Annotated in this window: 39 protein-coding genes (1 of these 39 only partly in view); 14 read left to right on the top strand and 25 right to left on the bottom strand. The window is 58.5% G+C overall.

What is annotated here, in order from left to right; genetic code table 11:
• Positions 1 to 312: 312 nt before the first annotated feature.
• The 4 genes from ACQUTI_RS20435 to ACQUTI_RS20420 form a co-directional block, all read right to left on the bottom strand.
• A complete protein-coding gene (locus tag ACQUTI_RS20435) occupies positions 313 to 1,692 on the bottom strand; it encodes a glycoside hydrolase (RefSeq protein WP_428923353.1) in 1,380 nt (459 codons plus the stop codon).
• Between the two features lie 12 nt (positions 1,693 to 1,704).
• The gene (locus ACQUTI_RS20430) at positions 1,705 to 3,264 is read right to left on the bottom strand and encodes a PTS transporter subunit EIIC (protein WP_004205095.1); all 1,560 of its coding nucleotides are present in this window, start codon (positions 3,262 to 3,264) and stop codon (positions 1,705 to 1,707) included.
• Positions 3,265 to 3,515: 251 nt separating this feature from the next.
• On the bottom strand, positions 3,516 to 5,231 hold the full coding sequence (locus tag ACQUTI_RS20425; protein WP_094334440.1) for an AsmA family protein: 1,716 nt from the start codon (positions 5,229 to 5,231) through the stop codon (positions 3,516 to 3,518).
• A gap of 150 nt (positions 5,232 to 5,381) precedes the next feature.
• A complete protein-coding gene (locus tag ACQUTI_RS20420; protein ID WP_004150226.1) occupies positions 5,382 to 6,773 on the bottom strand; it encodes a nucleobase:cation symporter-2 family protein in 1,392 nt (463 codons plus the stop codon).
• Positions 6,774 to 7,057: 284 nt separating this feature from the next.
• Here ACQUTI_RS20420 and gltS point away from each other — a divergent pair, with 284 nt between their 5' ends.
• Positions 7,058 to 8,260, top strand: coding sequence for a sodium/glutamate symporter (gene gltS, locus ACQUTI_RS20415; protein WP_004901437.1), 1,203 nt, complete (start codon positions 7,058 to 7,060; stop codon positions 8,258 to 8,260).
• 114 nt (positions 8,261 to 8,374) lie between these two features.
• On the opposite strand, the gene glpK is transcribed toward gltS, so the two are convergent.
• Both glpK and ACQUTI_RS20405 read right to left on the bottom strand, forming a co-directional pair.
• Positions 8,375 to 9,886, bottom strand: coding sequence for a glycerol kinase GlpK (glpK, locus tag ACQUTI_RS20410; RefSeq protein ID WP_004873089.1), 1,512 nt, complete (start codon positions 9,884 to 9,886; stop codon positions 8,375 to 8,377).
• A 21-nt stretch (positions 9,887 to 9,907) separates the two neighbouring features.
• Positions 9,908 to 10,759 carry an MIP/aquaporin family protein gene (locus ACQUTI_RS20405; protein WP_004205091.1) on the bottom strand — a complete coding sequence of 284 codons (852 nt, stop codon included), beginning with the start codon at positions 10,757 to 10,759 and terminating at the stop codon, positions 9,908 to 9,910.
• Between the two features lie 442 nt (positions 10,760 to 11,201).
• On the opposite strand from ACQUTI_RS20405, the gene zapB reads away from it, so the two are divergent.
• The 4 genes from zapB to ACQUTI_RS20385 all read left to right on the top strand — a co-directional run bounded on the left by zapB (position 11,202) and on the right by ACQUTI_RS20385 (position 14,971).
• Complete coding sequence (zapB, locus tag ACQUTI_RS20400; protein WP_004150222.1) at positions 11,202 to 11,447, top strand: septal ring assembly protein ZapB; 246 nt, start codon at positions 11,202 to 11,204, stop codon at positions 11,445 to 11,447.
• A gap of 152 nt (positions 11,448 to 11,599) precedes the next feature.
• Positions 11,600 to 12,589: a sulfate ABC transporter substrate-binding protein gene (locus tag ACQUTI_RS20395; RefSeq protein ID WP_004205090.1), complete on the top strand. Its 990-nt coding sequence runs from the start codon at positions 11,600 to 11,602 to the stop codon at positions 12,587 to 12,589.
• 242 nt (positions 12,590 to 12,831) lie between these two features.
• Positions 12,832 to 13,602 carry a CDP-diacylglycerol diphosphatase gene (locus ACQUTI_RS20390; protein ID WP_074195322.1) on the top strand — a complete coding sequence of 257 codons (771 nt, stop codon included), beginning with the start codon at positions 12,832 to 12,834 and terminating at the stop codon, positions 13,600 to 13,602.
• Positions 13,603 to 13,666: 64 nt separating this feature from the next.
• Entirely contained in the window at positions 13,667 to 14,971 is a 1,305-nt protein-coding gene (locus tag ACQUTI_RS20385; RefSeq protein WP_428923352.1) for an SLC13 family permease, read from the top strand.
• A 92-nt stretch (positions 14,972 to 15,063) separates the two neighbouring features.
• On the opposite strand, the gene tpiA is transcribed toward ACQUTI_RS20385, so the two are convergent.
• Both tpiA and ACQUTI_RS20375 read right to left on the bottom strand, forming a co-directional pair.
• Positions 15,064 to 15,831: a triose-phosphate isomerase gene (gene tpiA, locus ACQUTI_RS20380; RefSeq protein WP_002922909.1), complete on the bottom strand. Its 768-nt coding sequence runs from the start codon at positions 15,829 to 15,831 to the stop codon at positions 15,064 to 15,066.
• Positions 15,832 to 15,940: 109 nt separating this feature from the next.
• Positions 15,941 to 16,540, bottom strand: coding sequence for a YiiQ family protein (locus ACQUTI_RS20375; protein ID WP_043522751.1), 600 nt, complete (start codon positions 16,538 to 16,540; stop codon positions 15,941 to 15,943).
• A gap of 112 nt (positions 16,541 to 16,652) precedes the next feature.
• On the opposite strand from ACQUTI_RS20375, the gene ACQUTI_RS20370 reads away from it, so the two are divergent.
• Complete coding sequence (locus tag ACQUTI_RS20370; protein ID WP_004173894.1) at positions 16,653 to 17,081, top strand: DUF805 domain-containing protein; 429 nt, start codon at positions 16,653 to 16,655, stop codon at positions 17,079 to 17,081.
• On the opposite strand, the gene fpr is transcribed toward ACQUTI_RS20370, so the two are convergent.
• The 7 genes from fpr to gmk all read right to left on the bottom strand — a co-directional run bounded on the left by fpr (position 17,082) and on the right by gmk (position 25,068).
• On the bottom strand, positions 17,082 to 17,828 hold the full coding sequence (gene fpr / locus ACQUTI_RS20365) for a ferredoxin--NADP(+) reductase (RefSeq protein ID WP_064183513.1): 747 nt from the start codon (positions 17,826 to 17,828) through the stop codon (positions 17,082 to 17,084).
• A 150-nt stretch (positions 17,829 to 17,978) separates the two neighbouring features.
• Positions 17,979 to 18,989: a class II fructose-bisphosphatase gene (gene glpX / locus ACQUTI_RS20360; RefSeq protein WP_004205085.1), complete on the bottom strand. Its 1,011-nt coding sequence runs from the start codon at positions 18,987 to 18,989 to the stop codon at positions 17,979 to 17,981.
• 48 nt (positions 18,990 to 19,037) lie between these two features.
• Positions 19,038 to 21,119: an ATP-dependent DNA helicase RecG gene (gene recG, locus ACQUTI_RS20355; protein ID WP_023319342.1), complete on the bottom strand. Its 2,082-nt coding sequence runs from the start codon at positions 21,117 to 21,119 to the stop codon at positions 19,038 to 19,040.
• A 5-nt stretch (positions 21,120 to 21,124) separates the two neighbouring features.
• The gene (trmH, locus tag ACQUTI_RS20350; protein WP_004205081.1) at positions 21,125 to 21,814 is read right to left on the bottom strand and encodes a tRNA (guanosine(18)-2'-O)-methyltransferase TrmH; all 690 of its coding nucleotides are present in this window, start codon (positions 21,812 to 21,814) and stop codon (positions 21,125 to 21,127) included.
• Between the two features lie 161 nt (positions 21,815 to 21,975).
• On the bottom strand, positions 21,976 to 24,096 hold the full coding sequence (gene spoT, locus ACQUTI_RS20345; RefSeq protein ID WP_004205080.1) for a bifunctional GTP diphosphokinase/guanosine-3',5'-bis pyrophosphate 3'-pyrophosphohydrolase: 2,121 nt from the start codon (positions 24,094 to 24,096) through the stop codon (positions 21,976 to 21,978).
• Between the two features lie 18 nt (positions 24,097 to 24,114).
• Positions 24,115 to 24,390, bottom strand: a complete 276-nt coding sequence (gene rpoZ, locus ACQUTI_RS20340) for a DNA-directed RNA polymerase subunit omega (RefSeq protein ID WP_000135058.1) — start codon at positions 24,388 to 24,390, stop codon at positions 24,115 to 24,117.
• 54 nt (positions 24,391 to 24,444) lie between these two features.
• Positions 24,445 to 25,068, bottom strand: a complete 624-nt coding sequence (gene gmk / locus ACQUTI_RS20335; protein WP_002922664.1) for a guanylate kinase — start codon at positions 25,066 to 25,068, stop codon at positions 24,445 to 24,447.
• Between the two features lie 258 nt (positions 25,069 to 25,326).
• On the opposite strand from gmk, the gene ligB reads away from it, so the two are divergent.
• Positions 25,327 to 27,003, top strand: a complete 1,677-nt coding sequence (gene ligB / locus ACQUTI_RS20330; RefSeq protein ID WP_094309072.1) for an NAD-dependent DNA ligase LigB — start codon at positions 25,327 to 25,329, stop codon at positions 27,001 to 27,003.
• A 5-nt stretch (positions 27,004 to 27,008) separates the two neighbouring features.
• On the opposite strand, the gene ACQUTI_RS20325 is transcribed toward ligB, so the two are convergent.
• Complete coding sequence (locus ACQUTI_RS20325) at positions 27,009 to 27,626, bottom strand: trimeric intracellular cation channel family protein (RefSeq protein WP_122542190.1); 618 nt, start codon at positions 27,624 to 27,626, stop codon at positions 27,009 to 27,011.
• Positions 27,627 to 27,901: 275 nt separating this feature from the next.
• Between ACQUTI_RS20325 and ACQUTI_RS20320 the strand changes: the two genes are divergently transcribed.
• Positions 27,902 to 29,176 (top strand): chloride channel protein, encoded by a 1,275-nt coding sequence (locus ACQUTI_RS20320; protein WP_122542188.1) that lies wholly within the window; start codon positions 27,902 to 27,904, stop codon positions 29,174 to 29,176.
• A 33-nt stretch (positions 29,177 to 29,209) separates the two neighbouring features.
• Here ACQUTI_RS20320 and ACQUTI_RS20315 read toward each other — a convergent pair whose 3' ends face one another.
• The 3 genes from ACQUTI_RS20315 to ACQUTI_RS20305 form a co-directional block, all read right to left on the bottom strand.
• Positions 29,210 to 30,268 (bottom strand): bifunctional transcriptional activator/DNA repair enzyme AdaA, encoded by a 1,059-nt coding sequence (locus tag ACQUTI_RS20315; RefSeq protein WP_043522736.1) that lies wholly within the window; start codon positions 30,266 to 30,268, stop codon positions 29,210 to 29,212.
• Positions 30,265 to 31,017 carry an isocitrate lyase/PEP mutase family protein gene (locus tag ACQUTI_RS20310; RefSeq protein ID WP_043522734.1) on the bottom strand — a complete coding sequence of 251 codons (753 nt, stop codon included), beginning with the start codon at positions 31,015 to 31,017 and terminating at the stop codon, positions 30,265 to 30,267. The genes ACQUTI_RS20315 and ACQUTI_RS20310 overlap by 4 nt, the downstream gene beginning before the upstream one ends.
• Before the next feature lie 179 nt (positions 31,018 to 31,196).
• A complete protein-coding gene (locus tag ACQUTI_RS20305) occupies positions 31,197 to 32,060 on the bottom strand; it encodes a YicC/YloC family endoribonuclease (RefSeq protein ID WP_004205076.1) in 864 nt (287 codons plus the stop codon).
• A 126-nt stretch (positions 32,061 to 32,186) separates the two neighbouring features.
• Between ACQUTI_RS20305 and rph the strand changes: the two genes are divergently transcribed.
• Positions 32,187 to 32,903 (top strand): ribonuclease PH, encoded by a 717-nt coding sequence (gene rph, locus ACQUTI_RS20300; RefSeq protein ID WP_004205074.1) that lies wholly within the window; start codon positions 32,187 to 32,189, stop codon positions 32,901 to 32,903.
• Positions 32,904 to 32,968: 65 nt separating this feature from the next.
• A complete protein-coding gene (gene pyrE / locus ACQUTI_RS20295) occupies positions 32,969 to 33,610 on the top strand; it encodes an orotate phosphoribosyltransferase (RefSeq protein ID WP_004205073.1) in 642 nt (213 codons plus the stop codon).
• 46 nt (positions 33,611 to 33,656) lie between these two features.
• Here the strand turns inward: pyrE and slmA are convergent, their stop codons facing one another.
• The 3 genes from slmA to coaBC form a co-directional block, all read right to left on the bottom strand.
• On the bottom strand, positions 33,657 to 34,253 hold the full coding sequence (gene slmA, locus ACQUTI_RS20290) for a nucleoid occlusion factor SlmA (RefSeq protein WP_004205072.1): 597 nt from the start codon (positions 34,251 to 34,253) through the stop codon (positions 33,657 to 33,659).
• Positions 34,254 to 34,377: 124 nt separating this feature from the next.
• Positions 34,378 to 34,836 (bottom strand): dUTP diphosphatase, encoded by a 459-nt coding sequence (gene dut, locus ACQUTI_RS20285; RefSeq protein ID WP_017900056.1) that lies wholly within the window; start codon positions 34,834 to 34,836, stop codon positions 34,378 to 34,380.
• Positions 34,814 to 36,028, bottom strand: coding sequence for a bifunctional phosphopantothenoylcysteine decarboxylase/phosphopantothenate--cysteine ligase CoaBC (gene coaBC / locus ACQUTI_RS20280; RefSeq protein WP_004205070.1), 1,215 nt, complete (start codon positions 36,026 to 36,028; stop codon positions 34,814 to 34,816). Before coaBC ends, dut begins: the two co-directional genes overlap by 23 nt.
• 172 nt (positions 36,029 to 36,200) lie before the next feature.
• On the opposite strand from coaBC, the gene radC reads away from it, so the two are divergent.
• The 4 genes from radC to mutM all read left to right on the top strand — a co-directional run bounded on the left by radC (position 36,201) and on the right by mutM (position 38,452).
• The gene (gene radC, locus ACQUTI_RS20275) at positions 36,201 to 36,866 is read left to right on the top strand and encodes a RadC family protein (protein ID WP_017900054.1); all 666 of its coding nucleotides are present in this window, start codon (positions 36,201 to 36,203) and stop codon (positions 36,864 to 36,866) included.
• Positions 36,867 to 37,082: 216 nt separating this feature from the next.
• Complete coding sequence (rpmB, locus tag ACQUTI_RS20270) at positions 37,083 to 37,319, top strand: 50S ribosomal protein L28 (protein WP_000091955.1); 237 nt, start codon at positions 37,083 to 37,085, stop codon at positions 37,317 to 37,319.
• A gap of 20 nt (positions 37,320 to 37,339) precedes the next feature.
• A complete protein-coding gene (rpmG, locus tag ACQUTI_RS20265; RefSeq protein WP_002922510.1) occupies positions 37,340 to 37,507 on the top strand; it encodes a 50S ribosomal protein L33 in 168 nt (55 codons plus the stop codon).
• A gap of 135 nt (positions 37,508 to 37,642) precedes the next feature.
• The gene (gene mutM, locus ACQUTI_RS20260; protein WP_032456731.1) at positions 37,643 to 38,452 is read left to right on the top strand and encodes a bifunctional DNA-formamidopyrimidine glycosylase/DNA-(apurinic or apyrimidinic site) lyase; all 810 of its coding nucleotides are present in this window, start codon (positions 37,643 to 37,645) and stop codon (positions 38,450 to 38,452) included.
• Between the two features lie 150 nt (positions 38,453 to 38,602).
• Here mutM and coaD read toward each other — a convergent pair whose 3' ends face one another.
• The 3 genes in view from coaD to waaA are tightly spaced (each overlapping or abutting the next) and all read right to left on the bottom strand, a layout consistent with a single transcriptional unit that may run on beyond the window.
• A complete protein-coding gene (gene coaD / locus ACQUTI_RS20255; protein ID WP_004205067.1) occupies positions 38,603 to 39,082 on the bottom strand; it encodes a pantetheine-phosphate adenylyltransferase in 480 nt (159 codons plus the stop codon).
• Positions 39,079 to 39,855 (bottom strand): glycosyltransferase family 2 protein, encoded by a 777-nt coding sequence (locus tag ACQUTI_RS20250; protein WP_023319330.1) that lies wholly within the window; start codon positions 39,853 to 39,855, stop codon positions 39,079 to 39,081. Before ACQUTI_RS20250 ends, coaD begins: the two co-directional genes overlap by 4 nt.
• A protein-coding gene (gene waaA, locus ACQUTI_RS20245; RefSeq protein WP_004205065.1) for a lipid IV(A) 3-deoxy-D-manno-octulosonic acid transferase crosses the window boundary here: on the bottom strand, positions 39,855 to 40,792 show its 3' portion. 337 nt of this gene lie beyond the right edge of the window; the window shows 938 of its 1,275 coding nt (coding positions 338-1,275); its start codon lies beyond the right edge, outside the window; it ends in the stop codon at positions 39,855 to 39,857. The genes ACQUTI_RS20250 and waaA overlap by 1 nt, the downstream gene beginning before the upstream one ends.

Below are 40,792 nucleotides of genomic sequence, written 5' to 3'. Positions count from 1 at the left end.
CGAGCGGGGGAGTTCCCGGATGGCGGCTGGCGCCTTATCCGGGCTACCGGGTGATGCGGCTATTTGTCGGGTGGCGGCTTACGCTTGACCCGACCTACATAAAATAATAACCGCTCCGTTCGTAGCCCCGCTAAGCGCGGTGCGAGCGGGGGAGTTCCCGGATGGCGGCTGGCGCCTTATCCGGGCTACCGGGTGATGCGGCTATTTGTCGGGTGGCGGCTTACGCTTGACCCGACCTACATATAATAATAACCGCTCCGTTCGTAGCCCCGCTAAGCGTAGCGCAAGCGGGGGAATCCCATCGGCAGCAGGTTACCGCCAGGCGGCGAACTGCTCATCGTCGAGGTAGGCCTCGACCAGGGTTTTCGCCAGCGAATAGGAACCGATCAGCGGGTGCGCCATCAGCGCCCGCACCGCCAGCGACTTATCCTGCTGCAGGATCGCCGCAACCGCCAGCCGCTCATACTCTTTCACGCAGGAAATCATATTTTTCTGCGCCGTCGGCACCTTCACCGGCGTTACCGGCTTGAGACCCTCCCGGCTCAGGTCGCAGCTGATCTCAATCACGTCGTCAGGGCGTAAAAAGTCGAGCGTGCCATTATTCTGGATCGACACCACGATCCGCTTGGTGGTGGTGCTGTTCACCGCTTCCAGAATATCCAGCGCCACCCCGGCATAGCCGCCGGTGTCCGGCTCTTCGATAAACTGCCGCAGCGTCAGCGGCTCGCGGGTATTAAATTTCTCCTGACGGGATTCGTTCTGCATATAGCTGTTTTCCCGGCGAAGGTAGTGTTGCATCCAGATATTGAAGGCGGCTTCCGGCTGCGTTCTGGCATCCACGGTGCGCAGCGCCTGGCGCATCTCCTGATTGATACGGGCGATCTGCTCCCCGCGCGTTTCGCCTGCCCCCTGAATCGCCTTCAGCGCCTCGTCGCGATAGTAATAATAATAGAGATATTCGTTGAGTAACTGGTTATCGCACAGCCGCACCAGTTCGGGTGAGAAATACTGCATCGCGGTCTTCTGGTACAGCGTCGGGCTGGCGATCAGCCGCTCGGTCACCGCTTCCCCGCGCACGGTGAAGTGGGTAAACCAGGAGAAATGGTTCAGCCCATAGCATTCCACGCTCAGGTCGCGCTCCTCACAGCCGAGGATCGCCGGCAGCTCACGAATCAGCTCGGAGGGGGCATCGCAGATCCCGTAGACCCGACGCTTAAAGCCGGACTTAACGATCGCTTCCGTCACCAGGCCTGAGGGGTTGGTAAAGTTAAACAGAATGGCGTCTTCGGCGGCATGCGCTTCGATCAGCCGGCAATAGTCGAGGATCGCCGGGATCGAACGCATGGCCATCGCGAAGCCGCCGGCGCCGGTGGTCTCCTGGCCGAGGGTGTTATGTTGCAGCGCAATGCGCTCGTCGCGAATACGGCTTTCATCACCACCGACCCGCAGGGTGGTAATAATATAATTAGCGTTTTGCAGCGCCGCGACCGGGTCGGTGGTGGTCGTGAAATGAATATCCGAGCGAATGGTCGTAAATACATAGCGGGCAATTTCGCCGAATATCGCCAGATTATCTGCAGAGTTATCGAGAAAAACCACCTCCGTTAAACCAATGCGGTGAGCATTATATGCCAGAGATTTCGCTAAAAATGCAGAGCGAACGCCGCCCCCGCCTAATACGGTTAATTTCATACAAACTCCTCATTAATTTTCTGCTAACCAGTTATCAACCCGGGAACGTACCTGTCCCACTTTTACGCCATAAATAACCTGAACCTCATTGCGATTGCGCACTACGCCGTTGGCGCCGGTATTTTTTAATTGCGCGTCATCAACCCGCGCCATATCGCGCACGGCCACGCGCAGGCGGGTAAAACAATTATCGACGGAGAGAATATTCTCCTTGCCCCCGAGACCGCGGATAATGTCATCGGTGACCGACTGCGGCTGCGCGACTTTCTGGCGATACTCCGCTTTGCTGTAGAGCTTCACGTTCTCGTCATCTTCCCGGCCCGGCGTTTTCAGATTCAGCTTCACCACCAGAGTGCGGAAAATCACGTAGTAGACGGCGAACTGGCCGATACCGATAAGGACATATCCCGGCCAGCGCGTTAAGGAGACCGGTAGCGGCAGGTTATAGATCAGAAATTCGATCAGGCCCGAGGCTCCCCAGGGGCGTACGGTGAAAAGGTCGCAAATGGCCTGCGAGGCGGCGGTTAACGTCGCATGGATCACCCACAGCAGTGGCGAGACAAACAAGAAGGTGAACTCAATCGGCTCGGTGATGCCGGTCAGCATAGAGGTGATAATTGCCGGCAGCAGAATCGCCTTGGCCATCACTTTTTTCTCCGGCTTCGCGGTGTGGTAGAACGCCAGCGAGGCGCCGGCCAGGCCGAAGATGGTGGTCATCCCTTGCTGTGAGAAGCGTAGGGCCTCATTCATCACCGGGGTCAGATCCGGATGGCGCATGTAGGCGAGAAAAATGGCCTGGGTACCGGAGACCACCTGACCGTCCACGTTCAGGGTGCCGCCAATCTGGGTGAGCTGGAAGGGTGACCAGACAAAATGGTGCAGGCCGGTCGGGATAAGAAATTTTTCAAAGAAACCATAGACGAAGACCCCGGCGACCCCAGCATTTTTCATAAAGCCGGTGAGGGCGGAGATGCCGTGGGTCATAAACGGCCAAATCCAGGTAAAGGCGATGGCGTAGAAGATAACCACCGGCGTCATCGCCACCAGCGTCAGCTTGGCGCCGCCGTACATCGACAGCGCGCCGGGCAGCTCAATGGTAGAGACTTTATTGTGCACCCACGCGATAGTGCAGCCGAGAATAATGCCAAGGAAAACGCCCATATCCACCACTACAAAGCCCAGCAGTTGGGTTTGCCCGGTGCCATAATATTCACCGTTAATTTTTTCGGCGAGTCCGTGGGTGTGTTCCAGCCAGGAGTGGTTGGCGCCAAGAAACATAATGAAGCACATCACCGCAACCAGCGCGACTTCGGTTTTTTTATCTTTTGCCAGGCCATAGCTAATACCGACGCAAAATAATAAGCCGAGGTTGCCAAATAGAGGCCAAAAGGTGTCGCCGAGCATCTGCCCAAGCTGGTGCAGGAAACTGGTTTCAGCTATTAATGTCGGATTAGTTAATACTGAACTGAGGGCCAGAATTAAGCCAATGACCGGCAAGAACAATACGGCGCCGATCATGGCCCGGGAGAATTTTTGCATATTCTCCAGAATACGCTGACGTATTTCAGGCATGATTGATCCTTTTATATTTTTGTAGGTACAGGGAGCGGTTTCTTTTTATCGACTTCCAGTATTTTGGTTATAGCAACTCTGATATTTGAAAGGAACCAGTAGCGGTAAATAGGCACAGATAGCCGCTTATTGCACACAGGTTTCAGAATGCTTGCAGACCCCCTCCCTGAAAGTGAGAGAGCGTTGCCAGAGCGGCGTTTTTGCAGAGAAGCGTTCCCTCTCCCCGTGGGGGAGAGGGGGATGGGGCATCGCTAGGGCGTGACGGGAGCGGGCGCTGGCGCGGCGGGGGCGGTATTGACCTCGCCGTTGCGCATGGTTTGCGCCACCTGCTGTTTCTCCATATTTACGGCGCTAAGCTGTGCGTTGACCGTCGGCTTGAGCGGGGCATCGGCCTGCACGCTGCCGCTGGCGGTCAGCTGGAGGTTGCCATCCCCGCTAATGGGGAGCGAAGGCCAGCCCCAGGCCTGCAGAATATTCAGCGGCACGCCGCGGCCGTTCAGGCTCAAATTGACCTGGCGCTGCGGCAGCTGGGATACCGCGGCGGTGGCCTGCAGAATGCCGCGCTCGGTGAAGGCGCTGAGCTCAGTGATATTGACCGTCGACGCCGTGGCGCTCAGCTTGAGTGAAGGGCGACGCACGTCAATTCGGTTAAAGGTCGCCGCCGCGGCGTTCAGCGTCGCGCTACCGTTCCATACCCCCCAGCTGCCGTTTTTCACCAGCTGAAGCTCGCCGCCATAGCCATCGAGAGCGGTAATCTGCCATGGGAAGGCTGGGTCCACATCGATGATCAGGTTGCGGCTGGCGCTGAATTTTTTAAGCGTCAGGCTTTGCAGCCAGGCCGGCAGCGGCGCCATCCACAGTGGCTTCCAGTTCGCCGGCAGCGTGTACTCCAGCCCGGCGAAGGCGGTGTCGTCAAGCACCAGCGCGTTACCGGCGCGCAGCCAGTTGCCGGAGGTTCGCACCATGCCGCCCTCCCAGCGCGAGGAGAACTGGCGCAGGGCAATACCCTGGGGTGAAAATTCGGCATTCAGGATCGGGTCGAAAAAGTGCAGCGAGCCGTAGATAAATTCGCTGGCATTCATCGACAGCGTGCCGTCCTGGCTCTGCCAGCCGCCGTGACTGAGCGTCAGGTTGCGCAGGCTCAGGTCAAGGTCGGTTACCGCCCAGTCCGGCCCCTGCAGGCGGGCGTCGGTGATATCCAGGCGGCCAATCTGCAGAGAGGGGACCGTGGTTAACGGCGCGAAAAAGTCGGCCAGCGAGGCGGCGCTCTGCAGTCGGATCTCATTGAGCTGAAGGTTATCCACCAGCCAGCTGCCGTCGGCGCTGCGTTTCGCATTGCCGGTTAAGGTGCCGCGGGCGACATCGGCGCCGAGGGTGGAGAGGGTGACCTCGCCCTGATCAATCTTGCCCTGAATCAGAACATTGCTGGCTTCGACGCCATTGAGCGTCATCGAGCCCGCGCTCATCTGGATCTGCGCCGTTTTCCCCAGCACATTGCCTGCCTCCGGCGCCCATGGGCTGACGCCGCCAGTGACGCGCTGCGCGCTGAGCGCCCAGCCGGTTTCCGGACTATTGAAGGCCATATTGCGCAACATTAGCCGGTCGGCAGCGAACGGCAGGTCGGCAGAGTGGGGTGACAGATTCAGGGTGCCGTCGTTAAGGACAATCTCATCCGCATGCAGCGGGTCGCTAAACTGGCGGGTGCTGAAGCCAATATCGACCGTTTTCGCCACCAGGGTTGCCGGCTTGCCTTCCCGGCCAAAGGTGACGTTTTGCAACTGCACATGAAGAGGGGAGGAGAAATCGTGGTCCATCGCATCGAAGGAGACCTGCCAGCCGGTGCCATTGCTGAGCCAGGCGCTGGCCTGGCGGGCGCCCCAGTGGGTTTGCAGCAGGAACCACGCGCCAACGATGACGAGCAGCAGAGCGACTAGCAGCCAGAGAATCAGCTTTCCAAGAAATTTCATGGTCTTCCATTCTGTGAGATGCACATAACCGTGTTATGCCCGATTTATGCGCACTTCTCAAGGCAGGCGTGGTTTATTTCCGTGACGGGGCAGGCGGTGGAGGGCAGCGCCAGGGTGCCCCGGCCGATGGCACGACCGGGACGCGTTAAATCAGGCTTTTTCTGGCGGGAAAATTAAATTCAGAACAATCGCCGTGATACCGCCGGCGGCGATACCGGAGGAGAGCAGATTCTTCAGCCAGTCCGGCGCGAACTGCAGGATCAACGGCTGCTGCGACACGCCGAGGCCCACCGCCAGCGACAGGGCGATAATCAGGATCGCCCGGCGATTCAGCGGCTCGCGGGAGACGATGCGCACGCCGGACGCGGCGATGGTGCCGAACATCACCAGCGTGGCGCCGCCGAGCACTGGCTCAGGGATATGCTGTACGAAGCCGCTCACCGCCGGGAACAGCCCGAGGACGATCAGCATCAGCGCCACCACAAAGCCGACGTAGCGGCTGGCGACGCCGGTCAGCTGGATCACGCCGTTGTTCTGGCCGAAGCAGGAGTTCGGGAAGGTGTTGAAGACCGCGGACACAAAGGAGTTGAGGCCGTTAGCCAGCACGCCGCCTTTCAGGCGCTTCATATACAGCGGACCGGAGACCGGCTGTTCGGAGACGTCGGAGGTGGCGGTGATATCGCCGATGGTTTCCAGGGAGGTGATCATAAACACCAGCATCAGCGGCAGCAGCAGGCTCCAGTCGATGCCGAGGCCATAATAGAGCGGCGTCGGGACGGTGATGAGGCTGCTGTTGGTCGGGGCGGTGTTGGCTGGCAGCATATCGAGGAACCACGCCGCCAGATAACCGGCAGCCATGGCAATCACCAGCGAAGCGATGCGCAAATAGGGATTACGCTGGCGGTTGAGAATGATGATCAGCGCCAGCACGATGCCCGCCAGCAGCAGGTTCTTCGGCGCGCCGAAGGTATGGTCGGCCATCGCCGCGTAGCCGCCGCCGATGGAGGTCAACCCAACCTGAATCAGCGACAGGCCGATGATCATCACCACCACGCCGGAGACCAGCGGGGTAATGATGCGGCGCGCGAGGTGCAGGACGCGGGAGAGGACCATTTCCGTGCAGCTGGCCAGCATCAGGGTGCCGAACAGGGCGGCCATCATCGTCGGGACGTCGGCGCCGCCGGTTTTCAGCGCGGTGCCGCCCATGATCAGCGGGGCGACAAAGTTGAAGCTGGTGCCCTGGATGGAGAGCAGTCCGGAACCGACCGGGCCCCAGGCTTTGATCTGAATAATGGAGGCCACGCCGGAGGCGAACAGCGACATGCTGATGATATGTTGGGTATCTTGCGCCGGGAGACCGAGAGCCTGGCAGATTAATAGCGCCGGGGTGATCACCGCGACAAACATCGCCAGCAGGTGCTGGAAGGCGGCGAACAGGGTTTGCGGTAGGGGCGGGCGATCTTCGAGGCGGTAAATTAATTCGCTGGCTGGTTTATGCGCAACCGGTTGCGCATTTTCTGACTCTGCGGTGTTAACGGACATCACAAGCAATCCCAAGGTGGCAAAGCCGGAATTTTATCGGACTGTAGACCAAAAGCAAACGTTTGCCAGCGTTTGCCCATAAAAATTTATGCTGTGAATATGCGCAACGAGATTATTAACATTTTGTATGCTAAATCGCATCATTCAGGATACAAAATATCTTTTTCTGTCATTTTTTCCGCCGTTCTGCGTAAAATCCCCCTCTGCCTCCTCATGAAGAGAAGCTAAAGACACCAGGAATATCGTCGCGTGTGAATGGATCATGCGCCCATAAGGAGCTTTTTATGTTTCATCTCGATACCTTATCGACGCTCGTTGCCGCAACGCTTGTGCTATTACTCGGCAGAAAACTCGTCCAAACCGTACCCCTCCTCAAGAAATACACCATTCCTGAACCTGTTGCCGGCGGTCTGCTGGTGGCGCTGGCGCTGCTGGTGCTGAAAAAAAGTATGGATATCGATATTGATTTCGATATGAGCCTCAAAGATCCGCTGATGCTGGCGTTCTTCGCCACCATCGGTCTGAACGCCAACCTGGCCAGCCTGCGGGCGGGCGGCAAGGTGCTGGGTACCTTTCTGATTGTGGTGGTTGGTCTGTTGCTGCTGCAGAACGCCCTCGGTATCGGCATGGCGAAGCTGTTGGGCCTGGATCCGCTGATGGGTCTGCTGGCCGGTTCTATTACCCTTTCCGGCGGCCACGGCACCGGGGCGGCATGGAGCAAGCTGTTCGTTGAGCGCTATGGTTTTGCCAACGCCACCGAGGTGGCGATGGCCTGCGCGACTTTCGGCCTGGTGCTCGGCGGCCTGATCGGCGGCCCGGTGGCGCGTTACCTGGTGAAACACTCTTCCTCGCCGGACGGGACGCCGGACGATCAGGTGGCGCCGACCGCCTTCGAAAAGCCGGACGTGGGGCGGGTGATCACCTCGCTGGTGCTGATCGAGAGTATCGCCCTGATCGCCATCTGTCTGACGGTGGGCAAGGTGGTTGCGCAACTGCTGGCGGGCAGTGTCTTTGAATTGCCGACCTTTGTCTGCGTGCTGTTTATCGGCGTGATCCTCAGCAACAGCCTGGCGCTGGCGGGGCTGTATCGGGTGTTCGATCGCGCGGTGTCGGTGCTGGGCAACGTCAGCCTGTCGCTGTTCCTCGCCATGGCGCTGATGAGCCTCAAGCTCTGGGAACTGGCTTCTCTGGCGCTGCCGATGATTATTATCCTGGCGGTGCAGGCGGTAGCGATGGCGCTGTATGCGGTGTTCGTCACCTATCGGATGATGGGTAAAAACTACGATGCCGCGGTGCTGGCAGCCGGGCATTGCGGGTTTGGTCTGGGGGCAACGCCGACGGCGATCGCCAATATGCAGGCAATTACCGACCGTTTCGGCCCGTCACATATGGCCTTCCTGGTGGTGCCGATGGTGGGGGCGTTCTTTATCGATATCGTCAACGCGCTGGTGATTAAGCTGTACCTGTTGCTGCCGATATTTGGTTGATAAAAAACCCGGAGGCGGTGCTGCGCACCTGTCCGGGCTACAAGATCGTGCTGTTTGGGGTTTTGTAGCCCGGCTAAGGCGTTTACGCCGCAAGCCGGGAATACCTCCACAATCTTACGCTTCGTCGTGCTCTTCCCACGCTAACGCGCGTTTCACCGCTTTCTTCCAGCCGCTGTAACGATAGTTACGCTCGGTGGTTTCAATCCCCGGGCGGAATTCACGCTCAATCACCGCTTTTTCCTGCAGCTCATCGAGGTTCTGCCAGAAGCCGACCGCCAGACCGGCCAGATAGGCGGCGCCCAGGGCTGTCACTTCGCGCACTTCCGGACGCTCCACGCGGGTGCCGAGGATATCGGACTGGAACTGCATGAGGAAGTTGTTGGCCACCGCGCCGCCATCCACGCGCAGCGCATGCAGACGGATACCGGAGTCAGCCTGCATCGCTTCCAGCACGTCGCGGGTCTGATAGGCGATGGACTCCAGCGTCGCACGGATAATGTGGTTCGAGTTCACGCCACGGGTGAGGCCGAAAATCGCGCCGCGGGCATAGGGGTCCCAGTACGGCGCGCCAAGACCGGTGAACGCAGGCACGACGTACACGCCGTTGGTGTCCTTCACTTTGGTGGCGAAGTACTCGGAATCGAACGCATCGCTGATGAGCTTCATCTCGTCGCGCAGCCACTGAATGGAGGCGCCAGCCATAAACACCGCCCCTTCCAGTGCGTAGTTCACCTCGCCGCGCGGACCGCAGGCGATGGTGGTCAGCAGACCGTGAGTGGAGGTCACCGCTTTTTCGCCGGTGTTCATCAGCATAAAGCAGCCGGTGCCGTAGGTGTTTTTCGCCATCCCTTCCTTGACGCACAGCTGGCCGAACAGGGCCGCCTGCTGGTCACCGGCGATCCCGGCGATAGGAATGCGGGTCCCGCCTTTACCACCGATGTTGGTCTGGCCGTACACTTCGGACGACTTGCGTACTTCCGGCAGCATGGCGCGCGGAATATCCAGCGCGTCGAGCATCTTGTCGTCCCAGTCCAGGTCGTGGATGTTGAACAGCATGGTACGCGAGGCGTTGGTGTAGTCGGTGACATGCACGCGACCCTGGGTCATCTTCCAGATAAGCCAGGTGTCCACGGTGCCGAACAGCAGCTCACCGCGCTTCGCACGCTCACGGGAACCTTCGACATGGTCGAGGATCCATTTCACCTTGGTGCCGGAGAAGTAGGGGTCCACCACCAGGCCAGTGGCCTTGCGGATATACTCCTCCATCCCGTCACGCTTGAGCTGCTCGCAGATCTCGGCGGTGCGGCGGCACTGCCAGACGATGGCGTTATAGATCGGTTTGCCGGTCTCGCGCTCCCACACCACCACGGTCTCACGCTGGTTGGTGATACCGATGGCCGCGATCTGATCGGAGTTGATATCCGCTTTGGCCAGCGCTTCGACCAGCGTCGAGCTTTGGGACGCCCAGATTTCCATCGGGTCGTGTTCAACCCAGCCTGGCTTAGGATAAATTTGTTCGAATTCTCGCTGGGAGACGCTGACGATATTGGCATCATGATCCATCACAACGGCCCGGGAGCTGGTAGTGCCCTGGTCAAGCGCAACGATATATTTTTTGTCGGTCATAGTCGGTGTCCCGTAGTCAGATTACAGCGAAGCTTTATGTTGAGTGGAGGAAGAGGAGGGGCTCTCTTGCTCTTCGTCCACGCAGGTGTCGCAAGGCAGGTGGCGGCCAATCAGCTTACGATAGCTGAACGCGCCCAGCGCCGCGCCGACCACCGGTGCGCACAGCGGCACCAGGAAATAAGGAATATCTTTACCGCCGGTGAAGGCGACGTCGCCCCAGCCGGCCAGCCAAGCGAAGGCTTTCGGGCCGATATCACGCGCCGGGTTCATGGCGAAGCCGGTCAGCGGTCCCATGGAGGCGCCAATCACCGCGATCAGCAGGCCGATCAGCAGCGGCGCCAGCGGGCCGCGCGGCACACCGTTGCCATCGTCGGTCAGCGCCAGGATGACGCCCATCAGGATAGCGGTAATCACCATCTCTACCGCGAAGGCCTGCACAAAATTGATATGCGGGTTCGGGTAAGTGGAGAAGATGCCAGCCAGATCAAGGCTTTCCACGCTGCCGCGTACCATATGGTGGGTGGTTTCATAATCGAGGAAAAGATTGTAATAAAGCCCGTAAACTAATGCCGCAGCGCAAAAGGCGCCAGCGAATTGCGAAATAATAAAAGGAACCACTTTGCGGCCATCGAAGCAGGCGAACAGCCAGAGCGCGATAGTCACCGCAGGGTTAAGGTGCGCACCGGATACCCCTGCGGTCAGGTAGATCGCCATGGCGACGCCCAGACCCCAGATGATGCTGATTTCCCATTGTCCGAAGCTGGCTCCCGCGACCTTGAGCGCAGCCACGCACCCAACGCCGAAAAAGATCAACAACCCGGTACCGAGGAACTCTGCGATGCACTGGCCTTTTAAGGTTGATGTTTGGCTCATAATCGAATCCTGAAGCGTGGTGATGATTATTGTATGTAGGGTGGTCACAGACGACCATATTGCCATGTAGGCATAGTGTTAATTTATCGTTAACGAGCAAAAACGAGAAATATCGAACTTCAAATGTGTGTACCACGTCAAGAAAATGAGCGTTTTCGCGCCATTCGCGCGCATTAAGCGCGCTGCCGGAGCGTTTCACCTCGCATTTTGTTAACCATAATATTAACAATGGCTCATGAAGTACGAGCGAACTGCGCTGAAAGTACCAGGTAAAGACTGAAAAGTGTTGCAAACCGCAATCTGCGCGGCTTGCCGCTGGACAGGGGCGGCGGGGATTCATACAATCGACGATAACACCGCTATGTGCGCTAATTTTCGTTAAGGCGGGACCGCGTATACGAAACACCAGTTTCTATCAACGCCTTGCAAGTTCAGGAGAGGTATGACGATGTCATTAGAAGTGTTTGAGAAATTAGAATCTAAGGTTCAGCAGGCGATTGATACCATCACTCTGTTGCAGATGGAAATCGAAGAGCTGAAAGAAAAGAACAACACCCTGGTGCAGGAAGTTCAGAGCGCGCAGCATGGTCGTGAAGAGCTGGAGCGCGAAAACAGCCAGCTGAAAGAGCAGCAGCAGGGCTGGCAGGAGCGTCTGCAGGCGCTGCTGGGCCGCATGGAAGAAGTCTAATCGCTTCACGCCCTCTCCCGCCAGGGAGGGGGTGATCCTTATCCCTTCCTTTATACTCACAAGTTATAGCCAATCTTTTTTTATTCTTTAATCATTGAATCGCTTTCTGGCACGCTTAGCCCATCACAACACGACATAAAGAGAGCGGTGCGATGAATAAGTGGGGCGTAGGGTTAACTCTGTTGCTGGCATCCGCCAGCGTTCTGGCAAAAGATTTTCAGCTATTAAACGTATCTTATGATCCAACGCGCGAGCTGTACGAACAGTACAACAAAGCGTTCAGCGCGCACTGGAAGCAGGAGACCGGCGACAACGTGGTGATCCGCCAGTCGCACGGCGGCTCCGGCAAGCAGGCGACTTCGGTGATTAACGGTATTGAAGCGGATGTGGTTACGCTGGCGCTGGCCTACGACGTCGACGCGATCGCTGAGCGCGGTCGTATCGATAAAAACTGGCTGAAGCGCCTGCCGGATAACTCCGCGCCTTATACTTCCACCATCGTGTTCCTCGTCCGTAAGGGCAACCCGAAACAGATCCATGACTGGAACGACCTGATCAAACCGGGCGTGTCGGTCATCACCCCGAACCCGAAAAGCTCCGGCGGCGCTCGCTGGAACTACCTGGCGGCCTGGGGCTATGCCCTGCATCAGAACCATGGCGACCAGGCGAAAGCCCAGGATTTCGTCAAGGCGCTGTATAAAAACGTGGAAGTGCTGGACTCCGGCGCGCGCGGTTCGACCAATACCTTCGTAGAACGCGGGATCGGCGATGTGCTGATCGCCTGGGAAAACGAAGCGCTGCTGGCGACCAACGAACTGGGCAAAGACAAGTTTGAAATCGTGACCCCGAGTGAGTCGATTCTGGCTGAGCCGACCGTTTCGGTGGTCGATAAAGTCGTGGATAAGAAAGGCACCCGCCAGGTGGCGGAAGCGTACCTGAAGTATCTCTACTCGCCGGAAGGCCAGGAGATTGCGGCGAAGAACTTCTACCGTCCGCGCGATCCGAACGTGGCGAAGAAATATGCTAATGAATTCCCGAAACTGAAACTGTTCACTATCGATCAGGAGTTCGGCGGCTGGACGAAAGCGCAGAAAGAGCACTTCTCCAACGGCGGCACCTTCGACCAGATTAGCCAGCGTTAATTCTCTTGTCCCTGCTTGCGCTACGCTTAGCAGGGCTACAGTTCTGCGCTGTGCGTAACCCGGGTAAGGCGCCAGACGCCACCCGGGAATCCCTGCTTGCACTAGGCTTAGCAGGGCTACAGTTCTGCGCTGTGCGTAGCCCGGGTAAGGCGCCAGCCGCGACCCGGAAAACGCTCCGCCCGTCATCTGTTTTCATTTAGTCATCAAATTACGTTACTCTTCCGCTTCAGGCTTAACAGGGAATGAAAATGAGAAGAGTAAGATACTTTTTGCTGGCGCTGCTGGTGGCGATCCTCGCGGCGCTGGCGGGCGGCTACTACTGGCTGCACTCTGGCAACCCGGACGCGTTGCGCAAGATTGTTCTGCAGCAGTGCGTCCCCCATCAGCAACAGCAGCAAAACCCGTCGCCGTGCGCCGAAGTGAACCTCAAGGGCGGCTATGTGCTGTTTAAAGATCGTAACGGCCCGCTGCAGTATTTGCTGATGCCGACCTACCGCATTAACGGCACCGAAAGCCCGCTGCTGTTGGATCCACTGACGCCGAACTTCTTCTGGCAGGCCTGGCAGGGGCGTGAGATCATGAGCCAGCACCACGGCGCGCCGGTTCCCGATAACGCGGTATCGCTGGCGATCAACTCGCGCAGCGGACGCACGCAAAACCATTTCCATATTCATATCTCTTGCCTGCGCCCCGATGTGCGCGCGCAGTTAGACAAGGATGCGGCGGCGATCAGCAGCCGCTGGCTGCCGTTGCCGGGTGGGCTTCAGGGCCATGAATATCTGGCGCGCCGGGTGACGGAGGCGGAGCTCGCCCAGCGCAGCCCGTTCCTGATGCTGGCGGAAGAGGTGCCGGAGGCGCGTCAGCATATGGGACGCTACGCGCTGGCGATGGCGCAGCAGAGCGACGGCTCTCTGGTGCTGCTGGCGACGGAGCGTAACCTGCTGTCCCTGAACCGGGCCTCGGCGGAAGAGATCCAGGATCATCGCTGCGCCATCCTTAACGCAAACCACTAGTTCTGGCGTTTACCTGTCTTACCTGTCGTCGTATTCTTGCTGAAAAAAACGACAGGAGACAGGCATGTCGCTCTGGCTTACCCACCCGCTGTTCCTCCCTTCACTGATTGTCGGCGTTACCATTGTGCTCTGGGCGACGTCGCTGCTGCCGGAATTTATCACCGCGCTGCTGTTTTTCGCTGCGGCGATGATGGCGAAAATCGCCCCGCCGGAGGTGATCTTTGGCGGCTTTGCCTCCTCGGCCTTCTGGCTGGTGTTCAGCGGCTTTGTGCTCGGCATCGCGATCCGTAAAACCGGGCTGGCGGACCGGGCGGCGCAGGCGCTGTCGGCGCGGCTAACCGACTCCTGGCCGCGGATGGTCGCCAGCGTGGTACTCCTGAGCTATGCCCTGGCGTTCGTGATGCCTTCCAACATGGGGCGCATCGCGCTGCTGATGCCGATCGTGGCGGCGATGGCCCGCCGGGCGGGCATTGTCGACGGCAGCCGCGGCTGGTTCGGCCTGGCGCTGGCGGTGGGGTTCGGCACCTTTCAGCTTTCGGCGACGATTTTGCCCGCCAACGTGCCGAATCTGGTGATGAGCGGCGCGGCGGAGGGCTCGTACGGTATCCATCTGAATTATGTTCCCTATTTACTGCTGCATACGCCGGTGCTTGGCTGGCTGAAAGGGGCGGCGCTGGTGGCGCTGATCTGCTGGCTGTTTCCCGGTAAGCCGCATCCGCCGCGCGACCTGGCGCCGCTGCCGGCGATGAGCCGCGACGAGAAGCGTCTGGCGTGGCTGCTGGCGGTGGTCCTCACGCTGTGGGTGACCGAGAGCTGGCATGGCATCGGCCCGGCGTGGACCGGCCTGGCGGCGGCGGTGGTCACGCTGTTGCCGCGGGTGGGCTTTATCAGTGGCGAAGAGTTTGCCAGCGGGGTGAATATGCGCACCTGTATTTATGTTGCCGGGATTTTGGGGCTAGCGATCACCGTCACCCAAACCGGGATTGGCGGCGTGGTGGGCAATGCGCTGCTGCAGGTGATGCCCCTGGATAAAGACAATCCTTTCACCAGCTTCCTGGCGCTGACCGGAATTACCAGTGCGCTGAACTTTATTATGACCGCCAACGGCGTGCCGGCGCTGTATACCACCTTTGCCCAGAGCTTTGCCGACGCCACTGGCTTCCCGCTGCTGAGCGTGATTATGATTCAGGTGCTGGGCTATTCCACGCCGCTGCTGCCGTATCAGGCGTCGCCAATCGTGGTCGCGATGGGGTTAGGCAAAGTCCCGGCGAGGGCGGGAATGTTGCTTTGTCTGGCGCTGGCGGCGGTGAGCTATTTGATTTTACTGCCGCTGGACTACGCGTGGTATCAGCTGTTGGGGAAACTGTAACGGCAAAAGAAAGCCCGGCTTGCGCTGTGCGAAGCCGGGCCTCAGAGATTTATCAGTCATCCCGGTCGCGTGTCGCCACCGGGAAAAGCGAATTACGCTTTTTTCGCCGCTTCCGCAGCTTTCACGATCACCGCGAAAGCGTCAGCTTTCAGGGAGGCGCCGCCAACCAGCGCGCCGTCGATGTCCGGCTGGGTGAACAGCTCTGCGGCGTTGCCAGCGTTAACGGAACCGCCGTACTGGATGATCACTTGCTCAGCGATTTTCGCGTCAGCTTTAGCAATGTGGTCACGGATGAATTTGTGCACCGCCTGAGCCTGAGCCGGGGTCGCGGATTTGCCGGTACCGATAGCCCATACCGGTTCGTAAGCGATAACCACGCCTTCGAAAGCGGCAGCGCCCTGCGTTTTCAGTACCGCGTCGATCTGACGTGCGCAAACTTCTTCCGTTTTGCCCGCTTCGTTTTCGGCTTCGGTTTCACCGATGCACAGTACCGGAGTCAGACCCTGCTCTTTCAGCACGGCGAATTTCTTCGCGATCAGCTCGTCGGATTCTTTGTGGTAGGTACGACGCTCGGAGTGGCCGATGATGATGTACTGTGCGCCGATATCTTTCAGCATTTCGGCGGAGGTTTCACCGGTGAAAGCGCCGGACAGGTTTACGTCAACGTTCTGCGCGCCCAGGTGGATGTGGCTGCCTTCTGCCGCACGCTTAGCCAGGTCCAGATACATTTCCGGCGGGGCGATGGCAACTGCGCAGCCGCTTACGCCAGCCAGCTCGGTACGCAGGTTCGCAACCAGTTCGTTTACCATGTGGCGGCTGCCGTTCAGTTTCCAGTTACCCATCACTAAAGGATGTCGCATTTTAATTCTCCACGCTACTTAAGCGAATTAAGGAATATAGCCGCCCCAGAGGGCAGCATGGTCTGTGAAACAGTATAGAGACTCGTCACTGGAAAGGCTTTGCTTTTTGTCATTTATTGTTACCTTCCAGCGTTTCAGATAGCGCCAGCTTAATCGGTTCAACAGCGAAGGTCAGACCCTTTTCACCATGATCTGCCACCACATAGCGCACAGCGCCCTCGGTGTCGGAGAAGTAGCGTTTGCCTTTGCCGGCAGTCAGCAGTTTCTGCAGTTTTTGCTGGCTCTGCGCCGGGCTAAGGGTGGGCACGAAGGCGCGGATCATGGCGCTCATATACTCCAGCGCTTTGGCCTTCGCCGCCTTTTGCTCCGGCCCCTGGATCGGCAGCCAGGTGATCTGCATGGATTTGATCTTCAGCGTGCCGCGCTCCAGCGCGGTGGAGGCGTAGAGATTTTCGTTAATCTTGCTGGCGGCGCGGGTCAGGTTAGCCCGATCGCGGCTGGTTGATATGGAACGGAATTCATTCAGAGGCAGCTTCGGGTTATCGACGTTAAATTTTTCCCGAAACTGGCTGATCGACAGGTCAAAGCTCGGCGCGCCGGCGAGCAGGTAGGGGGCAGCGGTCGTCGATTCGCTTTCTGCGGACAACGCATGCGGGCCGACGGCAAGGCCCATCAGCCCACTGAAACACAAGATTGTCCACTTCTTCATGCCCGTCGTTCCTTTTTTTGCCTGCTGACGATTAAATCGGGAAGCGCGGCGCTTGTCAAAAAGTCACGACGCCAGGGTAAACTACGTAGACGATGATGATAAGGAAAAACGCATGACCCTACAGCAGTGGTTATTCTCAATTAAAGGGCGCATTGGCCGCCGCGATTTCTGGATCTGGATTGCCATTTGGCTGGTGACCATGAGCGCGCTGTTCACCCTGGCAGGCAGCAATCTGCTTAATCTGCAGACGGCGGCGTTTATTATTGTCTGCCTGCTGTGGCCGACGGCGGCGGTGGTGGTGAAGCGGCTGCACGATCGCGGCAAATCCGGACTGTGGGCGCTGCTGATGATTCTGGCGTGGATGCTGCTGGCGGGGAACTGGGCGATGCTGCCGCAGGTCTGGCAGTGGGGCGTCGGGCGCTTTGTGCCGACGCTGATTATCGTCATGATGCTGATCGACCTGGGGGCGTTTGTCGGCACCCAGGGCGAGAATAAGTTCGGCAAGGAGACCCAGGACGTGCGCTGGAAAGCGGACGCCTGATTACCAGTAGTGCTCCGCCGTCATGTGGCCCGGCCGGCGACGCAGATGTTTGGTCATCTGCCGGGTCTCTTTTAACAGCTGTTGGGTATCGCGTACCATCTGCGGGTTGCCGCACAGCATCACATGGCTGGTGTCGCGGGTCATCGGCAGGCCGACCGCCTCCTCCAGCGCCCCGGTTTCAATCAGGAACGGCACCCGGCCGGTCAGCGAGCCTTCCACGGTTTCGCGGCTGACCACCGTCTGGATGCGTAATTTGCCGGCGTAGCGCTGCTCGAGTTCGCGCATCAGCGGCAGATAGCTCAGGTCCGCGGCGTAGCGCACGGCGTGGACCAGCACCAGATGATTAAATCGCTCAAGATCTTTGCCTTCCTGGAGAATCGACAGATAAGGCCCGAGGGCGGTGCCGGTCGCCAGCATCCACAGAGTATCGCAATCCGGTACTTCCTCGAGGACGAAGAAGCCAGCCGCTTCGCTCACCACCTGGACCTCATCGCCCGGTTTCAGCGCCGCCAGACGCGGGCTCAGCTTGCCTTCCGGGACGGTGACCAGATAGAACTCGAGATCGGGATTGCCGGGGGCGTTGACGTAGGAGTAGGCGCGCTGCACGCGTTCGCCGTCGATTTCCAGCCCGAGCTTGGTAAATTGCCCGGCGGTAAACGGATGGACAGGCGCCCGCACGTATAAACTGAACAAGGCGTCCGTCCAGTACTCCACTTTTGTCACTTTGCCGCTAACCCAGTCCGCCATCGTCTTCTCCTGTTGCCAAGCGATGCCTTATCTTCGGCCCAGACGGGCAAGATTTCCACCCCGCAGGCGCAAGAAAGCTCTATTGATCAAATATAAACGAAGAACAGGACAACCGCCCGCGGACGGTTGCCTGGAGGAGAGAAAGCGGTATTACAGGATGTGCTGCTGGACGTCCGGATCTTTACGGTCGAGGTAATGAATCGACTGGATCCGACGGATGGTGCGCGACTTGCCGCGGATCAGCAGCGTCTCGGTGGTGGCCATATTGCCCTTACGGGTGATGCCGTCCAGCAGATCGCCTTTGGTGATGCCGGTAGCGGAGAAGACGACGTTATCGCTGCGCGCCATTTCATCAAGGCGCAGCACTTTACCCGCTTCGATGCCCATGGTTTTGCAGCGCGCCAGCTCGTTTTCACCGATGCGGCGATTCTCTTCGCTGTCGCCCTTCACGTGGTGACGAGCCAGCAGGCGGCCCTGCATATCGCCGTCGAGCGCGCGGATCACCGCGGCGGAAACCACCCCTTCCGGCGCGCCGCCGATGCCGTACAGCACGTCCACTTCGCTATCCGGCATGCAGGTAAGAATGGAGGCCGCGACGTCGCCATCGGGAATGGCGAACACGCGCACGCCCAGCTGCTGCAGCTGAGCAATCGCCGCATCGTGGCGCGGTTTCGCCAGCACGGTGACGGTCAGCTCGCCCAGCGGCTTGTTCAGCGCGCGGGCGATATTGCGCAGGTTCTCTTCCAGCGGCAGATTGAGATCGATAGCGCCTTTAGCGCCTGGGCCGACAATCAGCTTTTCCATATACATATCCGGCGCGTTGAGGAAGCAGCCTTTATCGCCGACCGCCATCACTGCCAGGGCATTAGCCTGGCCCATCGCCGTCATCCGGGTACCTTCGATGGGATCGACGGCGATATCCACCGCATCGCCCTGGCCGGTGCCCACTTTTTCGCCGATATAGAGCATCGGCGCTTCATCGATTTCGCCCTCGCCGATGACGATGGTGCCGTCGATATTGACGAGGTTAAGCATAATGCGCATGGCGTTAACCGCTGCGCCGTCGGCGGAGTTTTTATCGCCGCGGCCCAGCCATTTATAGCCCGCCAGCGCGGCGGCTTCGGTGACACGCGAAAATTCGATGGCCAGTTCTCGTTTCATAATCCACTCATTGTGTAGAAAGATTGCCCGCAGCGCGGCAAAAGCGCGCTACGCGTTGGAATAGCGTTCGGTTTCCGGCATCCAGCGCTCGATCAGCGCCTGGGCCTGCAGCGGATAGCGTTCATGAATGTGACGCGCAATGCGCTGAACGTCGGGGATCATCGCCTGATCGCGCAGCAAATCCGCCACTTTAAACTCAGCGTTGCCGGTCTGGCGGGTGCCGAGCAGCTCACCGGGACCGCGAATTTCAAGGTCTTTCTGGGCGATGACGAAACCGTCGTTACTGTCACGCAGCACCTGCAGGCGTTTCTGCGCCGTTTTAGAGAGCGGCGATTTATAGAGTAGCACGCAGTGGGAAGCGACCGCGCCGCGCCCGACGCGCCCTCTGAGCTGGTGCAGCTGCGCCAGACCCAGACGTTCCGGGTTTTCGATAATCATCAGGCTCGAGTTCGGTACGTCGACACCGACTTCAATGACCGTCGTGGCCACCAGCAGATGCATTTCGCCCTGCTTGAAAGCCTGCATCACCGCCTGCTTCTCCGCCGGTTTCATCCGCCCGTGCACCAGACCGATATTCAGCTCCGGCAGCGCCAGCTTGAGCTCCTCCCAGGTCGCTTCCGCCGCCTGGGCCTCCAGCAGATCGGACTCCTCAATCAGCGTACAGACCCAATACGCCTGGCGGCCTTCGTGGGTGCAAGCGTTGCGCACGCGGTCAATAATATCGCTGCGCCGGGTGTCCGGGATAGCGACGGTAGTCACCGGGGTTCGGCCCGGCGGCAGCTCGTCGATAACCGAGGTATCGAGGTCGGCGTAGGCGGTCATCGCCAGGGTGCGCGGGATCGGCGTGGCGGTCATGATCAGCTGATGCGGGTGGAAACCTTGCTGCTGACCTTTCTCCCACAGCGCCAGCCGCTGGTGTACGCCGAAGCGGTGCTGTTCGTCGATGATCACCAGCGCCAGGCCGTTAAACTGCACCTGTTCCTGGAAGATGGCGTGGGTGCCGACAATCATCTGCACCTCGCCGCTGGCAATAGCGTCCTGCTGCGCCTGGCGTGCTTTGCCTTTCTGTTTGCCCGCCAGCCAGCCGACCTCAATGCCCAGCGGTGCAAACCAGCTGCGGAAGTTGTTGGCGTGCTGCTCGGCGAGCAGTTCGGTGGGCGCCATCAGCGCCACCTGTTTGCCATGGGCGATAGCGCGCAGAGCGGCCAGGGCGGCGACCAGCGTTTTACCGGAGCCGACGTCGCCCTGCACCAGGCGCATCATCGGCACGTCCAGCGCCATATCGCGCTCGATCTCGGCGGTGACCCGCGCCTGCGCGCCGGTGGGCTTAAAGGGCAGGGAGGCCAGCAGCTGATTTTTCAGGGTATCGTTGGCGCCGAGCGGCAGGGCGTGATAGCGCTGGGCGCCTGCCCGTAGCGCCAGCATGCTGAGGTTGTGCGCCAGCAGCTCTTCCAGAATCAGGCGCTGCTGCGCCGGGTGCTTGCCGCTTTCCAGCTCGCTAAGTTGCAATGAGGGAGGCGGACGGTGCAGCGTACGCAGCGCCTCCGGCAGGCTCATCATCCCCTGCGCCAGCTCCGGCGGCAGGAGTTCGCTAATTGCGCAGGTCTCGAGCAGCTCGAGCGCCTGATCGGTGAGCTTGCGCAGGGTCGCCTGCTTAATGCCTTCGGTAGTCGGGTAGACCGGCGTCAGGGTCTCCTGCAGCTCCGGGGTGCTCATATCGCCCTGGACGCGGTATTCCGGGTGGATCATCTCGGCGCCGTACTTCCCGCGTTTGGCTTCACCGTAGGCCAGCACTCGTCGACCGGTCGCGAGGCTGTTTTTCATCGCCGCGTTGAAGTTGAAAAAGCGCATGGTGAGGATGCCGGTGCCATCGCTGATCTGGCAGGTCATCATTCGGCGGCCGCCGAAGGTGATATTGCTGTTGAGCACTTCGCCTTCCACGGTGGCATAAACCCCGGGCAGCAGATCGGCTATCGGGTAAAGATGGGTGCGATCTTCGTAGCGCAAAGGCAGGTGCAGCAGCAGATCCTGTACCGTATGCAGGCCGATCTTCGCCAGCTTGCTGCTCTGCGCAGCCCCAACGCCGGTGAGTGAACTGAGCGGAACGGCATCTAACAGGCGGCCTGACATGGGGTTTACCTCGCAGCCTGCATGGTGGCCCACCACGCGGCATCGGCTTCCACTTCGCCCTGCTCGTTAACGTGGGGGTAAGGCAGCCCTTTCTGTCTCGCGACGCGGGCCAGCACCGGATAGCCGCCTTCAAACAGCAGGCGCTGCTGCTCTTCCGGCGGCAGCATGCTGTTGGCGCGTTGGTACATCCCGGCGTTTTGTCGCTGCCGCTGGGCTTCATACAGGATCAGCGCCGAGGCGACGGAGACGTTCAGCGACTGCACCATGCCGATCATCGGGATAATAATGTCCTGATCGGCCAGGGCCAGCGCTTCCTGAGTGATGCCGGTTTTCTCCTGACCCATCAGGATGCAGGTTGGGCGCGTATAGTCGATTTCACGGAAATCGATGGCTTTGCTGGAAAGATGGGTGGCGAGGATTTGCATACCCTGGCCTTTGAGGTGGCCGACGGCATCTGCGATGGTACGGTGGGTTTTCACCTGCACCCAGCTGTTGCTGCCCGCGGCGGCGGAGGCCATGGTGCGCATCCGGCTGCTCGGCCAGACCGCGTGCACCTCGTGTACGCCAACGGCGTCTGCGGTCCGGATGACCGCAGAGACGTTATGGGGCTTATGGACCTGCTCCATGCAGACCGTCAGGTCAGGCTGACGCCTGGCGAGCATCTCGCAGATACGCGCATAACGCTGTGAATTCATTACACTTCATCCTTCGAATTACCTCTTTAGTCGCTGCGGATCACGCGGCCCATCCCTGGACCTCGCCCCTGACGGGGCCTGCAAGCAGCGTTCAAATCTGCTCCCGGCAGATTTGTCATTCGCTTGCTGCCTTGATGCAATTCGAATGTTTTGTCTAAAAGCTAATTTCGGTTACGGGTGACTTTAATCACGTCCGGCATGACGCGGATTTTGCGCATGATATTCGCCAGATGCACGCGGTCGCGGGCGGTCAGGCGGATAAAGGCGCTGTATACGCGGCCATCTTTCTCTTCCGTATTCAGACTCTGGATATTGGAAGAGGCGGTGTTGATCGCCGCCGTCAGGTTAGCCAGTGCGCCCTGGTGGTTAAACATATCCACCTTGATCTCCGTAATGAACTCCTGAGCGGTCTCTTTATCCCACTCAACCGCCATAAATTTCTCCGGCTCTTTCTGGTAGCCGCGGATGTTACGACAGGATTCATGATGGATAACCAGCCCTTTGCCGGGACTGACGTGGGCGATAATCGGGTCACCGGGGATCGGACGACAGCATTTGGCAAAAGTGATCAGCACGCCATCGGCGCCTTTGATCGGTAGATGGCCGTGGTTTGAGGCATTGGCCGGCACCGGAGCCGCAGCGGCTTCGCCCTGCTGCAGGTTTTTCGCCACCACCACGCTCATGGCGTTGCCCAGACCGATCTCCGCCAGCAGATCGTCAAGCGAGGCCAGCTTCATCCGGTCGAGCTCGCGCTGGATATTCTCCGGCGGGATCTCGGCGAGTTTGCGGCTACCGCCCAGCGCGTGGTTGAGCAGACGACGGCCAAGGCTGACCGAGTCATCGCGCTTGAGGTTTTTCAGCAGCTGACGGATCTTGGCGCGCGCCTTCGAGCTGACGACAAAGTTCAACCAGGCGGCATTCGGACGTGCGCCCGGCGCGGTAATAATTTCGACAGTCTGACCGCTGGAGAGCGGCTGCGACAGTGGATAGGGCTGGCGGTCGACGCGCGCGCCGACGCAGGCATGGCCGATATCGGTATGCACCGCATAGGCGAAGTCCACCGGCGTGGCGCCAGCGGGCAGTTCGACAATGCGCCCTTCCGGGGTGAAAACGTAAATCTCATCGGGGAACAGATCGGATTTAACGCTCTCAATAAATTCAAACGAGCTGCCGGCGCTCTGCTGCAGCTCCAGCAGGCTTTGCATCCAGCGCTGGGCGCGGATTTGCGCGGTGGTGCTGCTTTCGCCGCCGTGCTCTTTATAAGCCCAGTGCGCTGCGACCCCCATCTCCGCCATCTGATCCATGTCTTCGGTACGAATTTGTACCTCGACCGGGACGCCGTGGGGGCCGATCATCGAGGTGTGCAAAGACTGATAGCCGTTCGCTTTCGGAATGGCGATGTAATCTTTGAAACGACCTGGACGCGGTTTATAGAGGCTGTGCATCTGGCCAAGCACGCGGTAGCAGACATCGGCATCGTGGACGATAACGCGGAAGGCGTAGATATCCATGATCGAGTGAAAACGCTGCTCTTTGAGCACCATTTTGCAGTAGATCGAGTACAGATGCTTTTCGCGACCGCTGACGCGGCAGGGGATCCCCGCTTCCTGCAAACGCCCTTCGATTTCCGAGAGGATCTTTTGGATCATCTCTTTACGGTTGCCGCGCGCCGCTTTGACCACCTCTTTAATGACGCGGTAGCGGTTCGGGTACAGCGCCTCAAAGCCCAGCTCTTCGAGCTCAGTTTTGATGTGATGGATACCTAAACGGTGCGCCAGCGGGCTGTAGATTTCCAGCGTTTCGCGGGCGATGCGGCGGCGTTTATCCGGGCGTAGCGAGCCCAGGGTACGCATGTTGTGGGTGCGGTCGGCAAGCTTGATGAGGATGACGCGGATGTCCTGCACCATCGCCATGATCATTTTACGAAAGTTTTCGGCCTGCGCCTCTTTCTTATCGCGGAACTTGAGCTTATCAAGTTTCGATACCCCCTCTACCAGTTCGGCGACGCTTTTACCAAAAAGCTGTTCCATGTCCTGGTAGGTGGCGGGAGTATCTTCAATCACATCATGCAGCAGCGCGGCCATCAGCGTTTCGTAGTCGAGCTTCATCTCGGCCAGAATACAGGCTACCGCGACCGGGTGCGTAATATAAGGTTCACCGCTTGAACGTGTCTGACCCTCGTGAGCGTCACGTGCAACGAGATACGCCTGCCGCAGACGTTTGATCTGGTCTTCCGGCAGGTAGTTTTGAATCAGCTGATTCAGGCTTTCAAACAGATACAAGGGCGACCCGCTGTGTGATTAACGACGACCTTCAGCAATCGCGGTAACGGCTTGTAATTCAGCGGCTTCCTGCTCTTGCTGTTCCTGGCGCTCACGTACGTCGAGGATCTGGTTGTTGATCAGACCTTCTTCGATTTCGCGCAGTGCGATTACGGTGGTTTTATCGTTTTCTTCCGGTACCAGCGGATCCTTTCCGCCTACCTGCATCTGACGAGCGCGACGCGCGGCGACCAGTACCAGGTCAAAACGGTTACCAATTTTCTCTACAGCGTCCTGAACAGTTACGCGTGCCATACTTAAAATGCTCCACAGGTGAAGAAATGACTGGGCATGATACTGAATGTGGGTTCAGTCTGCCAATAGTTTGGTGATTAAAGCGCCATGTCGCTGCTTTTGGCGGCTCATGCGCAGACGTTCAGCGCGGATGATATTTTTCAGGTCGCTCAGGGCGGTGTCAAAATCATCATTCACAATCAGGTAATCATACTCGGCGTAATGGCTCATTTCCGCAACGGCCTGGGCCATTCGTTTCGCGATCACCTCTTCGCTGTCCTGGCCGCGGCCGCGCAGGCGACGGTCCAGTTCATCTTTTGACGGCGGCAGAATAAAAATGCTGCGTGCGCCCGGCATGCTTTTACGGATCTGCTGCGCGCCCTGCCAGTCGATATCGAGGAAGACATCAACACCGGTCGCCAGCACCTGCTCGATCGCTTTACGCGACGTGCCGTAATAGTTGCCAAAGACCTCTGCATGTTCCAGAAACGCGTTTTCGCCAATCATCGAGCGGAATTCGTCGTGATTCACGAAGAAATAGTGTTCGCCGTGCACTTCACCCGGACGCGGCGCCCGCGTGGTATGGGAAACCGATACCTGGGTGTCATACAACGGTTGGGTTTTTAATAAAGCCTGAATCAGGCTGGATTTACCCGCGCCGCTAGGGGCGGAAACAATATAAAGCGTGCCTTGAGCCATGAGTGTCTTTTGTATGTGGTTATCGAAAGAGGTCCTACATACGAGCCTATTATACACGTCGCCGCGGCGTGACGCAGTCCTTGTCACACTTTTTGCCGCTGTTTCTTTCATTTTGCCTGCCGTTTTCCTGAATTCGCCAGCTGTTGCTGCAACGAGGTGCAAATCCTGGAAGGCGCTTCGCAGGGTGAAAAAGCCCCCGTCGCGGTTTCCGGTATTCTGCCGCAGACTCTCCGTCAGGTGCTGAAGGAGGGAACTGCAATGCGTAAAGGAGGGGGGTGGCTGGCGATAGGGATGTTCTCTGCCAGCGCGCTGGCGACGTGCCCGGACTGGCCGCCGGCTAAAGGCAGACAGGAGATTGCACGTCTTCATCAACAGATTGACGCCTGGAACGAGGCTTACTGGCGACAGGGCGCCAGCGAGGTGAGTGATGACGTTTACGACCAGCTCACCCAGCGCCTGACGCAGTGGCGGCAATGCTTTCCGGGCGCGACGCCTGAGGAGGACGGTCTGTCTCCACCGACCGGCGATACGCGTCATCCGGTCGCCCATACCGGCGTACGCAAGCTGGCGGATGAAGCCAGCCTGGCCCGCTGGATGAAAAATAAAACCGACCTGTGGATACAGCCTAAGGTGGACGGCGTGGCGGTAACCCTGGTCTATCGCCAGGGGCATCTGGTTCAGGCTATCAGCCGCGGGGATGGCCTGCGCGGTGAGTTGTGGACCGCCCGAGCGCGGCAGATCCCGGCGCTGGCGAAGCTGACGACCGGCGAACTGGCCAACAGCGTGCTGCAGGGGGAGCTGTTTCTGCGTCGGGAGGGGCATGTTCAGCAGCAGGCTGGCGGAATGAACGCGCGGGCGAAAGTCGCCGGGTTGATGATGCGGGCTGACGCGGCGGCGCCCCTCAGCCAGCTGGACGTTTTTATCTGGGCCTGGCCAGACGGTCCGTTGGATATGCGCCGTCGTCAGAAGCTGCTGGCGCAGGCGGGGTTTATCTACAGCGGACAATACACCCATCCGGTGACGCGTGTTGAGCAGGTGGCGGAGTGGCGCCAGCGGTGGTATCGCTCGCCGCTGCCCTTCGTCAGCGATGGCGTGATTGTGCGTGAAGGGCGCGAACCGGCGGGGCGCGTCTGGTCACCGGGAAAGGGCGAATGGCTGGCAGCCTGGAAATATCCTCCGGCATCGCGGGTGATGGAGGTGCGGGCGATCCATTTCAGTACCGGCCGCAGCGGTAGAGTCAACGTAGTGGCTGAGCTTGAGCCCCAGCGACTGGATGACAAACGCGTGCAGCGGGTTAACGTTGGCTCTGTGGCCCGCTGGCAGGCGCTGGATATTGGGGTTGGCGATCAGCTGCAGATCAGTCTGGCAGGTCAGGGTATTCCACGGATCGACGCGGTCGTCTGGCGGATGGCCGAGCGCCTTAAACCGACGCCGCCGGCGGCCAAATTCAATGCGCTAACCTGCTATTTCGCCACCCCTGAGTGCAGCGAACAGTTTCTTTCCCGGCTGGTCTGGTTGTCATCAAAGTCGGTGCTGGATATCGATGGCGTAGGGGAAAACGTATGGCGCGTCATTCAGCGGCAGCACCCGATGGAGCATCTTTTTTCCTGGCTGGCGCTCACGGCGGAGCAGCTGCAGGCGATGCCTGGGATCTCGGCCGCCCGTGGGCAGCACCTCTGGCATCAGTTTGATCTTATTCGTAAACGGCCTTTTATACGCTGGGTGCTGGCGATGGGGATCCCGGTGCCCCAGGAGGCGCTGGCGCAGCCTGGAAATGAAAACTGGCGCCTCCTCACGGCAAAGAGTGAAGCGCAATGGCGCACGCTGCCGGGCGTGGGGGCGATCAGAGCCCGACAGCTGGTGGCTTTCCTGCATCACCCTGACGTGGCGGCGCTGGCGCAATGGCTTAGCGGGCAACGCATCCCCGGGTTTTGAGGCGGTTAGTGGGCGTCGTGGGTGTAGTGGAAGACCGGTAGCCCGAGCTTCCAGCGCAGCGCCAGCATGCGGGCGGTAAAGCCGAACAGCAGCGTGGCCAGGACCACCACATCGTGGCTGCTAACGTAATGTTGCAGCGCTATATAGAGTACCGCTGCGGCAAACGAGATCCCGGCGTACAGCTCTTTCTGGAAGACCAGCGGAATGCGTTTGCAGAACATATCGCGCAGTACACCGCCAAAAACGCCGGTGATGACCGCAGCAATAGAGGCGATAACCGGCCCTTCTCCCATATCCAGGGCGATTTGCGCACCGATGACGGAAAATACGATCAGCCCCAGCGCATCCAGCACCAGGAAAAGCCGGCGCAGGTGCGGCATTACCGGGGCGGCAATTGTGGTAAGGACGGCGGCGACGGCGACAATAATGACGTATTCCGGATGCTTCACCCAGCCGAGAGGATAGTGTCCCAGCAGGATATCGCGAACGGAACCCCCGCCCAGCGCGGTCGCGGTGGCGATAATAATGACGCCGAACGTATCCATCCGCCGACGCCCGGCAGCCAGCGCTCCGGTCATGGCTTCCGCGGTGATACCGATTAAATACAGAACATGAAGCAGCATAGATCCCCCCAGACAGTGGCCGGCAGGTTAACGATTTGTGCGCAGGATCACGATTGAGATTTTCTAAAGTGAAATCGTTAGGCCAGGAAAAACTAATGCCAATATAGATTAAATTGGCTTTAATTGGCGGTTGATTTCTATTTTATGAATTTTTAAAGATTAGAAAAAGTAATGACTTGTTCCCGATCGATTTTCTATATTGAAAACGCTACGAATACCTAATGTTTAAGTCCCGACCTTTATCCTTTTATTTTCTTTCTCGAGGAGATGAGAAAATGCGTGTCGCCGCCGGGAGCAAACATTCTCTGACTCGCCTGTTGGCCGTGGTATTAACCGGGATTTTGGCCGGTCTGTCCGGCATGGTTTTGGCACTGATTTTACACGCCATTCAGCACCTGGCTTTTGGCTACAGTTCCGGGCAGATCGTCGGTTCGGTGTCATTTTTACAGGGCGTCACGGCGTCGCCCTGGCCACGTCGCATCGCGGCAATCGTGGCCGGCGGCATCGTCGCCGGATTTGGCTGGTGGCTGCTTGGTCGCTATGGGCAGAAGCGGGTTTCCATTGCCGCGGCGGCGGCTAACCCTTCCGTCCCCATGCCCGCGGGCACCACGACGATCCACGCCCTGTTGCAGATCGTCACCGTAGCGCTGGGTTCCCCGCTTGGCCGCGAAGTGGCGCCGCGGGAAATGGGCGCGCTGGGAGGGGGGATGGTGGCGCGTAAGCTGAGCCTGCTGGAGGATGACACCCGCACGCTGATTGCCTGTGGGGCGGGCGCGGGCCTGGCGGCGGTGTATAACGTCCCGCTGGCAGGGGCGTTGTTCACCCTCGAGGTCATGCTGCTGTCGTTTAGCTGGGAAAAAACGCTGGCGGCGATAATGACCTCGGCGATTGCCGCCTGGACGGCCACCCTCGGGTTAGGGGATGAATCGCAATACCATTTTGTTTCCAGCGCGCTTCCGCACACCTTTCTCTGGTGGGCGATTCTGGTGGGCCCGATTCTGGGCACCGGCGCCTGGCTCTTTCGCAAAGCGACCAGCGCAGCGCGTTCACGCGTGCGAAGTAACTGGCAGATGCCGGTGTTCTGTCTGCTGGCGTTTTCACTTCTTGCCGTCCTGAGCCTCTGGTTCCCTGCGCTACCGGGCAATGGCAAGGGGCCGATGCAGCTGGCGCTCAGCGACGGGCTGCCTCTCTCCATGGTCGCGATCCTGTTAGGGCTGAAGATGGTGGTGATCCTGGCGGTGCTGCGCGGCGGCGCGGAGGGCGGGTTGCTAACCCCGGGGCTGGCGGTGGGCGGGCTGGCCAGCCTGCTGCTCTGCGCGCTCTGGCAATCAGGGTTCCCCGGCGGAGATGAAAGTAGTTTCGCCCTGGTGGGAGCAGCCGCTTTTCTCGCCGCCTCCATGCAGATGCCGCTGACGGCGGTGGTGCTGGTGATGGAATTCACCCACATGGATCACAGCTATCTGGCCCCGACGCTGCTGTGCGCGGCAGGGGCGTTTTTGACCTGCCGGGTACTGGATAAGAAAGCGGTTAATGAGCTGCAGCGAAAGTGAACCGGGAGAGGGCCATTCATCCTGGAAGTAAAATCAGCCGCAATTTTGCCTGATGGTTGCCTCATGGTTGATAAGCCATTTTTTACGCGCAATGCCGCCGCCATAACCCGTCATCGAACCATCTTTGCCGATAATTCGATGACAGGGGATGATGATGGCGACACGATTGGCACCATTTGCGGAAGCGACCGCCCGCGTGGCCGTCGGCTTACCTATATCCATGGCAATGGATTGATAATTCGTCGTCTCGCCGAAGCTAACGCGCTGTAAACTGTGCCAGACCGCTCGCTGGAACTCACTGCCTGGCGTATCAAGCGCCACCTCGAATGATTGGCGCTGCCCGGCAAAATACTCTGTTATTTCTTGTTGCGCCTGCCGGGTGTGGGCGTTTTCTCCTGCGATGATGCTGGCGTCGAACCGTCGCTGCAGGTCGCTGAATTCTGTCTCCAGCGCTCGTCTGTCGACAAATTCCAGCAGACAAATTCCCCCTTGCGTTGCGCACACGAACATTGGTCCTAGCGGAGTGGTAAAGCGATGAATTAAAACAATCTGGCGTTGCGCGCTGGGAGCGGAACCGGTCAATTTTTTGCAGGTATAGCCGAAGCCGCTTAAGGATTCGTAGCCGCTATCGAAAGCGACATCGGTAGTTGAGCGGCCTGCTTTCAGCTCCTGAAGCGCCATATTCACGCGCTGCATCCGTTGAAAAGCCTGAAAAGTGATCCCGTGATTTTGCAGGAACCAGCGGCGAACGCGTTCCGGGCTAATATCATGCTGACGTAGTTCGTTATCGCTGAGGCGAACCTTCGGATTTTCTCGCAGCAGGCGAAGCGCTTGCTCAACAAAGGCGGGAGCCGTCCGGGCATTCTCCGTCGGGCGACAGACTTTGCATGGCCGGAATCCAGCATCCAGCGCGGATTTAACGTCATTATAAAATTCGACGTTTTCGCGTCTGGGTTTTCGCGCCCGGCAGACCGAGATACAAAATACACCGGTGGTTTTGACGCCAACGAAAAAGACGCCGGTGAATTCCACTGCGCGTTCAAGCAGCGCCTGATACCAGATATCGCACTGGACACTGTCGGTAATTTTCATGGTAAAAAAACGTCCGAGAAAGAGTGATGAGCTTGTACCTGACAGAATAAGTCTTTCAGTTTGGTCTGTGTGGCAGCGTGCAAAAAATTGCCCATTGAAATACGTCTTACGCCCAGCGCAGATAAGGCGCTGAAGTCTGCCAGCTCAGGCATACACATTACGTTTAATGGTAAAGGCACGCGGCGAACGATGGAGGTAATATCCTCTGCATGGGTGACGCAAGGCACAAAAAAACCGTCTGCGCCGTGGTTCGCGTAGAGTTGACCGCGATAGAGCGTCTGATCCAGCGCATCTTGAACGTCGAGAAGAAAGGTATCGGTGCGGACATTAACAAACATGCCGGGACAGGCGCGGGTGATTGCCTGCAGTTTGACGGCAAAGCGCTTCGGATCATCAAGAAGACGCCTGTTATTTACCACCTGACTATCCTCGAGGTTTATTCCGCTCACGCCGAGATGCGCCAGACGCTGAATATTCTCAATAATGTGGCTGGTTGTGGCGCCGTAGCCGGCCTCTAAATCGACGCTTAACGGCAGTTCGCTAACGGCTTTGATGCGTGAGACGATATAGAACAGCTCGTCAAAACTCATCTCTTCGCCATCTTTATAGCCTAACATCGCGGCGATAGCGGCGCTGGAGGTTCCCAGCGCCTGGTAATCGGCCTGCTGAGCGGCCTGAGCGCTGCTGGCGTCCCAGACGTTGGCAAGCAACAAAGGTTGGTTTTGCTGGTGAAGCGCGTTGAAGTCCATTCTTTTCTCCCGCAGTGGTGTTTCCCCTGACTGTGCCGCGTTGTGCTCATTGGCCACAACCGAAAACTGGACGACTATTTTTTACGGCAGCTTATCGTCAGCCTGCGGTAGAGATAAATAAAAAGGCCATGATTGATCATGGCCTTGTGAACGGAAAGACTTTAACAGACGAGAGCGCGTTACTCGATATTCTGGATCTGCTCGCGCATTTGCTCGATCAGCACTTTCAGCTCAATCGCAGAGTTGGTGACCTCGGCATTGATCGATTTTGACGCCAGGGTGTTCGACTCACGGTTGAACTCCTGCATCATAAAGTCGAGACGGCGACCCACGGCCTCTTTCTTTTTCAGAATGTTGTAGGTCTCTTTCACGTGGGCTTCGAGGCGGTCCAGCTCTTCGGCAACGTCGATACGCTGCGCCATCAGCACCAGCTCTTGCTCGAGACGGTTATTCTCCAGCTGCACTTCCGCATCCTCCAGCTTGGCGACCAGACGCTCGCGCTGCCACTGGAGAATTTCCGGCATATGAGCGCGAACTTTCGCCACTTCGCCGCTCACGCCTTCAAGACGCTGCTCGATAAGCGTTTTCAGCGCCTGGCCTTCCGTTTCGCGAGCGACGATGAAGTCATCCAGCGCGCCGTCAAGGGCTGCCAGAATGTCGGCGGCGATGGCGTCAAGATCCTGCTCTTTGGCGGCCATCACGCCCGGCCAGCGCAGGATATCAACCGGATTGATTTCCCCTTCATCGCTCTGCATTTTCACCCAGTTGGCAGCGTTAACCAGCTGTTTAGCCAGTTTTTCGTTGAGAATGAGTTCGCCCTGAGCGCTGGGGTCTTGTTCAAAACGCAGGGTGCATTCGACTTTACCGCGAGTCAGGCGGGCGCGAATGCGTTCGCGTACCACGGGCTCCAGGCTACGGAACTGCTCCGGCAGGCGGAAGTACGTTTCCAGATAGCGCTGGTTTACCGAGCGCAGCTCCCATGCGGCGCTACCCCAGTCACCCTTGATTTCACGGCGGGCATAGGCGGTCATACTGCGGATCATAGTCGTTCCTGTTTTTAAAGGAGAGTGGGGAGGATTATAGCTTTCGAGGCCTTATCAGGATAGGAATAAGCGCCTTTAATCCGTATAATGCGCAGCCACATTCGTTTCAAGCCGGAGATTTCTATCATGCGTCCAGCAGGTCGTAGCGCCAACCAGGTGCGCCCCGTCACCCTGACCCGTAATTACACAAAACACGCTGAAGGCTCTGTGCTGGTTGAATTCGGTGATACCAAAGTGCTGTGCACCGCCTCCATTGACGAAGGCGTTCCGCGTTTCCTGAAAGGACAGGGACAGGGGTGGATCACCGCTGAATATGGCATGCTGCCGCGTTCAACGCACACGCGTAACGCGCGTGAAGCGGCAAAAGGCAAGCAGGGCGGCCGGACGATGGAAATTCAGCGCCTGATCGCCCGTGCGCTGCGCGCGGCGGTTGATCTGAAAGCGCTGGGCGAGTTTACTATCACCCTCGACTGCGATGTGCTGCAGGCCGACGGCGGCACCCGCACCGCGTCTATTACCGGTGCCTGCGTGGCGCTGGCCGACGCGCTGAATAAGCTGGTGGCGGCCGGCAAGCTGAAAACTAACCCGATGAAAGGGATGGTGGCGGCGGTCTCTGTTGGGATCGTTAATGGCGAAGCCATCTGCGATCTGGAGTACATCGAAGACTCTGCCGCGGAAACCGACATGAACGTGGTGATGACCGAAGATGGTCGCATCATTGAGGTGCAGGGTACGGCAGAAGGCGAGCCGTTCACCCATGAAGAGCTCCTCACTCTCCTGGCGTTAGCCCGAGGGGGGATCGAATCCATTATTACGACGCAGAAGGCGGCGTTAGTAGATTAGTTTTTAAGGCGACTGAGAAGTCGCCTTTTTTTTGACCGTAAAAAAGTAAGATGAGGAGCGAATCCATGAAGCCGTATCAGCGCCAGTTTATTGAGTTTGCGCTAAGCAAGCAGGTTCTTAAGTTTGGCGAGTTTACGCTGAAATCCGGGCGTAAGAGCCCCTATTTCTTTAACGCCGGCCTGTTTAACACCGGGCGCGATCTGGCTCTGCTGGGCCGTTTTTATGCCGAGGCGCTGGTGGATTCCGGGATTGAGTTCGACCTGCTGTTTGGCCCGGCCTACAAAGGGATCCCGATCGCCACCACCACCGCGGTGGCGTTAGCCGAACACCATGACCGCGACCTGCCTTACTGCTTTAACCGTAAAGAGGCAAAGACTCACGGCGAAGGCGGCAATCTGGTCGGTAGTCCACTGCAGGGGCGGGTCATGCTGGTGGATGACGTGATCACCGCCGGTACGGCGATTCGCGAATCCATGGAGATCATCCAGGCCAACGGCGCGCAGCTGGCGGGCGTGCTGATCTCCCTGGATCGTCAGGAGCGCGGCCGCGGTGAAATCTCCGCCATTCAGGAAGTGGAGCGGGATTACGGCTGCCAGGTTATCTCGATCGTAACCCTGAAAGAGCTGATCGCTTACCTGGAAGAGAAACCGGAGATGGCGGAACACCTGGCGGCCGTTCGCGCTTATCGCGAAGCCTACGGCGTGTAACGAAAAAGCCCGGTAAGCAGAGCGCTACCGGGCAATGCAAAGAAAACTACTGCAGCTGTGCGGCGACCAGCGGCCAGCGGGCGTCGAAATCATCCGTCGGACGGTATTTGAACTCGCTGCGCACAAAGCGCGACAGCATGCCCTCGCAGAAGGCGAGCAGCTGGCTGGCCAGCAGCGTTTCGTCGAGCGTGTAGCCTTCGCCTTCGCGCATTTTTTTCTCGCGCATCACCTGACGCAGCTGCACTTCGATGCGTTCAAAAAGCTGGTTGATACGGCCCTGCAGCCGGTCCTGTTCGAACATCAGCGCGTGTCCGGTGAGGATGCGCGTCAGCCCAGGATTACGCTCGCCAAACCCAAGAATCAACAGAACAATCAGGCGCAGGCGCGCGGACGTGTCCTTCTCATCTTTCAGAATCAAATTGATGCGCGTAATCAGACTGTCTTCAATGAACTCGATCAGGCTGTCAAACATGCGGGTTTTACTGGGAAAATGGCGATACAGCGCGGCCTCAGAGACGCCGACGGAAGCTGCCAGTTTCGCGGTGGTAATACGTTGACTACCATCGCTGGATTCCAGCATTAGCGCCAGAGATTGAAGTATTTCTTCGCGACGATTCCGTTTCGCAGTTTGCTTTTCTGCCATGTTTTAAAATACCCCTGAAAATAAGCACTTGTCAGGCAGACATCCACAACGCGACCGCAAACCAGAGTTTGCGGTGGTGTTATTGCATTATGCGCGTTGGGATGCAGATTCCGTGTTGCTGGGCCTATTTGCGCCCTGAGTGACCGAAGCCGCCTTCGCCGCGGTCGGTGGCATCGAAAGATTCCACCAGGTTAAATTCCGCCTGCACGACCGGCACAAAGACCATCTGCGCGATACGTTCGCCCGGCTCGATAACAAAGCTCTGCTGACCGCGGTTCCAGACGGACACCATCAGCTGCCCCTGGTAATCGGAGTCGATAAGGCCCACCAGGTTGCCCAGCACCACGCCGTGCTTATGACCCAGGCCCGAGCGCGGCAGGATCACCGCCGCCAGAGAGGGATCGGCGATATGAATCGCAAGGCCGGTCGGCAACAGCGTGGTTGCGCCCGGCGCCAGCTCTACGGCGTCGTCGAGACAGGCTCGCAGGTCAAGTCCGGCGGAGCCGGAGGTGGCATAGGTCGGCAGCGGAAATTGCTGGCCGACACGCGGGTCCAGAATCTTAACGTCGATTTTTTTCATCATAACGGGTCACGATCTCGTCGAGTAATAATTGGCCCAGGAGTTCCTTGCGCTCAAGTGGTAAGCGCTTTTCCCCATCCTGCCAGAAAAGGTGTAATGCGTTGCTATCGCTGTTAAATCCCTGATTAGGCTGGGAAACATCGTTGGCGCAAATCAGGTCGAGGTTTTTGCGGGCACGTTTTTGCCGCGCATATTCTTCCACATTATTCGTTTCGGCGGCAAACCCAACGACGTAGGGGCGATGCGATTTTAGCGCTGCAACCCCGGCGACGATATCCGGGTTTTTAACCATTTTTATTGTTAATTCATCACCTTGTTTTTTTATTTTATCTTCGGCGATGGCGGCGGCGCGGTAATCCGCCACCGCGGCGCAGCCAATAAAAATGTGCTGCTGCTGAGCGCTGGCCTGGACGGCCGCTTCCATTTCCAGCGCGGTAGTTACATCAATGCGCTGCACAAAGGGCGGTGTCGGTAGCGATACCGGTCCGCTGACCAGGGTCACGTTCGCGCCGCGCTGTGCGGCGGCGGCGGCAATCGCGAAGCCCATCTTACCGGAGCTGTGGTTTGAGATGTAACGCACCGGATCCAACGGCTCACGGGTCGGGCCCGCGGTAATCATGAGGTTGAGATGTTGCAAATCTTTGACAGGGGAGGCGAAATGCTGTGCAACCATCTCCACGATGGTTAACGGATCGAGCATTCGCCCCGGGCCGACGTCGCCGCAGGCCTGGCTACCGCTGTCCGGTCCCCACAGCAGCAGGCCGCGGGAAGCGAGCGTCTGCAGATTATGCTGGGTGGCCTGCGCGCGATACATCTGCTGGTTCATGGCGGGCAAGACGGCAACCGGGGAAGGGGTGGCGAGACAGATCGTCGACACCAAATCATTGGCCATGCCTGCCGCCACGCGGGCGATCAAATCGGCGGTCGCCGGGGCGAGGATCACCAGGTCGGCCCATTTTCCGAGCTCAATATGGCCCATGGCCGCTTCCGCCGCCGGATCGAGCAGGCTGTCGGAAACCGGATAGCCGGATACCGCCTGCAGGCTGAGTGGGGTGATGAACGCTTTTGCCGCCTCCGTCATTGCGACACGCACTTCCGCGCCGCGTTCACGTAGTCGCCGTACCAGTTCCGGGGTTTTATACGCCGCGATACCGCCGCTGACGCCCAGGACGATTTTTTTACCCGCCAGAGTCATCATGATGTATTCCTGTTGCCGTAGACCAGAATCCGCGCATCTTATCACAATCCTGACGTGGTCGTGCCTCTGACGGGCATTCACTTTGCGAGCGGCTACGCAGGGTAAAAAGCGGCGCGTCGGCAGCGTCGTCAGGTTGTGCCAGGATAGGCTGATTCACGCAGGAGGGCGCATGGACGGAACGGAAAATCTGATGCCACGGGAGAAGATGCTGCAATTCGGCATCGAGGCGCTGACGGATGTTGAGCTACTGGCGCTGTTTCTGCGCATTGGCACACGCCGTCAGGATGTGCTGAGCTACGCCCAGGCGTTATTGCAGCGTTTTGGTTCGCTCTACGCTCTGCTTTCCGCTGATAAAGCGCAACTGGTTGCCGTTGACGGGCTGGGGCTGGCGAAATATGCGCAACTGAAGGGGATTGCCGAGCTGGCGCGGCGCTATTTTAGCTCGCAGCTGGTTGAGGAGGCCGCGCTGGTCACCCCCTCGATGACGCGGGAATTTTTGCAAAGCCAGCTGACGGAAGAGGAGCGCGAGATCTTTATGGTGATCTTTTTAGATAATCAGAACCGCGTGTTGAAACATAGCCGCCTTTTTTCTGGTACTCTTAGCCACGTTGAGGTGCATCCGCGAGAAATTGTACGCGAAGCCATCAAAGTGAACGCCGCCGCCGTGATCCTTGCGCATAATCATCCCTCCGGTAGTCCGGAGCCGAGTCAGGCTGACAGGCTGATTACCGAAAGGGTGGTAAAGTGTTGTCGATTCATGGAGATACGTGTGCTTGACCATCTGGTTATCGGCCGCGGTGCGTATGTATCTTTTGCCGAACGTGGCTGGATTTAGCCCCGAACTGGCGATCCTTCGGGATCTTTGTCTGTTCGGGACTTGAGCACATCGCCGAGTCAGCGTATACTACGCCACCTTTGAGAATCTCGGGTTTGGCATTTGGGCCTGGCAGTCGAGAGTTCACATTGAACTGCGATGACCAGGCTGTAAAGCCTGACGAGGCGCCAATACCCCATACGAAGCTCGAGCTAATTTGATTTTTGGAGAATAGACATGTCCCGAGTCTGCCAAGTTACTGGCAAGCGTCCGGTGACCGGTAACAACCGTTCCCACGCACTGAACGCGACTAAACGCCGTTTCCTGCCGAACCTGCACTCTCACCGTTTCTGGGTTGAGAGCGAGAAGCGTTTTGTCACCCTGCGCGTATCTGCTAAAGGTATGCGTGTAATCGATAAGAAAGGCATCGATACAGTTCTGGCTGAACTGCGTGCCCGTGGCGAAAAGTACTAAGTACTTAGAGGAAATAAATCATGGCTAAAGGTATTCGTGAGAAAATCAAGCTGGTTTCTTCCGCTGGTACTGGTCACTTCTACACCACCACGAAGAACAAACGTACCAAACCGGAAAAAATGGAACTGAAAAAGTACGATCCGGTTGTACGTCAGCACGTTATCTACAAAGAAGCTAAAATCAAATAATTTTAGCCTCCTTGTATAAAAACCCCGCTCCGGCGGGGTTTTTTGTTTTTAAAACTCCCCCATATTGCTTTCACACACTCCCTTTTCAGCCACCTGTCCGTGAAGCACAATACGCCGGGTTAATGGAGGAAAATCATGCCTGAATTACCAGAGGTTGAAACCAGCCGTCGCGGCATTGAGCCGCACCTGGTTGGCGCCACCATTCTGCACGCCGTCGTGCGCAACGGACGGTTGCGCTGGCCGGTTTCCGAAGAGATTTATCGCCTGAGCGACGTTCCGGTGCTCAGCGTGCGACGTCGCGCCAAATATTTGCTTCTGGAACTCCCGGACGGCTGGATCATCGTCCATCTTGGGATGTCGGGGAGCCTGCGCATCCTGAGCGAAGAGCTGCCTGCGGAAAAACACGATCACGTTGATCTGGTTATGAGTAACGGTAAAGTCCTGCGCTATACCGATCCGCGCCGCTTTGGCGCCTGGCTATGGACCAAAGAGCTGGAAGGCCACCCGGTGCTGGCGCATCTGGGGCCGGAACCGCTAAGCGATGCCTTCAACGCCGACTATCTCCAGCAGAAATGCGCGAAGAAGAAAACCGCGATCAAACCCTGGCTGATGGATAACAAGCTGGTGGTGGGCGTCGGCAATATCTACGCCAGTGAATCGCTGTTCTCCGCCGGGATCCACCCTGACAGGCTGGCGTCCTCGCTGTCGCGGGACGAGTGCGAGCAGTTGGTGAAGGTGATTAAGCTGGTCCTGCTGCGCTCGATAGAGCAGGGCGGCACCACGCTGAAGGACTTCCTGCAAAGCGATGGCAAGCCCGGTTATTTTGCCCAGGAGCTACAGGTCTATGGCCGCAAGGGCGAACCCTGCCGGATCTGCGGCACGCCGGTCGTCGGGACCAAACATGCCCAGCGGGCGACCTTTTATTGCCGCCAGTGTCAGAAATAGTCACCGGAACAGGAATGATTGTCGGCCAGGTCAGCGAAACTGCGGGTGCGCATCTGGCGGACCGGGGGCGTTTGTAGGCCAGGTAAGCGCAGCGCCACCTGGCATCAAGACAGAGACAGAGCCCGCGTGGCTCACGCCCCAGCAGATGCGTTACTTCAGCTTATTCAACAGCGCCTGGTGGACGTTGGCTGGCAGGAAATGAGAGACATCGCCCTGGTGGCGCGCGACTTCCTTCACCAGCGAAGAGGAGATAAACGACCACTCTTTGCACGGCATCAGGAACACGCTCTCAAGGGTGGGCATCAGATGGCGATTCATATGGGCCAGCTGCATCTCATACTCGAAATCCGCCACCGCCCGCAGGCCGCGGATCAGGATGTTGGCCTGCTGCGCGCGCGCGAAGCTGGCCATCAGGTCGCTGAAGCCGACCACCTGCACGTTCACCAGGTGGGCCGTCGCCTGCTCCGCCAGCGCAATGCGTTCATCAAGGCTGAACATCGGCTTTTTGCTTGGGCTGGCGGCGATAGCCAGCACCACTTTATCGAACATACTCGCCGCGCGGGTGACAATATCGATATGGCCATTGGTGATGGGATCGAAGGTACCCGGATAGATCGCTTTTGTGCTCATGATGACTCTTTCTCCGAGTAGCCGTGGCTCAGCGCCCACAGCTCGGTATATTTTGTAAACGTATACTGCGCGTTGACCATCGCCAGTAACCAGCCCTGCTTACCGTCCAGCACCCCACCGCGCAGCAGCAGCGTTTTCAGGAACGCCCCCAGCGTATGGCTGAATATCCCCGCCATCGAGGTCTTCTTGCCCTTCTGATGGCGTTCCAGCGCCCACGCGGCGGCATACGCCAGCTGTTTTTGCTGGAAGCCAGCGAAGTCGCGGCACGTCAGATGCAGGAGATCGCCGGTCAACGGAATGACCTCGGCGCCCAGGCTATCCAGCGATTCATGGACCAGATTATCGTTATAGCGGTAACGGGCGCGTTCGTACAGGCGCAGGACGCGATCGGGGTACCAACCGCTGTGGCGCATAAAGCGTCCGAGAAAATAGTTACGGCGGGCGATGCTGTAGATGGCGCCGCGCTGCGGGGCTTCCAGTACCTTAAGAATAGCCTGCCTGAGTTCTGGCGTGACGCGCTCATCGGTATCGATCATCAACACCCAGTCGCCGGTGGCGTAGTCCTGCGCGCGCTGGCGCTGAATGCCATAGCCTCGCCAGTCGGTATGGGTATAGACCTGCGCCCCGAGGCGGCGAGCCAGCTCGACGGTGCTGTCAGTACTGCCGGAGTCGAGGACGATAATTTCATCCGCCCAGCTAACGGAGTCCAGACAATCCGGCAGCAGGTCCGCTGCGTTTTTGGCGATCATCACCACGGAAAGCCGGTTAGACATTAATGACTCCGCTGCGGCAGGTAAGGTTGCAGTAACTGTAGCAGACGCGACAGCGCGCCCTGGTTCTGGTGCAGCACTTCCACCGCGTGACGGCCATACCACAGGCGGTAGTCTTCATCGGTCAGGAGCGTGGAAACCTCTTTGACCAGCGAGTTCGCGTCGGTGACGGTGATCAGGCCATCGTCCTGCTGCAGCTTGGCGCAGATATCTTTGAAATTGAAGGTATGCGGCCCCATCAGCACCGGAATGGCGTGCGCCGCCGGCTCGAGCGGATTATGGCCGCCGCGCTCCACCAGGCTGCCGCCGACGAAAGCGAGGTCGGCAATGCCGTAGAGCAGCATCAGTTCGCCCATGGTATCGCCAATGACCACCTGGGTACTGGAGGAGGGGATCTCGCCGGTGCTGCGTAGAGTGAAGCTCATTCCGGCTTTTTGCACCATGTCGCGGGCGTCAGGGAAGCGCTCCGGATGGCGGGGAACAAGGATCAGCAGCAGGTTCGGAAAGGTCTCCAGCAGCTTTTTATGCGCCTGGAGGATAATTTGCTCTTCGCCATCGTGGGTGCTGGTGGCAATCCAGACTTTGCGGTGCGGCGCCCATTGCCGACGCAGCGTCACCGCGCGCGCCGCCAGCTCTGGCGTAACGGAGATATCGAATTTCAGGCTGCCGGTGACCGCCAGCTGATTGCGCTTCAGTCCCAGCGCGAGGAAGCGGTTGCCATCTTCTTCATTCTGTGCGGCGATAAGCGTAATACGGCTCAACAGGCGGCGCATAAAGCCGCCCAGTTTGGCATAGCCTTTGGCGGAACGTTCGGACAGGCGGGCGTTGGCAATCACCAGCGGGATCTTACGCTTATGCAGCGCGGCCACCATGTTCGGCCACAGCTCGGTCTCCATGACGATCACCAGCTTCGGCTGAACGGTGTCCAGGAAGCGGTTCA

It is taken from the genome of Klebsiella sp. 7-CIP_Kleb. (genome assembly GCF_050378655.1).
GTDB classification, from domain to species: Bacteria; Pseudomonadota; Gammaproteobacteria; order Enterobacterales; family Enterobacteriaceae; genus Klebsiella; species Klebsiella quasipneumoniae.
The sequence above is the reverse complement of the archived record's forward strand: the minus strand, read 5'-3'. Positions and strand labels throughout refer to the sequence as shown.

Bases quoted from the DNA above. Each gene is read 5' to 3' on its own strand.
- ACQUTI_RS20435 (WP_428923353.1), bottom strand. From the start codon at position 1,692: ATGAAATTAACCGTATTAGGCGGGGGCGGCGTTCGCTCTGCATTTTTA.
- ACQUTI_RS20430 (WP_004205095.1), bottom strand. From the start codon at position 3,264: ATGCCTGAAATACGTCAGCGTATTCTGGAGAATATGCAAAAATTCTCC.
- ACQUTI_RS20425 (WP_094334440.1), bottom strand. From the start codon at position 5,231: ATGAAATTTCTTGGAAAGCTGATTCTCTGGCTGCTAGTCGCTCTGCTG.
- ACQUTI_RS20420 (WP_004150226.1), bottom strand. From the start codon at position 6,773: ATGTCCGTTAACACCGCAGAGTCAGAAAATGCGCAACCGGTTGCGCAT.
- gltS (WP_004901437.1), top strand. From the start codon at position 7,058: ATGTTTCATCTCGATACCTTATCGACGCTCGTTGCCGCAACGCTTGTG.
- glpK (WP_004873089.1), bottom strand. From the start codon at position 9,886: ATGACCGACAAAAAATATATCGTTGCGCTTGACCAGGGCACTACCAGC.
- ACQUTI_RS20405 (WP_004205091.1), bottom strand. From the start codon at position 10,759: ATGAGCCAAACATCAACCTTAAAAGGCCAGTGCATCGCAGAGTTCCTC.
- zapB (WP_004150222.1), top strand. From the start codon at position 11,202: ATGACGATGTCATTAGAAGTGTTTGAGAAATTAGAATCTAAGGTTCAG.
- ACQUTI_RS20395 (WP_004205090.1), top strand. From the start codon at position 11,600: ATGAATAAGTGGGGCGTAGGGTTAACTCTGTTGCTGGCATCCGCCAGC.
- ACQUTI_RS20390 (WP_074195322.1), top strand. From the start codon at position 12,832: ATGAAAATGAGAAGAGTAAGATACTTTTTGCTGGCGCTGCTGGTGGCG.
- ACQUTI_RS20385 (WP_428923352.1), top strand. From the start codon at position 13,667: ATGTCGCTCTGGCTTACCCACCCGCTGTTCCTCCCTTCACTGATTGTC.
- tpiA (WP_002922909.1), bottom strand. From the start codon at position 15,831: ATGCGACATCCTTTAGTGATGGGTAACTGGAAACTGAACGGCAGCCGC.
- ACQUTI_RS20375 (WP_043522751.1), bottom strand. From the start codon at position 16,540: ATGAAGAAGTGGACAATCTTGTGTTTCAGTGGGCTGATGGGCCTTGCC.
- ACQUTI_RS20370 (WP_004173894.1), top strand. From the start codon at position 16,653: ATGACCCTACAGCAGTGGTTATTCTCAATTAAAGGGCGCATTGGCCGC.
- fpr (WP_064183513.1), bottom strand. From the start codon at position 17,828: ATGGCGGACTGGGTTAGCGGCAAAGTGACAAAAGTGGAGTACTGGACG.
- glpX (WP_004205085.1), bottom strand. From the start codon at position 18,989: ATGAAACGAGAACTGGCCATCGAATTTTCGCGTGTCACCGAAGCCGCC.
- recG (WP_023319342.1), bottom strand. From the start codon at position 21,119: ATGTCAGGCCGCCTGTTAGATGCCGTTCCGCTCAGTTCACTCACCGGC.
- trmH (WP_004205081.1), bottom strand. From the start codon at position 21,814: ATGAATTCACAGCGTTATGCGCGTATCTGCGAGATGCTCGCCAGGCGT.
- rpoZ (WP_000135058.1), bottom strand. From the start codon at position 24,390: ATGGCACGCGTAACTGTTCAGGACGCTGTAGAGAAAATTGGTAACCGT.
- gmk (WP_002922664.1), bottom strand. From the start codon at position 25,068: ATGGCTCAAGGCACGCTTTATATTGTTTCCGCCCCTAGCGGCGCGGGT.
- ligB (WP_094309072.1), top strand. From the start codon at position 25,327: ATGCGTAAAGGAGGGGGGTGGCTGGCGATAGGGATGTTCTCTGCCAGC.
- ACQUTI_RS20325 (WP_122542190.1), bottom strand. From the start codon at position 27,626: ATGCTGCTTCATGTTCTGTATTTAATCGGTATCACCGCGGAAGCCATG.
- ACQUTI_RS20320 (WP_122542188.1), top strand. From the start codon at position 27,902: ATGCGTGTCGCCGCCGGGAGCAAACATTCTCTGACTCGCCTGTTGGCC.
- ACQUTI_RS20315 (WP_043522736.1), bottom strand. From the start codon at position 30,268: ATGAAAATTACCGACAGTGTCCAGTGCGATATCTGGTATCAGGCGCTG.
- ACQUTI_RS20310 (WP_043522734.1), bottom strand. From the start codon at position 31,017: ATGGACTTCAACGCGCTTCACCAGCAAAACCAACCTTTGTTGCTTGCC.
- ACQUTI_RS20305 (WP_004205076.1), bottom strand. From the start codon at position 32,060: ATGATCCGCAGTATGACCGCCTATGCCCGCCGTGAAATCAAGGGTGAC.
- rph (WP_004205074.1), top strand. From the start codon at position 32,187: ATGCGTCCAGCAGGTCGTAGCGCCAACCAGGTGCGCCCCGTCACCCTG.
- pyrE (WP_004205073.1), top strand. From the start codon at position 32,969: ATGAAGCCGTATCAGCGCCAGTTTATTGAGTTTGCGCTAAGCAAGCAG.
- slmA (WP_004205072.1), bottom strand. From the start codon at position 34,253: ATGGCAGAAAAGCAAACTGCGAAACGGAATCGTCGCGAAGAAATACTT.
- dut (WP_017900056.1), bottom strand. From the start codon at position 34,836: ATGATGAAAAAAATCGACGTTAAGATTCTGGACCCGCGTGTCGGCCAG.
- coaBC (WP_004205070.1), bottom strand. From the start codon at position 36,028: ATGACTCTGGCGGGTAAAAAAATCGTCCTGGGCGTCAGCGGCGGTATC.
- radC (WP_017900054.1), top strand. From the start codon at position 36,201: ATGGACGGAACGGAAAATCTGATGCCACGGGAGAAGATGCTGCAATTC.
- rpmB (WP_000091955.1), top strand. From the start codon at position 37,083: ATGTCCCGAGTCTGCCAAGTTACTGGCAAGCGTCCGGTGACCGGTAAC.
- rpmG (WP_002922510.1), top strand. From the start codon at position 37,340: ATGGCTAAAGGTATTCGTGAGAAAATCAAGCTGGTTTCTTCCGCTGGT.
- mutM (WP_032456731.1), top strand. From the start codon at position 37,643: ATGCCTGAATTACCAGAGGTTGAAACCAGCCGTCGCGGCATTGAGCCG.
- coaD (WP_004205067.1), bottom strand. From the start codon at position 39,082: ATGAGCACAAAAGCGATCTATCCGGGTACCTTCGATCCCATCACCAAT.
- ACQUTI_RS20250 (WP_023319330.1), bottom strand. From the start codon at position 39,855: ATGTCTAACCGGCTTTCCGTGGTGATGATCGCCAAAAACGCAGCGGAC.